Source organism: uncultured Aquimarina sp., assembly GCF_947492115.1.
Classification (GTDB): Bacteria; Bacteroidota; Bacteroidia; order Flavobacteriales; family Flavobacteriaceae; genus Aquimarina.
Window position 1 is genome coordinate 1 of sequence record NZ_CANLMM010000012.1, and the last position, 57,671, is coordinate 57,671.

The 57,671-nt window shown below is 34.5% G+C and carries 43 protein-coding genes (1 of these 43 running past the window's edge); 23 read left to right on the plus strand and 20 right to left on the minus strand.

What is annotated here, in order from left to right; genetic code table 11:
* Window positions 1-384: 384 nt before the first annotated feature.
* The 4 genes from Q1A73_RS22690 to Q1A73_RS22705 form a co-directional block, all read right to left on the minus strand.
* Entirely contained in the window at window positions 385-1,050 is a 666-nt protein-coding gene (locus tag Q1A73_RS22690; RefSeq protein ID WP_299610563.1) for a response regulator, read from the minus strand.
* 476 nt (window positions 1,051-1,526) lie between these two features.
* A complete protein-coding gene (locus Q1A73_RS22695) occupies window positions 1,527-3,518 on the minus strand; it encodes a tetratricopeptide repeat protein (RefSeq protein ID WP_299610566.1) in 1,992 nt (663 codons plus the stop codon).
* Between the two features lie 156 nt (window positions 3,519-3,674).
* Window positions 3,675-3,830, minus strand: coding sequence for a hypothetical protein (locus Q1A73_RS22700; protein WP_299610568.1), 156 nt, complete (start codon window positions 3,828-3,830; stop codon window positions 3,675-3,677).
* A gap of 589 nt (window positions 3,831-4,419) precedes the next feature.
* Window positions 4,420-4,659, minus strand: coding sequence for a hypothetical protein (locus Q1A73_RS22705; protein WP_299610570.1), 240 nt, complete (start codon window positions 4,657-4,659; stop codon window positions 4,420-4,422).
* Between the two features lie 189 nt (window positions 4,660-4,848).
* Between Q1A73_RS22705 and Q1A73_RS22710 the strand changes: the two genes are divergently transcribed.
* Window positions 4,849-5,859, plus strand: coding sequence for a WYL domain-containing protein (locus tag Q1A73_RS22710; RefSeq protein WP_299610572.1), 1,011 nt, complete (start codon window positions 4,849-4,851; stop codon window positions 5,857-5,859).
* Window positions 5,860-5,878: 19 nt separating this feature from the next.
* Here the strand turns inward: Q1A73_RS22710 and Q1A73_RS22715 are convergent, their stop codons facing one another.
* From Q1A73_RS22715 to Q1A73_RS22740, 6 genes are all read right to left on the minus strand, one after another.
* Window positions 5,879-6,214, minus strand: a complete 336-nt coding sequence (locus tag Q1A73_RS22715) for a single-stranded DNA-binding protein (protein WP_299610574.1) — start codon at window positions 6,212-6,214, stop codon at window positions 5,879-5,881.
* 198 nt (window positions 6,215-6,412) lie between these two features.
* On the minus strand, window positions 6,413-7,651 hold the full coding sequence (locus Q1A73_RS22720) for a sodium:proton antiporter (protein WP_299610576.1): 1,239 nt from the start codon (window positions 7,649-7,651) through the stop codon (window positions 6,413-6,415).
* A gap of 12 nt (window positions 7,652-7,663) precedes the next feature.
* Window positions 7,664-8,047: a DUF2721 domain-containing protein gene (locus Q1A73_RS22725; RefSeq protein WP_299610578.1), complete on the minus strand. Its 384-nt coding sequence runs from the start codon at window positions 8,045-8,047 to the stop codon at window positions 7,664-7,666.
* Between the two features lie 5 nt (window positions 8,048-8,052).
* Window positions 8,053-8,799, minus strand: a complete 747-nt coding sequence (locus tag Q1A73_RS22730; protein WP_299610580.1) for a hypothetical protein — start codon at window positions 8,797-8,799, stop codon at window positions 8,053-8,055.
* A 32-nt stretch (window positions 8,800-8,831) separates the two neighbouring features.
* The gene (locus Q1A73_RS22735) at window positions 8,832-10,442 is read right to left on the minus strand and encodes a glutamate synthase-related protein (protein WP_299610582.1); all 1,611 of its coding nucleotides are present in this window, start codon (window positions 10,440-10,442) and stop codon (window positions 8,832-8,834) included.
* Between the two features lie 12 nt (window positions 10,443-10,454).
* Complete coding sequence (locus Q1A73_RS22740; RefSeq protein WP_299610585.1) at window positions 10,455-11,135, minus strand: Crp/Fnr family transcriptional regulator; 681 nt, start codon at window positions 11,133-11,135, stop codon at window positions 10,455-10,457.
* Between the two features lie 383 nt (window positions 11,136-11,518).
* Here Q1A73_RS22740 and Q1A73_RS22745 point away from each other — a divergent pair, with 383 nt between their 5' ends.
* The 9 genes from Q1A73_RS22745 (at window position 11,519) to Q1A73_RS22785 (ending at window position 17,232) form a co-directional block, all read left to right on the plus strand.
* Window positions 11,519-11,986, plus strand: a complete 468-nt coding sequence (locus tag Q1A73_RS22745) for a DinB family protein (protein ID WP_299610588.1) — start codon at window positions 11,519-11,521, stop codon at window positions 11,984-11,986.
* A complete protein-coding gene (locus Q1A73_RS22750) occupies window positions 11,979-12,434 on the plus strand; it encodes a DUF1572 family protein (RefSeq protein ID WP_299610590.1) in 456 nt (151 codons plus the stop codon). Before Q1A73_RS22745 ends, Q1A73_RS22750 begins: the two co-directional genes overlap by 8 nt.
* Window positions 12,435-12,490: 56 nt before the next feature.
* Window positions 12,491-13,306: a hypothetical protein gene (locus tag Q1A73_RS22755; RefSeq protein WP_299610593.1), complete on the plus strand. Its 816-nt coding sequence runs from the start codon at window positions 12,491-12,493 to the stop codon at window positions 13,304-13,306.
* A gap of 28 nt (window positions 13,307-13,334) precedes the next feature.
* The gene (locus tag Q1A73_RS22760; RefSeq protein WP_299610596.1) at window positions 13,335-13,772 is read left to right on the plus strand and encodes a GNAT family N-acetyltransferase; all 438 of its coding nucleotides are present in this window, start codon (window positions 13,335-13,337) and stop codon (window positions 13,770-13,772) included.
* A 163-nt stretch (window positions 13,773-13,935) separates the two neighbouring features.
* A complete protein-coding gene (gene modA / locus Q1A73_RS22765) occupies window positions 13,936-14,739 on the plus strand; it encodes a molybdate ABC transporter substrate-binding protein (protein ID WP_299610599.1) in 804 nt (267 codons plus the stop codon).
* A 15-nt stretch (window positions 14,740-14,754) separates the two neighbouring features.
* Complete coding sequence (locus Q1A73_RS22770; RefSeq protein ID WP_299610601.1) at window positions 14,755-15,156, plus strand: TOBE domain-containing protein; 402 nt, start codon at window positions 14,755-14,757, stop codon at window positions 15,154-15,156.
* Complete coding sequence (gene modB / locus Q1A73_RS22775; RefSeq protein ID WP_299610709.1) at window positions 15,156-15,827, plus strand: molybdate ABC transporter permease subunit; 672 nt, start codon at window positions 15,156-15,158, stop codon at window positions 15,825-15,827. Before Q1A73_RS22770 ends, modB begins: the two co-directional genes overlap by 1 nt.
* On the plus strand, window positions 15,824-16,702 hold the full coding sequence (locus tag Q1A73_RS22780) for an ATP-binding cassette domain-containing protein (RefSeq protein WP_299610603.1): 879 nt from the start codon (window positions 15,824-15,826) through the stop codon (window positions 16,700-16,702). The genes modB and Q1A73_RS22780 overlap by 4 nt, the downstream gene beginning before the upstream one ends.
* Window positions 16,699-17,232 (plus strand): DUF2867 domain-containing protein, encoded by a 534-nt coding sequence (locus tag Q1A73_RS22785; RefSeq protein WP_299610605.1) that lies wholly within the window; start codon window positions 16,699-16,701, stop codon window positions 17,230-17,232. The genes Q1A73_RS22780 and Q1A73_RS22785 overlap by 4 nt, the downstream gene beginning before the upstream one ends.
* 33 nt (window positions 17,233-17,265) lie before the next feature.
* On the opposite strand, the gene Q1A73_RS22790 is transcribed toward Q1A73_RS22785, so the two are convergent.
* The 3 genes from Q1A73_RS22790 to Q1A73_RS22800 all read right to left on the minus strand — a co-directional run bounded on the left by Q1A73_RS22790 (window position 17,266) and on the right by Q1A73_RS22800 (window position 18,752).
* Window positions 17,266-17,871: a DUF4230 domain-containing protein gene (locus Q1A73_RS22790; protein WP_299610607.1), complete on the minus strand. Its 606-nt coding sequence runs from the start codon at window positions 17,869-17,871 to the stop codon at window positions 17,266-17,268.
* Between the two features lie 91 nt (window positions 17,872-17,962).
* The gene (locus tag Q1A73_RS22795) at window positions 17,963-18,499 is read right to left on the minus strand and encodes a DUF4136 domain-containing protein (RefSeq protein ID WP_299610610.1); all 537 of its coding nucleotides are present in this window, start codon (window positions 18,497-18,499) and stop codon (window positions 17,963-17,965) included.
* Window positions 18,500-18,575: 76 nt separating this feature from the next.
* Window positions 18,576-18,752 (minus strand): DUF5522 domain-containing protein, encoded by a 177-nt coding sequence (locus Q1A73_RS22800; protein WP_299610612.1) that lies wholly within the window; start codon window positions 18,750-18,752, stop codon window positions 18,576-18,578.
* Window positions 18,753-18,780: 28 nt separating this feature from the next.
* On the opposite strand from Q1A73_RS22800, the gene Q1A73_RS22805 reads away from it, so the two are divergent.
* From Q1A73_RS22805 to hemL, 4 genes are read left to right on the plus strand one after another with little or no spacing between them, the layout of a single operon-like run.
* Window positions 18,781-19,107, plus strand: coding sequence for a hypothetical protein (locus Q1A73_RS22805; RefSeq protein ID WP_299610615.1), 327 nt, complete (start codon window positions 18,781-18,783; stop codon window positions 19,105-19,107).
* 7 nt (window positions 19,108-19,114) lie between these two features.
* Complete coding sequence (locus Q1A73_RS22810) at window positions 19,115-20,056, plus strand: pyridoxal-phosphate dependent enzyme (protein WP_299610617.1); 942 nt, start codon at window positions 19,115-19,117, stop codon at window positions 20,054-20,056.
* Window positions 20,057-20,081: 25 nt separating this feature from the next.
* Window positions 20,082-20,927 (plus strand): glucosaminidase domain-containing protein, encoded by an 846-nt coding sequence (locus tag Q1A73_RS22815; RefSeq protein ID WP_299610711.1) that lies wholly within the window; start codon window positions 20,082-20,084, stop codon window positions 20,925-20,927.
* 6 nt (window positions 20,928-20,933) lie between these two features.
* Window positions 20,934-22,220, plus strand: coding sequence for a glutamate-1-semialdehyde 2,1-aminomutase (hemL, locus tag Q1A73_RS22820; RefSeq protein WP_299610619.1), 1,287 nt, complete (start codon window positions 20,934-20,936; stop codon window positions 22,218-22,220).
* Between the two features lie 74 nt (window positions 22,221-22,294).
* Here hemL and Q1A73_RS22825 read toward each other — a convergent pair whose 3' ends face one another.
* From Q1A73_RS22825 to Q1A73_RS22845, 5 genes are all read right to left on the minus strand, one after another.
* Window positions 22,295-24,781 carry a zinc-dependent metalloprotease gene (locus Q1A73_RS22825; RefSeq protein WP_299610621.1) on the minus strand — a complete coding sequence of 829 codons (2,487 nt, stop codon included), beginning with the start codon at window positions 24,779-24,781 and terminating at the stop codon, window positions 22,295-22,297.
* A gap of 113 nt (window positions 24,782-24,894) precedes the next feature.
* The gene (locus Q1A73_RS22830; protein ID WP_299610623.1) at window positions 24,895-26,871 is read right to left on the minus strand and encodes a tetratricopeptide repeat-containing sensor histidine kinase; all 1,977 of its coding nucleotides are present in this window, start codon (window positions 26,869-26,871) and stop codon (window positions 24,895-24,897) included.
* A gap of 244 nt (window positions 26,872-27,115) precedes the next feature.
* Entirely contained in the window at window positions 27,116-29,086 is a 1,971-nt protein-coding gene (locus Q1A73_RS22835) for an OmpA family protein (RefSeq protein WP_299610626.1), read from the minus strand.
* Between the two features lie 16 nt (window positions 29,087-29,102).
* On the minus strand, window positions 29,103-30,050 hold the full coding sequence (locus Q1A73_RS22840) for a type IX secretion system membrane protein PorP/SprF (protein ID WP_299610630.1): 948 nt from the start codon (window positions 30,048-30,050) through the stop codon (window positions 29,103-29,105).
* Window positions 30,051-30,096: 46 nt separating this feature from the next.
* Entirely contained in the window at window positions 30,097-42,615 is a 12,519-nt protein-coding gene (locus Q1A73_RS22845) for a PKD-like domain-containing protein (RefSeq protein WP_299610633.1), read from the minus strand.
* 383 nt (window positions 42,616-42,998) lie between these two features.
* On the opposite strand from Q1A73_RS22845, the gene Q1A73_RS22850 reads away from it, so the two are divergent.
* Entirely contained in the window at window positions 42,999-44,294 is a 1,296-nt protein-coding gene (locus tag Q1A73_RS22850; protein WP_299610636.1) for a hypothetical protein, read from the plus strand.
* A gap of 17 nt (window positions 44,295-44,311) precedes the next feature.
* Here the strand turns inward: Q1A73_RS22850 and Q1A73_RS22855 are convergent, their stop codons facing one another.
* The gene (locus Q1A73_RS22855) at window positions 44,312-45,799 is read right to left on the minus strand and encodes a hypothetical protein (RefSeq protein WP_299610639.1); all 1,488 of its coding nucleotides are present in this window, start codon (window positions 45,797-45,799) and stop codon (window positions 44,312-44,314) included.
* A gap of 176 nt (window positions 45,800-45,975) precedes the next feature.
* On the opposite strand from Q1A73_RS22855, the gene yiaA reads away from it, so the two are divergent.
* The 5 genes from yiaA (at window position 45,976) to Q1A73_RS22880 (ending at window position 49,421) form a co-directional block, all read left to right on the plus strand.
* Entirely contained in the window at window positions 45,976-46,452 is a 477-nt protein-coding gene (gene yiaA / locus Q1A73_RS22860) for an inner membrane protein YiaA (RefSeq protein ID WP_299610641.1), read from the plus strand.
* Between the two features lie 113 nt (window positions 46,453-46,565).
* Window positions 46,566-47,036, plus strand: a complete 471-nt coding sequence (locus Q1A73_RS22865; RefSeq protein WP_299610643.1) for a hypothetical protein — start codon at window positions 46,566-46,568, stop codon at window positions 47,034-47,036.
* A gap of 14 nt (window positions 47,037-47,050) precedes the next feature.
* Window positions 47,051-48,334, plus strand: coding sequence for a DUF2157 domain-containing protein (locus Q1A73_RS22870; RefSeq protein WP_299610645.1), 1,284 nt, complete (start codon window positions 47,051-47,053; stop codon window positions 48,332-48,334).
* Between the two features lie 116 nt (window positions 48,335-48,450).
* Window positions 48,451-49,002 carry a GDYXXLXY domain-containing protein gene (locus tag Q1A73_RS22875; protein ID WP_299610647.1) on the plus strand — a complete coding sequence of 184 codons (552 nt, stop codon included), beginning with the start codon at window positions 48,451-48,453 and terminating at the stop codon, window positions 49,000-49,002.
* A 74-nt stretch (window positions 49,003-49,076) separates the two neighbouring features.
* Window positions 49,077-49,421, plus strand: coding sequence for a DUF6515 family protein (locus tag Q1A73_RS22880; RefSeq protein ID WP_299610649.1), 345 nt, complete (start codon window positions 49,077-49,079; stop codon window positions 49,419-49,421).
* Window positions 49,422-49,498: 77 nt separating this feature from the next.
* Here Q1A73_RS22880 and Q1A73_RS22885 read toward each other — a convergent pair whose 3' ends face one another.
* Complete coding sequence (locus Q1A73_RS22885) at window positions 49,499-50,146, minus strand: SPOR domain-containing protein (RefSeq protein WP_299610652.1); 648 nt, start codon at window positions 50,144-50,146, stop codon at window positions 49,499-49,501.
* A 502-nt stretch (window positions 50,147-50,648) separates the two neighbouring features.
* On the opposite strand from Q1A73_RS22885, the gene Q1A73_RS22890 reads away from it, so the two are divergent.
* The 3 genes from Q1A73_RS22890 to Q1A73_RS22900 form a co-directional block, all read left to right on the plus strand.
* Window positions 50,649-55,040: a T9SS type B sorting domain-containing protein gene (locus Q1A73_RS22890; protein WP_299610655.1), complete on the plus strand. Its 4,392-nt coding sequence runs from the start codon at window positions 50,649-50,651 to the stop codon at window positions 55,038-55,040.
* Between the two features lie 32 nt (window positions 55,041-55,072).
* Window positions 55,073-56,068, plus strand: coding sequence for a type IX secretion system membrane protein PorP/SprF (locus tag Q1A73_RS22895; protein WP_299610658.1), 996 nt, complete (start codon window positions 55,073-55,075; stop codon window positions 56,066-56,068).
* A 146-nt stretch (window positions 56,069-56,214) separates the two neighbouring features.
* A protein-coding gene (locus Q1A73_RS22900; RefSeq protein WP_299610660.1) for an alkaline phosphatase D family protein crosses the window boundary here: on the plus strand, window positions 56,215-57,671 show its 5' portion. Its footprint extends 274 nt past the window's final position; only the first 1,457 of its 1,731 coding nucleotides appear in the window; the start codon lies at window positions 56,215-56,217; its stop codon lies beyond the right edge, outside the window.

The following is a 57,671-nucleotide window of genomic DNA, read 5'->3' on the forward strand; positions in this document are numbered from 1 at the left end:
AATTATTCATAGAATCTTTGCTATAATAAAAAACCAAACTGCTTATAAAAACAATTTGGTTTTGTCATAGAAATCAGCAGAACTATCGAGATGTTTTCTGACTTTTCTTTTTTTCATTGCCAACACTTCGATAACACTTCGACAAGCTCAGTGTGACATTTCAGTGTGACTTCAAATTTTACAACAAGTTTTCTATAGGCGTTTTATAGTCTATGAGTTATATTTATATCAGTATCTGAATTGATGATATATTACTTAAAACCTATTCTCGATACACTTCTCCTAAAATCGAAGTACTCAAATTGACGGTTTTTTCTTTTCTCGAAAGGGATCTCGATTATAAATCGAGTTGATAATCTTGACAAGATCGCTGTAAACGAGTTGCTATAGCAATCCCAGATCTTTTACAATAGCAACTAAATGTGTAGTGTTTTTAGCTTTGAAGTCATCAAAAAGCTTGCTTAGTTTTTTGTCGATCGTACTTTCGCTATTCGGAGTTATTTTAAGCTTTTTAAGTTTTTGTACGATTTCCTTTTTAGTCAGTCCTTGTGATAGTTCTTCTAATAACATGATATCAAAATCGTCTAGATTGACGATATTATCGGTACTGGCCTCTGTAACTTCTGGCGGTAAAACGGTATCTCCCCGAAATACACCTTGCACGCAGCTTACTAATTCTCTTACTGCATTTTGCCCTTTGCATACGTAGCCATTGATATCTAGTTTTTGAAATAACATATTTATTTTGTCTGGTCTGCTTTCTTGTGAGTATACAATGACGTTTATATTGGGTTGTATTTTTCGGATATCCTGAATCAAATCAATTCCGGAAGTTCTGATTTGTACTTTGTGATCTTCTTTAAAAGATAGATCTGTTATAAGTAATTCAAAAGGTTCATTCTCCTGAAATGCTTTTCTGAATTTGAGATAGGCATCGTCACAATACTTAGATTCATGGATATTCTGAATTCCTAACCCTTCTTGTATTACTTTTATAATTCCTTGATTGGCGATTTCATAATCCTCTGCAACCAATACTTTCGTAAACATTGTATACGTTTTAGTTCTGTTATAAAGGTCAAATATAATTGTTCCATAAATAGGTTGATTACGCTTTTCCGTATTCTTTTGATTTATTATGAGAAAGATCTTGTCAACTATCTTTTTGTAAAGGAGTTTTTTACTCCCTTCCTTTGAAGGAAGGGTTGGGGATGGATGTTTTTCTGATATCATATTAAGTAACATCTCCCTAAATCCCTTCCTCCAAATAGCTGACAGGTTTTCAAAGAGGGACTTTTTTACATTTACTTTTAAAGGATTTATGTTCTTTATTTTCTTTTTTTCATTGCCAAAAAAAGAAACAAAAAAGTCTAGGCTTACGAAAAATTGTTTAAATTTTTTGTTCTATTCCTAAATTTTAGAAACTCGCTACGCTCAAACAGTCTAAAATTTTACGGAATCTTCACTTCAAATTTTACAACAATTTTTCGATAGGCCGTTTATTATTAGGAAGTTGTGTTTTGGTTTTACACAGGAATTTTGATCTCAGCTTTAAAGCCTTTGTCTTTTGCAGAATCAAACGTAATGTTTCCTTGGATGGCCTGAACGCGTTTCTCGGTATTACGGAGTCCGTTTTTGGATTTGATATCTTCTTGTTCGATACCGATACCATTATCAGAATATTTGATCAAAAGTTTGTTTTTTTCATTTTTGAACACAATGGCCACCAGATCTGCCTGACTATGCTTTTGCATATTGGTCATGAGTTCTTGTAATACTCGGTAGATGGTGATTTTTAGATTCTTATCTACCATATCCCAATTGATTTTATCAATACCTCTAAGAATCAATTTGCTATGATTCTCGGTATAATTGGTCAACATATCCGTAAGTTCTTCGGTGTAGGTTTCATCCACTTCAAACTCACTATTTTCTCTGGAAATATCTCTGGCTTTGTTATAGGCAGTATTTAGTTTTTTGGTTATCTGCGGATCATGAGGATCATTTTGATATTGCATCATAACCTGAAAAATATCATTCCCTATCTCATCGTGTAAGCGTTTAGAAATACGCGTTTCGGTTTCATAGGCCGCCTGAAACTCTACAATCTTATTTTGTTGTGCAAGATATCGTGTACGCTGACGTGAAAAATAAATGATAAAAGCAATAAAGGTAACGAGTAGGAGCATCCCAAGTAGGTAGATGGTATTTTGATTTTGTACTTCTTGGATTTCCTGGCTTTTCTGTTCGTTTTCTTTTTGGAGGTTATCACTCTCGAATCGGATACGGGCAAATTTATCTCTAAATAGGTTATCTCGTTTGGTTAGACTATCACTGAGTTTGATATATTTCATTGCATACTGTCTGCCTTCTGAGGGTGGCGAAACTTTTGCAAGGAATTCATAAGTTTGGAGTAATTCATCATTATCATGTGTTTCATTTGCTAATTGTTCCGTTCTTTTTGCGAATTTTTTAGATAATGTATAATCACCTTTATATTGATAATATTCTGCGAAGTGCAAATTACTAGTTGAAATTCCGACAATATCATTAATACTATCTCTGATATAAAGTGCTTTTTTAAATAAATATAATGAACTATCATTCTTTTTATTAATTAGGAATTTTACATATCCTAGATTATCATAAAGTCGAGCTATTCTTTTAGGGTTTTTTTTCAAAAAGTCTTTATGAGCTAAAGCTTTTTCTAAATAATCTACAGCTGCATCATATTTTTCTTGTGATTTATAGGTTGTGCCAATATTATTATAAGATTGAGTAAGATATAGTAACTCTTTTTTTGAATTCTTTGAGTATTCGATTGATTTTTCAAAATAGCCTACAGCATCTTTATATCTTCCTGATTGTTTAGCAACAATTCCTAAGTTGTTGTAAGAAAGGGGTATGTATCTTAAGTTTCCTGATTTTTTAAATTTTTCAATTGCTTGAATAGTTAAAGATTCACTTTGCCCATAGTCTTTAACTTTTCTAGATAATTTAGCTAAGTCGATTAATACTTTTCCATGGTGATAAGCATATTGTGAATGTTTAAATTTCTGCTCTTTGTCAAAATATGTATATAGTCGATTAGCTTCATAGAAATAGAAATAAGTACTATCTAAAATATTTTTTTTCCTATAGTAAATACCAAGATTTGCATAGGCTTGGGCAATTCCAAGAGAATCATTAATAGATTTAGATAGTCTTAACATTTCTTTATCCATTTTCTTAGAACTTTCTTGATCATCTATATCATAATATGCAGCTGAAAGTTTACTTGTTTTTTCTCTTTTATTCATATCGTCTGAAAGCGTATTGTAGATGCTAACAGCCTTTTCTATCAATAATTCTCTTTCTTCTTTTGATTTTTCTTTATCAGATGCTTTTATCAAGTATTCGTCAATGAGACTTAATTCCTTGATTTCATCATCTTCATTGATATGTTTATGATTATCAGAGCAATTGTAAAGAGCAATACATAAGTGGATTACAATTAGAAATAGGACTCGCTGATTCATAAAATTCTTCTGAAATTGAATATGCAAATATCTTATTTTGAATAGATATTTGGTGAATCTAGAAAAAAAAGCTGATAAATGAAATAAGAAATTCTAATAAGTTAAAAGGACATTCTAATTAATAAGAATGTCCTTATTGTATGATTTTGAGTGATGTTAGTTTTTGTCAACTTCATCATCTTCATCCTCAGTAAGTGAGATTTTAGTCTCTACTTCTTCGACTCCGATTTCATCCTGGATGGTTGGAGGTTCGCAAGAAACAAGGTTAACACCTAGTAATATAGCTAATAATATAAATCTTAAAGTTTTCATGTTGTTAGTTGTTTTGTGATTGATATATTCCAATTGTTGGGGTACGCCCATAAGTGATAGCCCCAGCTAGTATGCGGATACATACATTTCACCTATGGGAAATGATCCTTTGTTTTCGGGAAAGTGATCCTAGTGCGGTCGCATTACCCTACTTTCCCCTTTTGGGTAGTAGCGAACTGCACTCGGATGGTACTTAGATGGCACTTGGAGAACACATTGATGATACTTAGGCAACACTTCGACACGCTCAGTGTAAAATCTTAGTATGACATCTTAGTGTAGCATCTAGGTGCGACATCCTTGTATGTTCATTGGTGGTGTGGCTCGGTGTAACCATCGATTGTTACACCTTTAGTTACCAATGCTTTTTTTGCGTTTGTTAGAAAATTTTTACTGGATATACTCGATATTTTCGGTATTCTCATCTTTAGATAAGCAGCTGATTGTTTGGTGCTTTGGAATTTACTTACCTGCCTCGCCGGTAGCCGGGTTTTCGATACATCCGTCCTGGACGGGTACTTCAACTGATGTAAATGTTCGACCTTTAGATCGATATTGCACCGTTCGCTAATCAGTACTTATAAAAAGCTTACGAAATTCCAACTATATGCGAAGTATAGCTGTCTGTTATGAACGCTTTGCGAAAGCTAGTGTTCATTAGATCTAGTGCTTTTTCCAGTATCTTGTTACTGTCTGCACTTGGCATTTTTGGTGGAGTAGTATTTACAACTGAAGTGTAAAATCCTATCCCAACGAAGCCAGCGAATGCATCGGTAAACAGATTATTTCTGATCTCCTGCTCCTTTTTTGATAATTGATTAAACTTCATTGTACTATATTTTTTACTCGATAATCGAGATTTAAACATTTTCAGGTTTCCCCTGATTTACTTATTAATTACTCGAAACACTATCATTGTGCCTCTTGTTTCATTATTTATAGTACAAATATCTGGTGCCAGTACGCATTCTTTTTGCGTAGTAAAAAGATAATTCATATTTTTCTTAAAATTTTTAACATGGCGTCGAATAAAAATGCTCTAATTCGTTATAAAACCATAGATCAGTGTCTTCGTAATAGCTTTAGAACATGGACGTTGGATGATCTGATCGAAGCCTGTTCTGATGCTTTGTACGAATACGAAGGAAAAGATGTATACGTAAGTAAAAGAACAGTTCAGTTGGATATACAGATGATGCGTAGTGACAAATTGGGGTATAATGCACCGATAGAAGTATATCAGCGCAAATATTATCGATATGCAGAGGAGGACTATAGTATTATGAATATTCCGGTTACCGATCATGATATTAAGATTATGAATGAGTCCATACAGATATTACGACAGTTTAAAGATTTCTCGCTTTTTAAAGAGATGAATGGTGTGTTAGAGCGATTGGAAGATTCTGTATATGCTACGCAAAAGAATAACAAACCTATTATTCACCTCGAAAAGAATGAGCAGCTAAAAGGATTACATCATATCGATATGCTTTACCACGCTATTTTGGATAAGAAAGTCCTGAAAATTGGTTACCGTTCATTTAAAGCCAGACAACCTAGTGAAATCGAGATCCACCCACAGTTATTAAAAGAATTTAATAACCGATGGTTTTTACTGGCAGTTGGTCATAACAGAAGGTCACTTACTACCTTTGCTCTAGATCGCATCATTAGTATTGCTACTTCAGATACAGACATATCTTATGTAGACCATCATATCGATGGAGACGATTATTACAAAGATGTGATAGGCGTGACCGTTTCAGAAAATGTTCGACCAGAACTGATTAGCTTTCGCGTTGATCGTCGTAATGCTCCTTATGTGACTACAAAACCTTTTCATAGCTCTCAGAAAACAGTTGCACGAGATGATTATGGAGTGACCTTTAGCATCGAAGTGCAAATGAATTTTGAGCTGGAACGATTGATTCTCGGTTTTGGAGATAGTATCGAAGTACTACAACCAGAAAAACTACGTAATAGAATTCAGGAAAAATTAAAACGAGCGGTAAAAAAATATACTTAGTATATCCTTCATAGCTACGCTATTTATTTCCTAGCATTAATAATTCGTGACAAACTACTTCCGTGATGTACCTTTTATTACCCTCATTATCGTCATAACTGCGAGAGGTTAGTTTACCCTCGATGGCTATTTCTTGTCCTTTGGTTACATATTTTTCGATAATATCAGCGGTTTTTCCCCAAGCAACGATATTATGCCATTGCGTATCCGTGATTTTGTCTCCAGCTTTGTTATAATAGTAGTCATTGGTAGCGATAGAAAACTTGGCTAGTTTTCTTCCGGAATCTAAAGAGATAATTTCTGGTTCCTGTCCTAAATTTCCGATTAATTGTACTTTGTTTTTTAATGTATTCATGACATTGATTTTTATAATCTGCATAGCGCAAATAGATTAGATAATGATTATCGAGTTCTTATGTTTCGACAGGGCAAACATAGGAGTAGAAGGAAGTTACATACGGTTAGGAAGTGTTTATTTTCGGTTTTAAACGTTTGTAGTCGTTTGAATCGAATAGCGATTTTATGGGAGATTTATAGAATGCTAAAAAGGGACTTATGAATATAGTTTTTTGACCAATTGTCCAATGCTTAATCCTTGTACAAGAATAGAAAAGAAAACAACCACATAGGTAATATATAGGATTACTTCTGCAGATGGGTTATCGGCTAAACTTAATGCTAATGCCAATGAAATACCACCTCGTAAACCACCCCAAGTTAATATGGTTACGGTCTTAATCGGACTTGTTTCTGTATGTTTTAATAAAGAGTAGGGAAGTAGTACCGAAATAAATCTTGAAAATAATACAATGAATATGGCTATGATTCCCAGTATTAGATTTCCAGTATCGAATTTTAATAAATGAATTGCTAGTCCGATAAGAACAAATAAAATACCATTAAAAATATCGTCTAATACTTCCCAGAGGTCATTCATTAGTTTTCTGGTAGGTCCTTTATTAGTAGCAACGTTTAATTTGTTACCGATGATCATTCCAGCAACTACCATTGCTAATGGTCCTGATACATGAATCAGCGATGCTAGTGAATATCCACCCATTACGATTGCCAAACTAATCATTACGGATAATTGTGGATTCTCTTCTACAGATTTTATACTATGGTATCCGATAAAACCTAAAACAATTCCATATACAATGCCGCCGATGGCTTCTTCCATAAATAATTTTCCAATTTCGGCGCCTACAGATCCTTCTAGATTTCCTTCCATACTTATAAGAATTAGTATTCCAGAGAATACAACCACTCCAATACCATCATTAAACAGCGACTCTCCTTCGATTTTAATTCCTAAACTTTTGGCAATATTGGCTTTTTTCAGGATGGCCATTACCGCAATCGGATCTGTAGGCGAGATAAGTGCGCCAAACAGGAGTGCATGTAATAACGGCAATTCTATATGCAATAGTCTTGCTGCGCCAAAGGTTAATCCGCCAACTAAAAAAGTAGAAATTAGAACTCCCAGTGTTGCAAACAGGATAACAGACCATTTTTCTTTGGTAAGTTCTTCGATATTTACGTGTAAAGCTCCAGCGAATAAAAGAAAACTAAGAATACCATCTAATAGTAAGGTTTTGAAATCAGAATTGGCAACAATATCACAAAAGAATTCATAAAAATCGGGAACAATACTTTTGCTAAGTGTAATGATGATCACGGTGCATAAACTCATGATCATTAAACCAATGGTGGCAGGCATTTTTAGCCATTTGTAATTGATAAAACTAAAAAACGCGGCTATAGAAAAAATAATACTGAAGGATTGTAGCATGATTCTAAAGGGCTAACATTTATTATTAAATTGATCTTGTCTAATTTTTACAGCCTTAAAAGAATATACTATGAGCGCTAGAAGTCCTAATAATGCGCTAATAATTCCTGAAATAGTAATATAAATGGCCGAATCGAAATTACCTTCTACACTTTTATAAATTCCAGAGACCAATGCTGCGATTACAAAACATGCTACAGCGATGTACATGAATACCATAGCACTGTTTAATAATTTAAGCTGTTTAAGCTTTCGTTGAATAAGTATTGGAGTACTTCCCTCCTGATCTATCATTCCTTTGATCTCTGATGAGAGATTTACCAAAAGATTGGAAGTAGATAAGATTAAAAGCCCTATGCCAGGAATGATGGTTGCAGGAATATACCAATGTTCCATAGTTATTAACTTTTGTACGCAGTTAGCGCTTCGTTTAAGAAATTGATACCTTGTTCTTTTTCAATTCCGGTAATTGGTAACACCGCTCCTTTAAATCCATTATTTTTCCAGGTTCCTATTGATAACTTTTTAAAATCAGAAGTATCTACACCATCATGTCCATGATATCCGCTGATGTAAAAATAATAATCATCTATCATCGTATCTGGTATTGCCATTCCCAGGCCAATTGATATTCCTGATGCGTTTATGCTAGGAACGAAGGCGCCAGTATCGAAATGGTGTGGCCAAATCCTAATTTCTGCTTCTAAGTTATTCGTATTTAGAAATTCTTCTATAATAGTATTTGCTAAGATTCTTTGTTCTTTTAGTTTTTGTAAGTTGTCAGCATCTTCTAGTTTGAATATATAGTCATCAGTTATTTGATATGGGAGTTCATAATGAAGATCATAGATGTAAGATTTAGATAGTTTACTTTTTGATGCCATACTATTTATCCATTCCAAAACTTGGTTATGAGTTTTACCATCTAGCAGAAATATAGCAATGGATTCATTGTCATTCCATTCTAATCCAAAGGTTTGGTAATTAAGAGAAAGTGTGATTGGTTTTTTATCCAAATTTCTAGTAATGAGACTTCTTTTTTCGATAGAAAATCCGAGATTGGTATGACTATCATCTTCTTTTTTATCTACAAATGAGATTCCGGCAGCTGCTAGATATTGGGCAGCTAAGTGCAATTGTGCTGTCATGGTTTTATTTTTGATTTTGTGAAACACAGGTTTTATAAAACTCCTGCATAATTGATACCTGTTAACTGATGCATATCTCGATCAAAAGTTGATAAATCATTATGATTAAACTTAGAAATATCATCATATCCGCAAGCTCTTGCAACTACTTTGATGAGGTCATTAGTGGCTTCAAAATAATTACATAATTGTTTAGCAGAAGATTCTATAATCAACCTACTTCTCAGAGATTCTTTTTGCGTGGCAATACCAACAGGACAATTATTACTACCACAGGCTCTCATTCCTAAACATCCAATTGCTTGCAACGCAGCATTAGAAACCGCAATAGCATCTGCTCCTAACATCATGGCTTTAGCAAAATCTTCTGCGATTCGTAATCCACCAGTAATAATTAAGGTTACATCAGTAGCGCCAACTTTATCCAAATATTTTCTGGCTCTTGCCAAAGCTGGAATTGTAGGGACATTGATATTATCTCTTAAAATTGTAGGAGCAGAACCTGTTCCACCACCGCGACCATCTAAAATGATATAGTCTACGCCTACATCTAATGCAAATTGAATATCTTTTTCTATGTGACTTGCAGCAATCTTAAAACCAACAGGAATGCCTCCTGTTTTTTCTCTTACTCTTTCAGCAAAGTCTTTAAAATCTTGTACTCCATGAAAATCAGGAAATGTAGCTGGAGAAATAGCAGTTTCCCCTTCTTGTAATCCTCGAACTTCGGCAATTTCCTTACTCACTTTATTTCCTGGAAGATGGCCGCCAGTTCCGGTTTTAGCGCCTTGTCCACCTTTAAAGTGAAAGGCTTGTACTTTTTCTAGTTTATCCCATGAGAACCCAAATTGCGCAGAAGCAAGTTCGTAAAAATATTTGGTGTTGCTTTCTTGTTCTTGGGGTAGCATACCACCTTCTCCTGAGCAAATACCAGTTCCTGCCATTTCTGCTCCTCTGGACAACGAGATTTTTGCCTCTCTAGATAAAGCACCAAAGCTCATATCGCTTACAAATAATGGAATATCAATACTTAATGGTTTTTTTGCCTTTGGACCAATAATTACTTTGGTAGCTACATCTTCATGATCTAGTAATGGTCTGCTGGCCAATTGTGCTGGCAAGAATTGTATGTCACTCCATTTTGGAAGTGTATTTCGATCCACACCCATTGATGAAGAAAACCCATGATGCCCTAGATTTTTTAATCCGTTTTTTGCTAGTTCTTTAATGTATCCTGTATAGGGTTCTGTGTCTTCAGGATGTGTATCTGCAAAAGCGCCTAAATACTCGTCTCTATTAAAGGGTTGTGGATGCTGAGTTAGATATTTATTTATTTCTACTTCATCTACGTATAGCGTATCTCCTTCGATTTTTGTACTAAATTTATGTAATACTTCATTATTATTATATTCAGAAACACCGGTATCATATCTATAATCCCAGCCGTGGACACCACAGATAAGATTATGTCCATCGATATGTCCATCTGCCATTAAGGCTCCTCTATGCAAACATCTTCCGTATAGTACAGATATTTCTTCATCAAATTTGATAATTACAAGATCAAGTCCGTTGACTAATGCATGTGTTGGTTTTTTGTTTTCTAAATCATTAATCTGAGCAATTGCTACTGGTTTTTCCATGGTTTGAGTTAATTATGTATGAATTGTGTTTGTCTGTTTATAAATTAAAGTGATCGTCTGCGTATTATAATCGATCATCCCTTCCTTTCTTAACTTACTTAAAGTATTGCTTACCGTTTGCCTGGAAGTATTTGTTAGATTGGAAATATCCTTATGTGTGAGTAAGTTTTTTGCTACTAGGTTTTCATTTTCCTGCTCTCCGAATTCTTTTACATAATCAATAATGAATTCTTTGATTCTAGTGCCGCTATCTTTATATAATAGATCTTCTAGTCTTCTTTCTAACCTTTTTATTCGTAAACCATAGATTTTTAAAATCCCATTTTTTAGGGATTTGTGTTTTTCTATAATACGTTGCATTCTCGAAGATTCTATATAACATACGATGCAATCTTCTAATGCTATTGCTTGCTCTTTGGTTTCTTCTGATTCGTTATAAAGTGCTAGCTCTCCAAAGATGTTTCCTTTCTTTACAATGTGTTTAACCTTATCATTAATGGGGTTGATGATTTTTACAGTACCTTTTTTTAAGAAGAAGATATTCTTTTTGTTCTCTTTTGATAGTTCGATATGAGCACCTTTATCAATATTTTCCATCTCCAAAATTTCACACATACGCATCATAGTGATTCTTCCTAACTTATTGAATAAGTTAAATCCTTCTAGAAACCAATATTTAGTGTAAGTGTTCAATGTAAGTGCTAGTTAAGTTATTACTGTTAAAAGTAATGAATTTTAATAGCACTAAATCTTACTAAATTGTTAGATGTTACTTCAGACGACAATAGATTGTTTTTCTTACTTTTTTAATAAGTGATTTTAAGGAGTTGATTTATTATAATGAAAATGTAAACTCGAAGGGAGTTCAATTAATCCTAGTTGGATTACAATTAGGGATATTGTTAATAGCTGATTACAATGGAATATCAATCACTTTCTTTTACATCTTATGGTAATTGATGATTCTAATGAGCAGACTTTGAAGAAAATTTTTAACAAGGTTCTATGATATTTATTTGTCATTTCTTTAGTGAAAAAACTATTTTTAACTATAATTAATTTTGTTTTAAACCGTGATGAGAACAAAACAGATAGCTAATCGATTTAGAGAAGTGGTGTTAAATGGTCGTTGGATTGCAAATACCAATTATAAAGATCAATTGTCTAAAATTAGTTGGGAACAAGCGAATAAAAAAGTAAGTGATTTAAATACCATTGGGTTACTAACATTTCATATCAATTATTATATAGAAGGTGTTCTAAATGTATTAAAAGGAGGAGACTTAGAAATTAGGGATAAGTATAGTTTTGATGCACCATCAATTACCTCAGAAGAAGATTGGCAAGCGTTACAACAGAGATTATATAATAATTCCGAAAGCTTTGCTGATTTGATTGAGCAAATGTCGGATGTGCAATTAGATGAAGTCTTTGTAGATGAAAAGTATGGGACTTATCAAAGAAATATTGATGCAATGATCGAACATGCCTATTATCACTTAGGACAAATAACATTAATTAATAAAATGATATCCAATGAATGATTCTCTTATAGCCATACTAAAAACCATCTTCGATCGAGATTTAACCAAACTTAAAGCAGAAATTAATGCTTATTCCAAAGAAGAGAACTTGTGGATAGAGACAAAAGCAATAAGTAATTCTGCAGGAAACCTTTGTTTACATCTGATTGGAAACCTGAATACGTATATTGGAGCAGAGTTTGGAAATACTGGATATATAAGACAACGGGATTTAGAATTTTCTGTGAAAGATATTCCCAGATCAGAAATGATTGCTAAAATTGATGAGGTACAAAAAATAGTGGATACAGCATTGGATACTATTACACCAGACGATCTTCAGAAAGAATATCCTAGAATACTAATGGATAAGAATCCTAGTACGCATCGATTTTTGATACATCTAACAACACATCTAACCTATCATTTAGGTCAAATAAATTATCACAGAAGACTACTAGACTCCTAAGGATTCTTCTTAGAATAAAATAAATATAGTATCTTCATAACAAATCCCCATTAGTTATGAAGTTTGTTTATTTTTTGATAATTCTTGTGTTCTGTATTGCTTGTTCCAATAACGATAATGATGCATCCCTTACTACAAATTCATTTTTATTTGAAGATGGATTCGAGACTCAAAATAATGATGTGGACGAACTTTTTGAATCGAATGGAAGTAGATGGACGAATATACAACAAACAAATCCATCAAATGAGATTTCTATTTCAACCACTACGTTTTCTGAAGGTCAAAATGCATTACGTTTATTAGCGTTCCAATCTGATAATATATTGTCTAAAATGGATATAGAAAAAGAAGGATTTAAGGCTTTTGCAGATGATCTGGTTGTTATCGAAGCAGATTTTTACCTGAATTCCACTGCTAATATTGAAAACTTACTATTAATTGATCTAGAATGTTGCTCGTGTTGGGATCCAACGGTGGAGGATAATCAATGTCCAGGAGTTCGTTTGATGATGTCTGGAGGAAATGATTTTTTGTCCATCGAAAGGGGTAAAATCTCAGCGAGCAATTTACGGCAAACATCGCTGCAATTTCCCAGAAATGAATGGGTAACCGTGCGATGGGAATTAACATTAGCGGATGATGATACTGGAATAAATAGATTATCCATCAATGGGAATGAGGTAATCATAAGTAATGGGATGAATTTGCCTAATGCCACTATTTTTAGAGAATTGTTTGCTGAAAATGGAATTGATTTTACGTTACAAGAGCCTGTGTTTTATGAAAGAGTCCAGGTAGGAGCCACTGCAAACCCTACTATGGAGGATATTGAATTGTTTGTGGATAATTTTTCGATCCGGATTAATTAATATATTCCAATACCAGAAAAATTTTGGAATGATACGACCTTATACATCCAATGACAAAAAGGAACTAGTTAAAGTTCTTATCTTAAATACTCCTAAATATTTTGATCGTAAGGAAATCCAGGATTTTAAAAAATATCTAGCGGTATACGAAAGCACCTATTTTACAATAACATCTGGGAATAAAATAATAGGAGGAGTAGGATGTAATTATCTTAAGAAAAACAGCGTTGGAGAAATTACATGGATTTTTTTTCATCCAGAGTTTGTTGGTAAGGGTTTCGGAAATAAAGCTGTTACCCATTGTTTGTCCATTTTAAAGTCTAATAGTGAGATACAAAAAGTAACTGTTAGAACCTCTCAACTTGCATATGGTTTTTTTGAAAAATTTGGTTTTATTACCAAAAAGACAGCAAAAGATTATTGGGGTTTAGGGTTAGATTTATATGAGATGGAATTAGAAATATAACCTAGACTGCCGCATTGATTTTTTAAAAAATTAATTGTGTCTTCTTTTAATCTTAACTACCATTAATACTGTATATTTAGCCTGTAAGATTATAGTATTGGACAATAGTTTTATTACTATATAGGAAAAGTTATATTGCTATTATCAAAAAAACAAAGAGTTAGTGGAGTATAAGAAAATACGTTTTGTAAAATTAGAGCTGCTTTTTGTTGTATTGGGTTTTGTATTCTTTTTAGGGTGCACAGAAGAGAAAAAGGGTCATATTACCGTAGCGGCAGCAGCTAATATGCAGTTTGCTATTAAAGAAATTTCGGATGCTTTTACCAAGCAAACAGGGATTCCTTGTGATCTGATTATTAGTTCTTCTGGTAAACTAACCGCACAGATCAAAGAAGGAGCTCCTTATGATATTTTTGTGTCTGCTAATATGAAATACCCTAATGATGTTTATAAAGAAGGATTTGCAGTAGCGCCTCCAAAAATATACGGGTATGGTCAGTTGGTTTTATGGTCGTTACATCATGATATAGAACTTTCGATTGCGGGACTTTCTAATCCTAAGATTCAGAATATTGCTTTAGCAAATCCGAAGACTGCTCCTTATGGAAAGGCAGCTGTAGAATTTTTAAAATCTAAGGAAGTGTATATACTCCTTGAGGATAAATTAGTGTATGGAGAAAGTATTGCTCAAACCAACCAGTTTATTACCTCTAAGGCTTCAGAAATTGGTTTTACAGCAAAATCTGTAGTAATGTCTCCTCAAATGAGAGAGCAAGGACATTGGAAAGAACTAGATAATAGTTTTTATACACCAATAGCACAAGGTGTTGTGCTGATAAAACAAGAGAATAAGGAGCATATGAATAGCACAAAGTTTTATGATTTTCTTTTTTCTAAAGAAGCCAAGAAAATATTAGAAGATTTCGGATATTTACTCGATAATCGAGATTTTAACGCACTGAAGTAGTTTATAAATAAACTAATGAATGTTTTTTCCGGACATATTTCTGATATAAAAGTAAGCAAAAGTTTATCGATAGTTTCCGTTAAGCTAGATGAGCATAATTTGCTTAAAACTATTTTGCTCGAAACTCCAGAAACAGCTTCTCATCTAAAAAAAGGAAATCAGATTACTGTTTTGTTTAAAGAAACAGAGGTTATCATTTCCACAGAAGAGAATACCTTGATCAGTATCGAAAATAAAATCAAAGCTACCATTAAAAATATTGAAAAAGGAGCGTTATTAAGTAAAGTGATATTAGAAAGTAGTATTGGAGAAATCGTAGCATTGATCACTTCTGAAATTCTTGACGAGCTTTCTCTAGAAAAAGATCAAAAAGTAGTTGCTATGATAAAGGTTAACGAAATTATGCTTTCCAGATGATTGATTGGGGACCTATCATATTAACAGCTAAACTGGCCTTGGTAACTACTGTGATTTTACTTATCGTATCGGTTCCTTTGGCTTATTGGCTAGCATTTTCTAAATCAAGAATGAAACCTGTTGTAGAAACTTTGGTAAGCATGCCATTAGTATTGCCTCCAACGGTTTTAGGGTTTTATTTGTTAATGGCTTTTAGCCCTGGAAATAGTTTTGGAGCCTGGTTGCAAGAATGGTTTGGCTTACGGTTAATATTTTCCTTTTCGGGATTAGTAATTGGATCCGCGATTTATAGTTTACCATTTATGGTAAATCCTATTCAATCTGGATTATCGGGTTTACCATCTTCTCTATCAGAAGCCTCGTATATATTAGGAAAATCAAAATTGAAAACACTTTTTAGTGTATTGTTACCCAATATAAAACCATCGTTACTTACAGGAATCGTTTTGGCTTTTGCGCATACCGTCGGCGAATTTGGCGTTGTTTTAATGATAGGAGGAAATATTCCTGAAAAAACAAAAGTAGTATCGATTGCTATTTATGATGAGGTAGAAGCATTAAACTATGCGCATGCCAATACATATTCTATGATTTTATTCGTAATTACGTTTATAGTACTATTGTCAGTATATATGATAAATGGTGGATATCTTAAAAAGTTCTGGAAATGATCAAAGCGACTATCCATAAAACTTTACGTTCGGCTGCTGGAAAAATGACTCTTGCCATCGAATTAGATGTTAAGCGAGGTCAGTTCGTAACATTGTATGGGCCTTCTGGTGCAGGAAAAACATCGACACTTAGAATCATCGCTGGGTTGCTATCTCCAGATAAAGGAAGTATTATGGTAAATGATAGTATTTGGTTTGATAAAGAACGTAAAATTAATCGCATTCCTCAGCAGCGTAAGATAGGATATGTTTTTCAGGATTATGCGCTATTTCCTCATATGACAGTTCGTAAAAATTTGGAATTTGCATTAGATAACAAACAAGATAAAGCAATTGTTGATGAGTTGATTAGCATTGTAGAATTAGAAGAATTACAAGATAGAAAACCAGAAACGTTATCTGGTGGTCAACAACAACGTGTAGCTTTAGCTCGTGCTCTGGTCCAAAAACCAGAAGTTTTGTTGTTAGATGAACCACTCTCTGCATTAGATATAAGAATGCGTTCCAAGCTGCAAGATTATATTTTAAAAGTTCATAAAAAATACCATCTAACTACTATCTTGGTAAGTCATGATATTGGAGAAATTATCAAAATGTCGGATGTGGTATATAAGCTTCAAGATGGTGGTGTAGAAAAGGTTGGAAAACCAATGACCGTATTTGCAAGTAATCAGCTTAGTGGTAAGTTTCAGTTTGTCGGAGAGGTGATTGATATTACGAAAGAAGATGTTATCTATATAGTTACTGTTCTTATTGGGCAAAATGTAGTAAAAGTTGTAGCTCAGGAACAAGAAATTGTCAATTTAGCAATAGGAGATAAGGTTATTGTAGCTTCAAAAGCATTTAATCCTGTTTTACAAAAAATTGAAGCATGAAAATCGAAGTAGAGAAAGTAGCTTTGCCGGAGATTTCATTGTTATCAGAAGAAGTTTATGAGTATTCTGATAGTTATAAAAGCAGGTTTTCGGATCCAAAAAACGAGATTGATATTTTAGCAGTAACCAAAGCATTTTTTTCATTTTCTCCAAAATGGATAGGGAGCTTGTTTGCTTTGAGAAATAAAATAGTTTCAGTTTTTGGACTTAAAACTGGGAATGGCTTAGAACAAAAGGAAGAAGTGCTTCAAAATTTTAAAGGAGAAATTGGCGATCAGGTTGGTATTTTTAAAGTATTTGATAAGGTGGATAATGAGCTAATTTTAGGAGAAAACGATTCTCATTTAAATTTTAGAGTTTCTTTATTGTTAGTTCCTCAACCAGATCATACAAAAGACCTAACCATATCTACTGTGGTACATTTTAACAATTGGTTCGGGAAACTATATTTCTTCCCAGTGAAACCTTTTCATAAATTAATTGTTCCTGCAATGCTTAAAAGTACTATCAGGAATTTAAAAAAGCACTAGCTTTTGAACCTAAGAATTATATTGTTTCAGGTTTTATAAAATCAATTGTTCAGAATTGGTAACCGTATCTCCTTTATAAACCAACTTCCATCCTAAGCTATTGGTAAGAATATAAATCTTTTGTAGTTCGCTTATCAGTCTGTTTTCGGCATTAGATTTTAGTGTAGAGGCTTCTACTTTTTCATTTAATTGACGAGTTACTTCTTGTTGTATTTTATTATGATCTTCTGGATTAAATTGATTAAAGAAATCCTCTTCCAGATCATGGTATTTTATCGTTGGATTGATGTTAATTTCGGCTTCGGGAATATGGGTAATTGTTACTGTTTTATTCGTTTTATCAATGGAGTGTTCTATTTTGCTAAGGTCATAAGAAACCGTAACTTCAGCGTTTACCACCACAATAGCTTTTTTTTCTGCAGTTAAAATATCCAAATAGTATTTTTTTGCGTCTTTATAGGTAATGACCTCAGAGAAATGTCCTTCGGTAACCACAAGTTTTCCTACGTTTTTTATCTGATCTAAAATTAAATCAGAAGATTGTATTTCGGTTTTTTGAGTTTTAGCCTGAATAATAAAATAGCTAATTCCCAAAGCAATAAATGCTGCAATACAAGCACCAAGTAAAAAATTACGCATACTTTTAAGAATCTGGTTCTGTATATAAAAGTACATAAAAAAATAGCCTCTCTATAAAAGAAAGGCTATGATATCTAAACGGATGAAATGCTTATTTTAATTCTGGAGGATATTTTTCTAATATCGCGGTTACAATTTGATTCATTTTTTCCTGTTTTCTTTCTACCCTTTCTGTAAGTGCTGCGGTACCCATACCTTGCCAGATAAGCTCTCTTTTAGAGGCATCGATAAGATCTATATATAAAGTGCCTTCCGTTGTTCTAGAAACGGTATTAAATCCATTGTTCCAAAACCAAGGATTCCATCCCCATCCATAACCCCATCCGAAGCCAAAGTTATTTTGATAAATGTTTACGTTTTCTTTAGTTTTTGTAAAAATACTTACTAATACGTCTGGATTTTCTGATTTGGTAAATCCTTTAGCAGCCATATCCGCTTCAATGGCTCTTAGGATGCGTTTTTTGTCCAAGTCGCTAATTTCAGCCTTATCTATTCCTGGCTTAAAAAAGGCGTAGCTTTTGTAACTATTAAAATTTGTTTGCCTATCATAATCAGAAGCTACTCTTACACTAGAGCAAGAGCTGAGTGTTATGATTAGGATCAGCGATAAAAGAGAGAAAGATTTCATAATCCTATGTTTTTAAAAAGTTCAACAATTTTTTGGTAAAAAATGCACAATAATCATACCATGAGTGACTTAAAATCTACTTTTTGGTATACTTATTTGTTTTTTTATCATAACCGTATGGGCAATGCCTACAGCCACTCTCACAACAGTACCCTCTTCGTAGATGATATTGTTCTGTAAAACATCGATACCCTTCAGGTGTAAGATAGTAATCACCTTCTTCGGGTTTTAGTATTCTTTTTGGGTTGCTCATCACTACAAAAATACTATCTTGCGGTTAGATGCCAATTTTAGTTAACAAATATTTGATAGGTCGTCATTTTGTGGGTATAGCACTTTGGCCTTTTATTGTGGTAAAAGATCCACGGTTAAAAGAGGATAAGGTGTTTATAAACCATGAAAGAATTCACTTAAAACAGCAGCTAGAGCTTTTGGTATTGCCTTTTTATATTGTTTATCTATTGGAGTACATTATTAGATTATTTCAGTATGGAAATTCTAGAGAAGCTTATCGAAATATCTCTTTTGAGCGTGAAGCTTACGAAATGGAAGGAGAACTTTCCTATTTAGAGCATCGAAAAATCTGGAGTTTTACAAAATATCTCTAATTGTGATATGGATTTCTTTTCTTCAGAAATTTCTACCGTAATCAACCAAAAAATAACACATCCCTTATTAGATGAAGCTGGGATAACACTTGATATAAAACGTGAAGACCAAATTCATGCATATGTTTCTGGGAATAAATTCAGAAAACTGAAATATAATCTTAGAGAAGCACAAGCAAATGGATACAAAACAATTCTTACTTTCGGAGGTGCTTATAGTAATCATATAGCTGCTACTGCTGCCGCAGGAAAACTAATGGGTTTTAAGACTATTGGAGTTATCAGAGGAGAAGAATTAGCAAATGATTTGCAAAGAGTTTTGTCCGAGAATGACACCCTACAATTTGCTACGGATCATTGTATGCAATTAAAGTTTGTGAGCAGGGAAGACTACAGGGAAAAGACTTCAACTTCTTTTTTAGAAAAACTCACGAAAGAATTTGGCTCGTTTTATGTAGTACCCGAAGGAGGAACAAATGAATTAGCTGTCAAAGGTTGTGAAGAAATTCTTATATCCTCAGATAATCAATATGATTATCTCTGTTGTGCAGTTGGAACAGGAGGAACTATTGCTGGCATCATTAATAGAAGTAGTGATCATCAAAAGGTTATTGGTTTCCCAGCGCTAAAAGGAGATTTTTTAAATGCTGAGATAAATAAATATACCAATAAGGAGAATTGGAGCTTGAATACGGAATATCATTTTGGGGGTTATGGTAAAATAAATACTGTATTAATTGAGTTTATGAATAGGTTTAAAGAAGAACAGTATATCACCTTAGATCCTATATATACGGCCAAGATGATATACGGTATTTTTGATAAGATACAGAAAGGGGATTTTACAAAAAATACTCGTATTTTAGCCGTTCATACAGGAGGTCTGCAAGGTATTGCTGGGATGAATAAAAAACTGAGTAAAAAGAAAATCCCTCTTATTAGGATTTAATATGAATGTGAGGAAAATAATAATGATGTGCTGTGTGACTGCACTCTTAATTTCATGTGGAGGTAGTAAGAAAACAACAAGAACTACAACAAAAACTAAAACTGTTTCGTCTAGAAAAACGCAGGTTAGTAGAGAGGTAACATCGGTAGAAAAGCCAAAAGAAGTTGCTAAAAAACCTCTCGCTAAGGTTTCTTATAAAGAAAAAGTTCAGAATTATATTTTCGAATATGCTAGTATTGCTAAACATGAGATGGTGCAATATGGAATCCCTGCGAGTATTACACTAGCACAAGGTATTTTAGAATCGGGAGCTGGTTATGGAGAATTGACAAGTAAAGCCAAAAATCACTTCGGAATTAAATGTCATGATTGGACAGGTGATAGAGTATACCATGATGATGATCGCTCCCAAGAATGTTTTAGGAAGTACGAAAAAGCAAGCGAATCATTTAGAGATCATTCTTTATTTCTTAAAAATAGAAAGCGATATTCCAAGCTTTTTACCTATAAGCAAAGTGATTATAAGTCTTGGGCTTATGGTTTAAGAGCTGCGGGATACGCCACGGATAAGAAATACCCTGTGAAACTAATTAGTATTATTGAACGCTATAAATTGTATGACTATGATGCTGAGGTGTTAGGGACTTCTTACGTAGCTGTAGAGCCTAAAAAAGTGGAGAAAAGGAAAGCTCCAAAGATCAAAAATGGTGAGTATATCGTGCAGAAAGGCGATACTCTTTATTCTATCTCCAGAAGATATAATCTAAAAGTAGCAGAACTAAAAGCTTACAATAATTTAAAAGATAACGCAATCGCCATTGGACAAGTACTTAAAGTAGAAAAGCCAGAGGACGATGCTGACGAATTTTAACGTACTATGATTTATAAAAGAAGTAGTGCTCTGTTTAAAGAGGCTCAGAAAGTAATTCCTGGAGGAGTTAATTCTCCTGTTCGTGCATTTAAAGCAGTAGGAGGTGATCCAATCTTTGTGAAAGAAGCAAAAGGTGCTTATTTATATGATGAAGATGGAAATCGTTTAATCGATTACATCAATTCATGGGGGCCAATGATACTTGGTCATGCATATCCACCTGTGGTTGATGCAGTGGTTGAAAAAGCCAAAAAGGGAACTAGTTTTGGTATGCCTACAGAAATTGAAACTAAGATTGCCGAGCTAGCGGTATCTATGGTGCCTAATATTGATAAAATACGATTCGTAAATTCTGGTACAGAGGCTTGTATGAGTGCTGTAAGATTGGCAAGAGGATTTACAAAAAAGGACAAAATCATCAAATTTGCAGGATGTTATCATGGTCATAGTGATTCATTTTTGATTCAGGCTGGTAGTGGAGCTGTTACTTTTGGAAGTCCTAATAGTCCTGGTGTAACCGCAGGAACAGCAAAAGACACCTTGTTAGCAAGGTATAATGATCTAGAGAATGTAGAAGAAATTATCAATTCTAATAAGGATGAGATAGCCTGTATTATTATTGAACCTGTAGCTGGAAATATGGGGTGTATCCCTCCAGTAAAAGGTTTTTTAGAAGGTTTAAGATCACTTTGTGATACACATAATATACTGCTAATATTTGATGAAGTAATGACCGGTTTTAGATTAGCTAAAGGTGGTGTACAGGAATTGCTAGGAGTAGATGCGGATATCGTAACTTTTGGAAAAGTTATTGGCGGAGGTTTGCCAGTAGGAGCCTTTGCGGCAAGAGAAGAAATCATGAATCATCTTGCTCCTTTAGGTCCCGTATACCAGGCAGGAACTTTAAGTGGTAATCCTTTGGCAATGGCAGCAGGATTAGCAATGTTAACAGAGCTAAATGAAAAATCTGAAGTATTTGATAGTTTAACTAAGAAAACCGAATACTTACATGACGGAATTGGAAAGGTTTTAACCGAGAAAAATATAGTACATACTATTAATAGATTAGGTTCTATGATTTCTGTTCATTTTTCTGAAAAACCTGTGGTTAATTTCGAAAGTGCGGCAGCTGGAAATAATGATACTTTTAAGAAGTTTTTTCATGGGATGCTAGATCAAGGGATTTATATCGCCCCAAGTGCATTTGAAACCTGGTTCATTACAGACGCACTTAGCTATGAAGATTTAGATGAAACAATAAACGCTGCAAGGATAACGGCAGAAAGTTTGTAAACTAAAAAAGCCAATCTCTAAAAGATTGGCTTTTTTGATATCATAATTTTAGAATCTAAATTCTTTGATTACGATTATTTTATTGGATCTAATATCAACGAAATTCTTTCTATTGCATCCTGCAAATGATAACGTGTCATTCTATCAGATGTTCTTCCAACTGCATTTCTAATGTCTCTCTGTAAGTTTTTTAATTCTGCACGAACAATAGGTCTGATATCACTTTGTGAAACATCAACATTGGTTCGTCTCACGAAACGTCTGAAATTAGCAGGTATTGGTGTTTGTTCTTTTGTCATCAAAAACTCTAAACGCTCTATATAAGCTCTTTGCAAGTTACGACGGTAGACATCTATTTTTGATCCATTTCTTAGTTCACTCCATAAACCAGCTCTTAATTCGGTCATTAAATCAATTAAAGTATATGCATTTGTATTTAATGCTTCATTTTCAATTAATCTGGCCATTCTTCCATAATCCAAAAGATTATTCAGAGTTCTGGTCTGAAAGTTTCTGATACGTTCCACACTTCCTGCAGATTCTATTTTGTTAAAGATATTGGTGTCTAATAACCAATTTGGCGTGCTAAACAATTGTTCTTGTAAAAATTTCATAGCACGTTTCTGATTCTCTTTAGTTACATGAGTATACACAGCACCTTCTTGATCGTATGTTTTAAAATATTCATATACACCTCCGATATTAGAAGAAACATGTCCCATATATCTATTAAACTGTCCAAGTACTTGACCATACATTGTCTCTAAATCATTATAATTTTTACCATCCTCAGCAGTCCATTCTATTAGATTAGGAATAATTCTTTTTAGATTCGCAATTCCATAAGTACTGGCATTTACAGCATCATCTCCAAGATCTTCTGTTTGTGAGCTTGGATCTATAACACCAAATTGTTGTCTTCCAAAACGATATTTAGGATCATTCTGATGTGCTAATATCCAGCTGTCTAAAGTCTTCTTTTCTTCCTCTTCTGTTGTATCCAGAATAGGTCGATATCCCCATCTAATCGCATGCTTGTCATAAATTCCAATTTCTGGCATTAGCGCTACATCACCATCTCCAGGTTGCGCGATGTAATTAAAACGTGCATAATCCATAATAGAAGGAGCTGTACCATATTTTTTCGTAAATGCAGGATCACGAAGCGATTCTACAGGATAGGCAACACTACTACCCATATTATGAGGTAATCCTAATGTATGTCCTACTTCGTGAGCAGATACGAATCGTATTAATCTACCCATGATTTCGTCTTTAAAAGCTACTCCTCTTGCTTCGGGATTAATGGCTGCGGTTTGTACAAAAAACCAGTTACGAAGCAGTGTCATTACATTATGATACCAATTAATATCACTTTCTAGAATTTCTCCTGATCTTGGATCACTAACATGAGGTCCGTTTGCATTTGGAATAGGAGATGCGAGGTAACGTACTACAGAATATCTTACATCCTCAGGACTCCAATCCGGATCTTCTTCTTTCGAAGGTGGGTCTTTAGCGATAATCGCTTCTTTAAAACCAGCTTCTTCAAAAGCTACCTGCCAATCTTCTATACCTTGTTTTATATACTTCCTCCATTTTTTAGGCGTAGCACGATCAATATAATAGACAATTTGTTTTTTAGGAACTACTAGTTCGCCTCTTTTGAACTTTTCAATATCTTCTTCTTTTACTTCTAATCTCCATCTATCTAGATATCTAATAGTCTTACTTTCTTGCGCTTCTAATCCGTAATCTGTTTGTCCTCTTGCAAACCATCCAACACGTTGATCAAATATCCTTCTTTTCATTGGTGTTTCTGGTAATAGGATCATGGAATTACTCATTTCTAATGAGATGGTTCCAGTGCTAGCGTTTGATGGTGGATCTCCAGCCATGTATGTTTTTACGTGTCTGGTTTCGATATTAAGAGGGTAACTTCTTATAGAGTCTATATAGGAAAGACTCTGGTCTAACCTTGTTATCTTATACCTTTTTCTTCTTGATGCAGGAAAACCAATCGCTTTTACATCCTTCGTAAACATATCTGTTACATCGATCACTGTAGCATTATTTACAGAATCCTTATGGAATGCTTTGATAGGAAATGAAAATAAGATAGGCTCAAAGTTAGAATTTTCTACTGCTTCATGAATAGGTAAAGAATCCGCAGCATATATTTGGTGTGATACTACGCGCAGTAATACTTTTTTGTTTTTTCTTTGCCATCTAAGGACTTGCGTATTTTGTTTTCCTCCACCAAAACCGATACCGGTTGCAGTTTTAGCAATTCTGGTTACCATTAACATTTCTCTATTAAATAGAGAATCTGGTATTTCGTAAAAATATTTGTCTTCAATATTGTGAACAGTAAAAAGTCCAGGATCACTTTTTGCCTTTTTTGTAATAACCTCTTTATAAGGTTTAATAGCATTTTTATCTTTTCCCGGTTTTTTAGCAGCTGTTGCTGCTGGTTTCTTTGTTTTTTTACTTTGTAAAGATGAGCAACTGGATAGTGTAATGGTACACGCCAGCAGCAAATAAAGCGTATTTTTGAGCATGTGTAATTTTTTTTATCGGCCGAAGATAAAGAAATAACAATGCGTTGTAAGTGAAAAGAACGTTAAAACCTTAGAGAGCAAGGGCTTTTGTATCTTAATCTTTTTATAAAATCTTATGATGCTTTTGGTAATGTGATGCAAAATGTGCTACCCTCACCTAAAATACTTTTTACTTTAATTTCACCTTTATTTAATTCTACAAGTTCTTTGCAAATTTTTAATCCTAAACCTGTACCTGCTTCTTGTTGCGTACCTTTTGTAGTAAAAGTGTCTTCAGAGAATAGTTTATGAAGGTTTTCCTCCGGAATTCCTACTCCAGTATCTTGAAAATAAATTTCATAGTGCTCCTCCTTTTCATTAGATAGCAAGGTTATAGAATCTCCGGATTTACAAAATTTAATAGCGTTTGCTAATAAATTTTGTGACACAATAGAAAACATATCCTTGTCCGCATATACCAAAGTAGCGTCTAATTTATTGTTAAGTTGGATGTTCTTACGTGCTGCTTTGGGTTCGAAAAAGCTAAATTTATTCTGGATAACGTCTTTAATATTAAACTCGGTAGGTTTTGCATTTAATTCATTCATTTGGGATTTGGACCAATTCAATAAATTATTAAGCATTATAGAAGTCTGATGCGTTCTATTAGAAAGTAGCGGAACAATTTCTTCAAACTCCTCTTTAGAAATGGCATTTTCTTTTAAAAGATTTAAGGTGCCATCAAGTCCGTGTATTTCATTTTTTAGATCATGAGAAATGATAGAAAAGAGCTTGTTTTTTACTTGGTTAGATTCGTTTAATTCAGCAATATATCTTTTTCTTTCTCTTCTGGTTTTGATAATAAAGAATAAAAATATTGCACCTATGACAAACATTCCTATGCTTATGAATGTAAATATTCTATATTTAAATAATGCTCCTTGTGTTTTTAATTCCTGTTTTTCTTTTTCTTCAAGAAGTTTTAGTTGTTCTAATTCGGATTTGAAACGAATCTCTGCTTTAGAGATTTTTTCGGTGGATTCATTTCTGGATATTTGATCTGCAATTTGCTGGTATTTTTTTTGCCAAATAAAGGCAGATGCAAAATTATTTCTCGCTGAGTCTAAAGTAGCAGAATGTCTATAATTGGTCAAAAGCAATGGTGGAATATCTAGTCTTACTAGTTCTGTTCTAGCTTCATCTAAGAGAACTTCTGCTTCATTATAATTTTTTAGTTTGATCGCAATCTCGCCTAACTGTTGTTTGATGTTTGCAGCCACTCTAAAGTTTTGTGCTTGTACAGCATTGCAATATGAAGAATCGTAATATTTTTTTGATTTTTCATATTCTTTATTTGCTTTGTAAAGATTAGCTAGTCGGGTATACGCCATTGCTTTGTCTAAAGTTCGATTATTTTTCTTGCTAATTTTTAAGGCTTCGTTAATCAGTTTTTCTGCTTCATCGATTTTACCAAGGTCGATATAGATCAGTGCTAAATTGTTTAATGCTGACCCTACCTTATTTGGTCTGAATTTTTTCTTTAAGGCTATCGATTTTTGATAATATTCTTCGGCAAGTTCATAATTATCAATATCGGAGTAAATATTGGCAAGATTGTTATATGTACTGGATAAGACTAAACTATCTTTCATACGCTCGAAGTATAAGTTTGCTTCTAGTATATGATGTATTGCTTTTTCGGAATTACCTCTTCCTTGTTCAATAGTAGATTTATTATTATTAATAATTGCCAAACCTCGTTGGTGATTAGCTTTTTTAAAGTATGTGGCAGCTTGGTCATAATTGTAAAAAGCTTTTATATGTTGCTGAGTTAAATTATGAACGTTTCCGATATGTTGGTATACATTACCAATACCTTTATTATACTTTATAGTATTTGAAATAGATAATAATTTAGATTCGTATGATAAAGCCATGTCGAACTCTTCCGCTCTCCACATATTTTCAAAATATTTCATGGCTGTATCAAATAATACAGAGTCTTTTTCCGTTTTTATGAAAGGTATGATACTATCCAGTGATTTTTTCTGAGAAAAACTAAATGAACTGAATAGGACGCATAAGATCCATGTAAAAATCGCTTTTTTCATATGTTTTATTTTGGGGAAATAGATTAAAAAACAATTTACATCTACAAAATACACAAAAATCAATTTAAAAAACAAATATAGTAGTATTATTCTTACATAATATATTGTTTTTATGGATTTTCGAAAGAGTTATGACGTTTTTAGGTATAATTCAACTTCATATATGGATTACAAACAATCTAACTTTTAATGTCTAATTGCTGATTACCTGTAAGGCGAAGGGAACTTTATGGTATGGTGTAGATTAGTTTTCAATTACTATAAATTCACTTCTTCTATTTTGCTGATGCCTTTCCTTACTACAAGGAATACCATTTTTACAATGGTTTTTTAATTGCAGTTCTCCATATCCTTTGCTTTTTACTCGATTGGGATTGATACCTTTAGCGATGATATACTTGGCTGTGGCAGTAGCTAGTTTTGCTGATAATTTTAGGTTGTATAGATCACTTCCTTTACTATCAGTGTGTGATCGGATTTCAATTTTTAATGAAGGAAACTCCTTCAGATAAGAGACAATTTTATCCAGTTCTTCTGCAGTACTATTGAGAATCAAAGCTTTGTTAGAAGCGAAATAAATCGGTTTGAGCGAAAGTATTTTTCCTAGATCTACACCAGTTTTTGGTGTGTCTTTTTCCAAAAAGAAATCTTTATTTGCTATTGGATTATCATTATTAGTATCTATACTAATATTTAGAGGTTTGTATTTTGTTTTTGTTAGTAGGAACTCAAAACTTTTATTATTGCAATCTAAGGGTACATAGAAAAATCCTTCCTCATTTGTTTTACCAGTAAATATCGTTTCTTTATCTTGATTAAGAACCTCTATTTCTGTTTCGACTAAAATCTCTTTAGAGTTTTGATCTTTTACCAAGCCACTAATATATCCGATACAATCCGTAACTAATGGGCTGTTCTGAGTAATACAATAAATATCATCATCTCCACGTCCACCTTTACGATTTGAAGCGAAGTATCCTTCTTTAGTATCTTCATTGATGATAAAAGTAACATCATCGTAATTACTATTTACAGGTTTACCTATGTTATAAACCTTTTTTTCAGATGCAGTTGTATTTGTTACAAAAATGTCTAATCCACCAAGTCCAAGATGCCCGTCTGATGCGAAATATAGCATCCCAGATGTAGTAATAAAAGGAAAGGTGTCTCGACCTTCTGTATTAATTTCTGGTCCCAGATTTTTTGGTTCTCCGTAACTTCCATCATTATTAATGTCAACTACATAAAGATCTGACTCGCCATAACCTCCAGGCATATCAGAGGCGAAATACAATTTTGTTCCATCTGAATTAAGTGTAGGATGCGCAACAGAGTATTGATCATTATTAAAAGGAAGTTCTTCGGGTTGTGACCATTTTTGTTTTGCAGTTTTAAAAGCTTTAAATATTTTGAGTCGATTAACTCCTAATGAATCTTTCCTTGAAGTACCCTTGAAAATATTATTACGTGTAAAATATATAACATTACCATCTTTTGAGAATGATGAGGTAGATTCATGAAGACGTGAACTCAATTCTTTTGCAAATTCTCTAGAAAAGGATACGCCGATGGAATCATCCTTTATGCTTTGAAATAATCCTAAATATGCTTGTTGATTCCATGAATTTCGGCTTGATATATTTTTTCTTTTTCCTCTGGAAGACGAAAAAACAAGCTCGTTTTGATAAAAGGAAGGAGCGAAATCTGTAAATGCAGAGTTGTTTTCAAAATCACTGATTTCGTATCTGCCAGATTGCTTTTCGATATCTTCTAAATAATCTTGGTTTTCTTCTAATCTTTTGCTTCTTGAGTCGTTTGCATTACTCTCTTTGGCAAGAGTTATTAGTCTCTTTGCTTCATCATATTTTTCTAAATGTTCGTAACAATGAGCCGCTTTATAGTAGTATTCTGGTTGCAGTTCTTCTACAATGATACTATCATTTAATTGTTCTGTTCTATATTCGAACATTTTTTGATACCATTTTCCTGCATTTTCTAGGTCTGAATTATAATAATAAGCATCTCCGAGTTTTTGATATACTTCAATTGATCCTTTTCCTTGATTTATAATTTTTTTGTACGAATCAATAGCCTCTATAAATTCAAAATCATTAAACCGTTTATTAGCTTTTTTGAAATCCGAATTTTGAGAAAACAAAAATGAGGGGATGAGTATAAGGAAACCAATACTGTAAAGAATTCTATATATCATCATTTTTGTTTGTTTTTGGTTAAAAGAATCTAGGATATAATACACGTTCCTTTTTCTTAAAAATTTCATAGCGTAAGAAAAATTCATAAGAACCTGAATTAAATTCTGTGTTACCTAGCGCAGTAGTTTCCCAATCATAAGCAAAACCTAACATCAGGTTGTTTGTAATCTGAAACCCTACTAAACCACTAAGTGCTGCGCTCCATCGGTAAGCTACTCCTAGTGTAAGCTTGTCATAAAATAAGAAGTTCGCAGAAGCATCTATTTGCAACGGCGATCCAGCAACAACTTTTCCCAATATTGCGGGTTTTAGTTTTAGATAATCATTGATTTCAAATACATATCCTAGCATCATGTAATAGTTGATTCTTTCTGAGGCTAAAAAAGAAGAAGCAGTATTATCATTAGAAGATTCATTAAAATGTTTTGTTTGCAGTAGATTAGGAGCTGAGATTCCAAAATAAAATTTTGGAGTATAATAATAAGCACCTATTCCAACATTAGGAGAGAATTTATTATCAATATTGGTGTCCAAAAGAATATCCGAAGTTGAATACTGGTTTAATCGATCAAAATTAACATCAAGTAAATGCCCTCCAGCCTTTACACCAAAAGCTAACTTTCCTTGTTCAGAGGTGCTTATGGTGTAAGAAAGGTCTATGTAGATATACGTTTCCTGGGTAGGACCAATTTTATCATTTACTATTGATAATCCTAGACCTACTTTTTCGGCTCGTCCAATAGGTGAGTGAATATTTAGAGTTTGCGTTACTGGAGCTCCATTAATACCTACCCATTGATCTCTGTATAATCCGGCAATACTAATAGTATTTCTAGATCCTGCATATGCAGGATTGATGCTGATGGTGTTATACATATATTGTGTATACTGTGCATCTTGTTGACCTTTTATATCTTGTATAAAGATTAAAAAAACTAGAATACCTAATATGTATGATCTACTCATAAACTGATTATTGCTAAAAAGAGTTTTCATCATTTAGATGGGTTAACTATCGATTGATATATAAATAACCAGTTCGGGTCTTGGATATTCCCATAGCATTTTTGTAGACTAACACATAGAAGTATGTACCAACAGGGAGTTGACGTTCTTGACTTATAGTTACCCTACCATTAGATTCTCCTCGGAAAAATTCTTGATTTTGACCATAACCAATCGCTTCATAGACCAATACTCCCCATCGATTAAATATTTTTAATTCATTATCAGGGAATTTTTCAATATTGCGAATGATAAATACATCATTATTTCCGTCTCCATTAGGTGTAACCCCATTAAATACTTCTATATCGTCCTCTGCCGTAGGATCGGAGTTGTTGGGTTCTAAATAATCTGGAATTCCATCACCATCAGAATCAAAAGCGTCATCTGGTACCATATCACCATTAGGATCTGGATTTTCATCTTCTGTTAGTATTCCATCATTATCATCATCAATATCTTGGAAGTCATCAATTCCATCACCATCAGAATCCTGAGGGTCATAATCTACAGTTCCATTATCAGGATCATCTTGTACTTGATCAGGTATACCATCATCTCCAAATGGTCCATCGATTGTTCCGTCTCCATCACTATCGATACCATCGTGCCCTGCTTCAATATAATCGTAAATCCCATCTCCATCGGCATCAAGATCTAAGCTATCAATGATACCATCGCCATCTGTATCTAGGAAAGGATCTCCATTTTGCTCTTCTATATCTGTAATACCATCATTATCATCATCTAGGTCGAATACATTCGGGATACCATCTCCGTCTGTATCTAAGTAGCTAATGGTAGGATCATCTGGGTCTCCGTCATTATCAATATCCGTATTAGTACTATTATCAGGATCGTCAGAATCTTCTGTTATTGTAATTGAGGAATTAGGAATAGTAGCATTGGCAAAAGCCGTATTCTCTACAAAACCATTAATGATATCTTGTTCTGTAATTACATGTGTTCCTGTTATCATAAACATATCACCAGGGCCTAGTGTGGGTATCGACGTAGGATCGTTTAAGATGGCATTAGGATCGATCACATTTACATTTAATAAAGTAACATTTCCTGTATTGGTTATTGTGATAGTATAGTTAAGGATATCACCGATTTCAGTATAGGTAATGTTATCAACTGTTTTTAATATATCAATTGTTCCTAACTGTGGTGTGGATGTTACTGTGGCGTCATCAGGGTCTCCATCACCATTGGTGTCATTATCTGTTGGATTATTAGGATCATCCGAGTCATCCGTAATTATTCCTCCGTTGGTATCTTCGGCTGTAACCGTAGCTGTATTAGTAACTGATCCCGTATCTAAATCTTGTTGGGTTATCGTATGGGCAGCTATGACTGTTACTGTTTCACCAGGCAATAAACTAGATATATCAGCAGGTATTATACTACCTACATCGGCATTAGCGTCAGAAATATTAATATTACTTAAGGTTACATTCCCTGTATTAGTTACTTGCAATGTGTATGTAATAACTTCACCTACTGTGTCCCACAATCCGTCTGGAGCATTATCTGCTGCTTTTGTAAGACTAATAGATGGAGTTTGGTTTACATCAGTATTCGTAATATCATCTGGATCACCATCTCCATCTGCATCTGTATTAGTTGGATTGTTTGGATCGTCGGAAATATCAGATATTATATTTCCTGAAGGATCTGTAGCTTCAACAATAGCCGTATTAGATACAATACCGTTGTCTAGATCAGCTTGGGTAATAGTATGTATTGCAGAAGCTGTTATCGTTTCTCCCGGAAGTAAGATAGTAATATTTTGAGGAGTAATACTTCCAATATCTGCATTGTTATCAGTGATATTAATACTTGTAAGGGTTGTATTTCCAGTATTCGTTATCACAATAGAATAAGTAATTTGTTCTCCAATAGAATCATAAGTTCCATCCGTTGCTGGAAGAGATGCTTTACTTATAGAAATACCACTTTGGGAAGAAAACGTTGTTACTGTATCATCATCTGGGTTTCCGTCATTATTGTCATCTTGATCTGTTGTATTTGTAGGATCATCGGAATTATCTGTAATAGTGATTCCATTAGGATCTTGACCAGAAACAACTGCAGAGTTTGTAATACTTCCAGTGTCTACATCAAATTGTGTAATTACATATGTGGCAGAGAAAGTAGTAGCATCCGTTTCTCCTGGAATCAAATCAATTGGTCCACCTGTTACATTTACTAATGGATCTGTGATTTCTATATCGGTAATAGTGGTATTTCCTGAGTTGATTACTTCAAAAGTATACGAAATGGTTTCTCCAACTTGGGCAAATCCATCATTATTTGTGTCATTAAAGGTTCCGATTTTTAATAAGGTTAATTCTGGATCTCCAACTAAATCAGTTACTGTTGGGTCATCAGGATCTCCATCTCCATCTAAATCTTCATTATTTGGGTTGTCAGGATCATCGGAGAAATCGCTTACATCAGTTATGATTCCACCATCATCATCTTCGCCTGTTACCAAAGCACTATTAGTAATATTTTCCGAGTCAATATCAGATTGCAGAATTGTATATAATGCTGTAAAACTTGTATTGTCAATTTGCGCTGGATTTAACGTAATTGGACCTCCTGTTACTGGAACAATTGGATCGGTTATAGTAATGTTAGTAATGGTTACATTTCCTGTATTTCTTACATCAAATGTATAAGAAATAGTCTCACCGCTTTGTGGAATTCCATCACCATTTTCATCATTAAAATTAGCAGTTTTGAATAGCGAAAGCTCTGGATCTCTTGCTAAAGTGGTAACTGTTGGGTCATTATCATCTGTAGTCGTTGGGTCATCAGAAGTATCACTTACAGATCCTCCACTAGGATCAGTACCAGAACCTGTTGCAGTATTTATAACTTCTCCTGTATTTACATCTGATTGTGATAATATATACGTCGCAGTAAAGGTGCTGTTATCTGTTTGTCCAGGAACCAAGTCAATAGGTCCTCCAGTAACAGGAATTAGCGGATCAGTAATAGTAATATCGGTGATCGTTGTGTTTCCTGAATTCGTGACATCGAAAATATACTCAATGGTTTCTCCTGCCTGCGCTAATCCATCATTATTAGCATCAATAAAGACACCTGTTTTAAATATTGTAAGCTCAGGATTATTTGTTAGAGTTGTGACTGTAGTGTCATCTGGTTCACCATCATTATTTGTATCATTATTAGTTGTGTCATTTGGGTCATCAGATATATCCGAAATCGGGTTTCCGTTTGTGTCATTTGCAGTAATAATAGCAGAATTAGTAATACTTCCATTATCAATATCTGATTGTGTTATCGTGTATACTGCAAAGAATGAATTTGTATCAACTTGTCCAGGAACTAAGGAGATTGGACCGCCGTTAACGGTAACTAAAGGATCCGAAATGGTGATATCACTTAAGGATACATTTCCAGTATTTGTAATGTTAAAATTGTAGGTTATCGTTTCTCCTTGTTGTGGGATACCATCTCCATTTTGATCATTAAAGCTGCCAATTTTTTCAAAAGAAATAGAAGGGTTTTGTGTTATTATTGTTTCTGTAATATCATCTGGATCTCCGTCTCCATCGAGATCTGTATCAGTAGGATTATCTGGGTCATCTGAAATATCTGTAATTAGATTGCCAGAAGGATCTATTGCTTCTACCGAAGCTGAGTTATTTACAATACCGCTATCTATTTCATCCTGTGTAATTGTATGAATAGCATTTACTATTGTACTCTGCCCAGGAGATAAACTGGTAATCGTTGCCGGTGAAATACTTTCTGGATCTGCGTTTGCATCAGTGACCGAAATATTGGTTAAAGTAACATTTCCAGTATTGGTTATAGTTAACTCATAGATGATTTGTTCTCCAACGGTGTCGTAACTACCATCTGAAGCAGGTAATTCAGTTTTGATAAGACTAAGTTCTCCTTGCGTTGGGATAGTAGTGTTTGTAATATCATCTGGCTCGCCATCTCCGTTTGTATCATTGTTATCTGTATTATTAGGATCGTCCGAAGTGTCAGATATAATGTTTCCATTTGGATCTTGACCACTAGCAATCGCACTGTTTTGAATTACTCCAGCATCAATATCGTCTTGAGTAATACTATATGTAGCGGTAAATGTAGTGTTATCATTTTGTCCAGGATCCAGATCAATCAGGGTTCCTGTAACTGTTACCAATGGATCGGTTACACCGATGTTCGATACGGTTACATTACCGATATTAATGATATCAAATGCATATAATATAGTCTCTCCAACTTGTGTTAATCCATCTCCATTTTCATCTTGAAATATACCAGTTTTTGAAATGCTTATCTGAGGATTAGCATCTAATGTGGTAATCGTGCTGTCATCTGGATCACCGTCACCATTTATATCATTATTATCTGGATTATTAGGGTCATCACTGATGTCGGTAATGGTACTTCCATCTGGACCTTGACCGTTTACTGTGGCAGAATTCGTTATACTTCCGTTATTCAAATCTGCCAGTGTGATTGTATAAACTGCGGTAAAGGAAGTGTTATCAGACTGGTTGGGATCAAGATTAATGGGGCCTCCATTTACTGTAACTATTGGATCAGAAATTGTAATGTTGGATATCGTTACGTTTCCAGTATTTCTAATATCAAAAATATAGTTTATGGTTTCACCAATTTGTGGAAAACCATCTCCATTTTCGTCATTAAAGTTTGCTGTTTTTAATAATGTTAACTGAGGATCTCTGGATAAGGTTGTAATAGTGTCATCATTATCCTGAGTTGTTGTTGGATCATCAGAAACGTCTTCAATCAATCCTCCATTTGGATCAGTACCAGAAGCAATAGCAGAGTTTGTCACACTTCCTGTATTAATATCATCTTGGGTTAAAGTGTAAATAGCTGTAAATGCAGTACTATTTGTTTGTCCTGGTGATAGATTAATGGGACCTCCATTAATAGTAACCAAAGGATCAGAAATGGTAATTCCAAAAATTGAAACATTTCCAGTATTAGAAATATCGAAAGTATATTCAATCGTTTCTCCTACCTGTGCCAAACCATCATTATTGCTATCAATAAAAACACCAGTTTTACTTAGAGTTAATTCAGGATTAGAAAGTAATGTTGTAATTGTAGCATCATCAGGTTCTCCATCACCATTAATGTCATCGTTAGTAGGATTGTTAGGGTCATCAGAGGTGTCAGAAATGATACTTCCATCCGGAGCTTCTGACGATACAGTGGCAGAATTACTAAAGCTTCCCGAATCTATATCTCCTTGAGTCAAGGTATATGTGCCTGTAAAAGTAGTACTGTCCGAAATTCCTGGTGCTAAAGCAATAGGTCCTCTGTTAACTGTAATCACGGGATCAGAAACAGTAATATTGATCAATGTTACATTACCCGTATTGATGACTGTAAAATTATAGGTTATGGTTTCGCTTTCTTGTGGAAATCCATCACCATTTTCATCATTAAAAGTTGCTATCTTTTCTAAAGAAATAGAAGGATTTTGAAGTATAGGAGTAATTGTATTGTCATTTGGTGCTCCTGTTGAAGGATCATCAGATACATCGTTCACGATGTTTCCACAAGGGTCAATAGCTGTAGCAGTAGCACTATTTACAACTTGTCCAGCATCTAAGTCACTTTGGGTAATTGTATGCGAGGCATTTACTGTAATAGAGCTCATTGCAGGAATTGTAGTTATGTTAGAAGGAGTTATACTTCCTGCATCGGCATTCATATCACTTATCTCTACATTGTTTATTTCAACATCATTTATATTATTAATGACGATTTCGTATTCAATGATTTCTCCAAGGGTATCGTAGCTTCCATCTGCAGCAGGTAAAAAAGATTTTGTAATTACCATTTCAGCCTCTGGATTTACAGTTACGGTATAGTTGTATGAGTTACCTGCACAACCATCTTCGCTTGTGGGGGTAATAGTATAAATTACCGTTTGAACTATCCCTGAAGTATTAATAAGTACATCTGCAATAGAATTAGAATTTGAAGGTGTTGTAGTTTCTCCCACTACATTAGGATTATCATTTGCTACCCAACTAAAAGTAGTATTCATCAAGTTCACATCTCCAGTTAAATCATGATTTATCGAAGTGCTACTGCAGGTAATATCAGATGGTGGAGTATTATTAAAAGGTTCTGGTAACACCGTTATGGTTATAGTAAAAGTGTTTCCATTACAACCATCACTATTAAAGGGAGTTATTGTATATATAACATCTTGGTTACTGCCAGAGATATTTTCAATACTATCGGTAATAGAAGTTCCACTACCATTATTGGCTCCATTAATATTTGGATTTGGCGTTATCACCCAATCAAAAGTAACATCAGGAAGACCAGTTAAGGTAGTAAGATCAAAATTTATATTTGTATCACTACAAACTATTGTAGAGGTATCTGAAATTTCTAAAGTAGCGGTTACATCAATTGTATATGTGAATGTATAAACAGAGGTATTTCCTGCGCAATCGGTATAGGAATAGGTATATATTTTTTCACCGTCACATAAAGGGTCCGGATTTTCGGTTATAATAGGAGTAATATTATTTCCGCAGACATCAGTTACTAGAGGAGCGGTAGGCTGAACCGCATCTGCAATATCATTTACGGTTGCTGTTCCATTGGCTGGTACAACCGGAAGTGTAGTTACATCTATGATGTAGGTAAATGTGTATATAGAATCGTTTCCAGCACAATCGGTGTAAGTATAGGTGTATACTTTATCTCCTTCGCAGACAGGATCTGTATTTTCAGTAATTACAGGAGTAATATCGTTTCCGCAGACATCCGTTACTATTGGTGCAGTTGGTTGTGTAGCATCCGCAATACATTCTACGGTTGCTGTTCCATTAGCTGGTACAACCGGAAGTGTAGTTACATCTATGATGTAGGTAAATGTGTATATAGAATCGTTTCCAGCACAATCGGTGTAAGTATAGGTGTATACTTTATCTCCTTCGCAGACAGGATCTGTATTTTCAGTAATTACAGGAGTAATATCGTTTCCGCAGACATCCGTTACTATTGGTGCAGTTGGTTGTGTAGCGTCTGCTAAACATTCTACTGTTGCTGTTCCATTGGCTGGTACAACCGGAAGTGTCGTTACATCGATGGTATACGTGAATGTATATACAGAATCATTTCCTGCACAATCGGTATAGGTATAGGTGTATATTTTATCTCCTTCGCAAACAGGATCTGTATTTTCAGTAATTACAGGAGTAATATCATTTCCACATACATCCGTTACTATTGGTGCATTAGGCTGCGTAGCATCCGCAATACATTCTACGGTTGCTGTTCCATTGGCTGGTACAACTGGAAGTGTCGTTACATCGATGGTGTAGGTAAATGTATATACAGAATCATTTCCTGCACAATCGGTGTAGGTGTAGGTATACACTTTATCGCCTTCACAAGTAGGATCTGTGTTTTCAGTAATTACAGGAGTAATATTGTTTCCGCACACATCTGTTACTATTGGTGCAGTAGGCTGGGTAGCATCCGCAATACATTCTACTGTCGCTGTTCCATTGGCTGGTACAACTGGAAGTGTCGTTACATCGATGGTGTAGGTAAATGTATATACAGAATCATTTCCTGCACAATCGGTATAGGTATAGGTGTATATTTTATCTCCTTCGCAAACAGGATCTGTATTTTCAGTAATTACAGGAGTAATATTGTTTCCACATACATCCGTTACCGTTGGTGCAGTAGGCTGCGTAGCATCAGCGATACATTCTACTGTCGCTGTTCCATTAGCTGGTACAACCGGAAGTGTTGTTACATCGATGGTATATGTGAATGTATATACAGAATCATTTCCTGCACAATCGGTATAGGTGTAGGTATATATTTTATCTCCTTCGCAAACAGGATCTGTATTTTCAGTAATTACAGGAGTAATATTGTTTCCGCAGACATCTGTTACTATTGGTGCAGTAGGTTGTGTAGCGTCTGCTAAACATTCTACAGTTGCTGTTCCATTAACTGGTACCACAGGCAATGTAGTTACATCGATGGTATATGTAAATGTATATACAGAATCATTTCCTGCACAATCGGTGTAGGTGTAGGTATACACTTTATCGCCTTCACAAGTAGGATCTGTGTTTTCAGTAATTACAGGAGTAATATTGTTTCCGCATACATCTGTTACCGTTGGTGCAGTAGGCTGCGTAGCATCCGCAATACATTCTACTGTTGCTGTTCCATTGGCTGGTACAACTGGAAGTGTTGTTACATCGATGGTATACGTGAATGTATATACAGAATCGTTTCCTGCACAATCGGTATAGGTATAGGTGTAGACTTTATCTCCTTCGCAAGTAGGATCTGTATTTTCAGTAATCACTGGAGTAATTGGTGTACCGCTACTATCAGTAACTACAGGAGCGGCAGGTTGTGTGGCATCAGCAAGACATTCTACCGTAGCAGAATCATTTGGTGGAACTACTAATGGAGGCTCTACAGTTACTGTTATGGTGTAAATAGTTCCAATACATCCGCTAGTATTATCCGAAGGGGTAATTGTATATACTACATCCTGAGGAACCGAAGAAGTGTTTACAAGAGTATCTTGTATTCTATCATCGGTTGAAGTAGCAGTTGTTTCTCCAGTGATATTTGCATTATCTATAGCTGACCAAGAAAAATTTACACTGTCATTATAGTTATCAACGTGTCCTATTAAATTTTGATTCAATGAATCTCCAGTACAAATGTCTACAGTTCTAGTAGTGTCTAAAACTTGTGGAGCACGCTGCACAGTAACGGTGTATGTATATGTATCTTGAGGAGTTCCTCCAGAATCAAATCCAGTGATAGTGTATATTACTTCTTGATCTGTAGTTCCAATATTTATTAAAGTGTCAGTAATGCTAGAATCTGTAGAAGTGGTAGTTGTTTCTCCAGAAATTAATGGATTATCTGTTGTAGACCAACTAAAAGAAACGATACTCGGATCTACATCCATTGTTAAATCATGTGATAAGGTTTGACCGCCACAAATAGTTTCTTTAGGATTTACTGTTACGACTTCTGTTGCGGTAAAGTCTGTAGGATCTGCAATACTACCAGTTCTTGGCGTAGCGCTAGCAGTAACCGTATTGGTGATATCACTTTGATTTGAAATGTCCGTTGCCGTTATAATATAAGTTGCAGTCCAAACTGCATTTGTTCCTGGACCCAGTTCATCTAGGTCATTATCTATTCCATCATCTGTACCGGTTGTACTTTGAAGCGTTATTGTTCCCAGAGAACCACTTCCAGAATGTAAATCAGAAAGGCTTACTTCATCGAAAGTTACGTTTCCTGTATTTGAAACCGTATAAGTATATGTTATTGTTTGTCCTTCTGCAACATTGCTATCGTCATCGGCTTGTTTCGTAACCGAAATCCCTGGAGTCGATATTAAAGACACTATCGTTGGATCATTCGTTGAGGTTGTGGGATCGTCAGGATCATCCGATAAATCAGTAATACTACCTAATCCAGGATCCTGAGCCCCTACCGTTGCTGTATTTACTACCTGATTTGCATCGAGATCTTCCTGCGTAATTACATGGGTAGCCTCAAAGGTTGCAGTTTCCATTGGAGCCATGCTGTCTACAACATCATCAGTACCTGTATCAGTTCCTGTGGTGCTAATTAGAGTTATGGTATCCGCATTTGGGTCTACTACATTTACATCAGTTAATGTAACATTACCCACACTGGTAGCAACAATAGTATAGGTAATAGTTTGTCCGATGGTGTTATAAGGTCCATTTATTGGAGCATCATCCACTTTAGTGACATCTAATCTACCAAATTGCGGAATGCTAACCACAGTAGCATCATTAGGTGCTAATGTGGTTGGATCATCCGACATATCACTAACCACAGTTCCTTCGACTGGTTCGGTACCGGTAGCTGTAGCCATGTTTGTCGTGTTTCCATTGTCAAAATCCAACTGAACGATTTCATGAGTAGCTGTAAAAACAGCAGATTCTCCAGCAGGTAAGTTTGCAACTGAAGTTGGACTTAAACTACCCGCATCTATATTTACATCAGTAATCGTTACATTATCTAAACTTACATTTCCAGTATTGGTTACCGTGAATTCATAAGTAATTAATTCTCCTAATGTATCATATAAACCATCAGGAGCAGGTTGTGCAATTTTCTCCAATACCAAAGCACCAATTTGCTCTATTGGTGTAATAGTAGGGTCGCTTGTTATTGTCGTGGGGTCATCAGGGTCATCAGAGATGTCTGTGATGACAAAACCATTTGATAAGGTTCCCTCAGCAGTAGCAGTATTCACCACTTGATCTGCTTCAATATCCGCTTGTGTAATCGTATGAGTTGCTGTGAAATTTGCTGTTGCTCCAATTCCTAAATTAGAGACAGAAGCAGGAGATAGACTACCAGCATCAATATTAGGGTCAGAGATCGTAACACTCGGAATTATTTGACTTCCTGTGTTGGTTACCGTAAAATCATAGGTGATTATTTCTCCAACGGTATCATAACTGCCATCTGGAGCAGCTCTGTCTGTTTTAGTGATTTCTAGTTCATTGTTAATAATAGTAACATCCTCAGTAGGGTCATCGGGTAAGGCGTTTGTATCTACTTCGGTTTGAGTATTATTGATGGTATTTGTTACGGTAACATCTGCAGAAACTTCATTTACAGTAGCTTCAATTGTAAGGGTGTGAACCTCTCCAGGAAACATATCTCCAATATTCCAGTTCGGTTCTGACCAAGTACCAAAACTAGGAGTTACGGTTCCAAAGCTTAATTCAGAAGGTAAAATATCATTAATAACCAGATTACTTACAGGATCTTGTCCTAAACTTTCAACAGTAACAGTAAAAGTAACAGTATCCCCTTCAATGACAGGAGAGTTATCTACTGTCTTAGAAATTACAATTTCCGGAATACAATTATAAGCGGATAAAATAGCAGAGTTATAGGTACAAGTTCCACGTGTTACTCTAACAAAAAAATCTCCAGGTTCTGTTGGAGTAAATACACTCGTAGTAGCTCCCATGATTTCCACTCCATTTTGAAACCATTGATAGGCATCAAAATTTCCCGTTATTTCGAAAACATCCGAACCAGGCAAACAGCCTCCTCCAGTTATATCAAGTTCTACTACAGGTACTGTATCAAATCCAGAAAAATAACCTGCAATCCCAGCATTACTATTAACTCCTAAAAACCCAACGGCGATTGGACCAGAGGACTGTACGGAAACATTTCCCGTAAGATTAGGAATATAAAATGTTTTCCAATCTCCTGTTCCGGTAACGGTCTGTTCATTCGCAAGAGGTACAGTACCTGTATCATCGGTAACTATGATATTTGCATTTGGAGTAATAGAAGCTGCTACAATGGTAATCCCTCCATTAAAATTTAGGCCATCTACATCTCTAATATTAGAGATATTACTTAAGTTATCTGGTAATAAGCAGTTTACCGGAGCAATAAAGTTTAATCCCCCTGTTTGGATTCCGCTTGATCCAGAAAGATGTTGGTAAGCATATACTTCTTTAGTGGTAGTTACATACATGTTTCCTCCTGTTGATGCAGGAACGTAATTACTCCCATCGATTACATAGTATTCTCCTGTATTAATGGTTGTTTGGTATACACCTCCAACAAAAATATCAGTACCGTTCTGTGTTCCAATAATGATAGGTGTTTCTATGTCATTTACACCATTTCCTCTAATAAAAACATATTCCCTTCCTAAAACATTCTCAGGAACAGGTTGATCAATAACAGCATCTCTACTGTTACTTCCTACTCTTGGAGCTCCATTTAAATTTCCATTAGAAATCGCAATTTTTTTATCAGATTGGATGGTAGCACCTAACCAACAATCTATGTTTGCAATTGTAGCATTTCGCCAAGCTTCTAAAACATAGGTTTGTCCTTGTGTTAATGTTATAGTTAAGGTGTCATCTGTAATACCATCATTATCTCCTTGTAATCGGAATTCGCAATCTGTTCCGTACCCATAGATATTTACAATAGTAGTACCAGGTTCTGTAGCCATAATCCCTAAAGTCGCGTTGAGACTCGTTTGTCCGTTTCCATAATTCGGTCTACCACCCCATTTGAATAAGGTTCCTATAGCTTGCCTTCCTTTTGATGTTAATGAAGTACCTTGCGCAGAGGATCTTCCTCTATAGTTTACATAAAAATTCTCTCCTCCAACAGATTCAAATCGCAAACCACTATTACTAAGTACTACACCTGTATTTGTGTTATTTACGAGAGTGATGTTATTATCTCCGTCTGCAACGTCATATTTTCCTGGAGCAGTATTGGATATAGTTAATGTAGCAACTGCCGTAGTGTTGGTTCCTTGAAAAACGTTCACATCAAAAGCCGTTGTTTCTGGTGTAGATAAATAAAAAGCTTGTTGTCGTATTGCCTGATTATTACCACCTTGTTTTAATGGAGGAAGATAGTGGACATTACTCAGCTGGGCGGTCATATGAATACAACTGATTAACAAAAATAGTAGGAAGAGGTAATTTTTTCTCATGGTGTACTTATTATGACAATGATTTTCTAAATTAGAAAATGACCAGGTTTTTACTAGTTTAATTATATATGAAAATCTAGTTTTTATCGATGAAATACATAAAAAACAGGATTAAAGGTATTTGTTAAAAATGTTAAAATACTATTACTTCAAATATACATTTTAAGGGAATCTACCCCTTATTGGTAAGACGTAAACTATTTACTGTTAAAATATAAAATGTGGTTTTTTAAAAATGAAATGACAGTTCTGTTTGTATTGTTTTGATCATCAGTTAGGTGTGTGAAGTTTTGTGCTAACTAGAATATTTACATTACTTTTAATCCCAAATTATGATTAATTATATATCACACATTTTTTCCAAATCTTTTTTAAGAGTATTACTGTATATACTCATAAGCATCTATGTGATTTGGGTTGGGGTAGTGGTAGAACCAGATACTAGTAGTTATGTGGGGCTTTCCTTGATCACACCTCCTGGATATGGTACTTTTCTTTTTGTTTTTAGAAAAATATTTGGAGAGGATATATACTTTCCGATTGTTGTAGGTGTACAATTAGTAATCGGTTTTGTCTCTTGTATTTATCTTATTAAGACGATCAAAAGGTTTTTTAAAGTTGATAAACGATGGTTATTCTTTTTAGATGTTATTTTACTAGCTCCAATAGTAATTCCAGAATTTTTAACGGTAAATAGAATAGTGACGCAAGGTTTAGCTTACCCTGGTTTTTTAGTTATAACAGCTTTTTTAATCCGGTTTCTTTTGGGTAACAATAAAAAAGATGTTTTCTTTTTACTGATTAGTATTTTTTTAATGCTGCTCATTCGAACGCAGTTTTTCTTTATCATTCCTGTTTTGTTAATGATATTTCTCTACAAATGGTATCAGACTAAAAACTTTAAGCGGTATGTATCTGTCATCATACTTTTATTATGTTTGCCTGTTTTTGTGTCGTTATCCCAAAAAACTTTTAACTATATCGTTCAAGGGAAATATATAAACATTTCGAGTACAGGGCTTCAGATAATGATCATGCCTTTCTTTGTCGCTGATGAAGCAGATTACAGGCTTTATGAAGATACCAAGACTCAGGAATATTATAAAAAGATGTATGCAATTGCCTATGATCGCAAGCTATTAGATGATTTTTATGTTCCTTTAAATGATAATGTGTTTCATTATTTTGACTATAATTTTGTAAACATATCCTATGGAGTGTTTTCTATAGAAGGAAGAAAGTTTTTAATGCCTTCTGATCCAGATTCTCACGATGCATTAATTGCTAATGATAAGATGCTAGTGAGTATGTGGCTACCTCTCGTTATAGATAACTTTTGGAAATGCGCAGATCTGTTTTACAAAAATGTAGCACATGCTTTTGGCGGGTTTTATATGATTTGGTTATCTCTCTTAGTTTTAATAGGATCTTTATATCTATACTATCGCTATAAAGAGAAATTAGCATTATTTGCTTTTGTATGCATATCGCTTACTTTTAGTAATATATTACTGATCTGTGTGGTACAACATAGTATTCCCAGATATCTTATTTACCATCAGTGGATGCTACCAGTTTTATTTATTTTAGTATTAGATAAGTTTATAAAATCTAAAAAGCAATATTAGGGATAGAGTAATATATGCTAAGACTGATGAACAACTTGTAAAGTGGTTTCGTATAAATCCAATTTCAATACTTTAGCTTTTAACCAGGCATAAAAACTCATTACAAAAATATCTTCCTGATCTGCACTTTTGTGGATTAATGTATGTTCTATTTTAAATAGTAATTCTTCGGAATGAATAGTTTCAGGGTTAAAATAGAAGCTAGTGGCAAGAGATAAAAACTCAAGAGCACGATTTTCGTTATTATTTACCAAGTAAGATCGGTGTTTTTTTCTAAAACTTTTGGTTCGAGACTCTACCAAGTCCAGATGATCCAGTTCTATGTGCAGTAATATTTCGGTTAGGTTCTTTTGTACTACCCAAATGATACCAGCTTTTTCGGTATACCAGGTATCACTATGATGTAATTGATTAAGTAGCCTTAGTGCTTCTTTAAATTTTGATTGTTGAAAATAAAATACGACTAATGTTAATTTTAGATCTAAAATGTAAGAAGTTTGGTCTTTAGTCTTCTGAAAATTAAAAGCTTCTAACGATGCAACTGCTTTAGTAGCATTACCTGTATAATTGTAATTTAAAGTTTTTAACAATAGTAATTGAGGAAAAAATCTTTTGAAATATTTCTTTTTTTGTTTCTCCATTTGCTGTTCCATCAGTAACAGATACTTTTCGGAAACAGAGAAGTTTTTATTCCTAAAATAAGAATTAGCAACATAATATAAAATCTGTATATGGTAGAACAGATGTTTGTCTGTAAGTTGTTCTTTGGATTCAATTTGTTGATAGGTAGTTTCTACAAAAGAAAGAACGGAATAGAAGTTACGTGTTAGATTTGCTGCTTGATTTATGATCTCTAAAAGTTTGTAAAGAGATCTAAATGTTATGTCTCCTGTGATAGAGATGTCGAACTTATCTAACGATTTATGTATCTCTTGAGATATATTAATGTTGTTTTTCAAAAGTTTATCCTGAATATCTGCATAAAAAAGATTTAGATTTTCTTCTTGTCTTAGTAGGTTTTGGTTTTTTCTAAAATTTTCAATTAAAGTTTCTAGAGGAGTATTGGGATCTACATGAGCATATTGGATTCTGGTATAATGAATCTCATGCAAAAAGCTAAAAAGATCAAAGGCTTGTGCTTTTGATTCTGCTTTTTTTATGGTTTTTAAAGCTATTTTATATTGCTTTTGTTCAAAAAAGATTCTACTCGCCAACACTAGTTTAAAAATTTCCATTTCTTCTGAAGTCTCACTGTCAAAACTTTTAACAGCAATAAAATCAATCAAACTATCGTGTAATCTCTTGCAGAGTGCATGAAAAGCACCTTTTGCACTTTTTCCATATAACCTTATGTCTATATCTTTTTGTTCTGGAAACTTATCTAATAGTTTAAATAGTTGAATGTTCTTGGTGTCGTTTCTTTTGTTTTTATGTTTTAGATGCTGAATAAAACTTTGTTTCTCTTCACTAGATAAAGTCGCAATTATAGAAGATAAAGTGTTCATTATATCGTAAGTAATAATGATTTAAAAATACTGTAAATATTGATTAAATAGATAATATTTTAAAAATATATCGTAAGTTTTTTGTAAAAATTGAATTGAGAAGCTGAGGTAGAGGTTGCAAATTTGTCCTGTTCAAAACAAACAATTGAAATAATTAATCATCAAAATCAATTATTATGGACTACAAGTTTAGTAACGATGTAACAGAAGAAATCGTAAACGAAAACATCGAAAAACACGAAACAAAAGTATATGATCAAAAACCAACCCCAGCTTTTATTGGCGCTTCATGGGTGGCATTATTAGCAGGAATGGTGTCTTTCTGTACCGGTCTTTGGAATGCAGAAATGGCTCTTAACGAAAAAGGGTATTACTTTACCATTCTTTTATTTGGTTTATTCTCCGCAGTATCCGTACAGAAAAATGTGCGAGATAAGCTAGAAGGAGTGCAAGTAACGGAGATCTATTATGGGATCAGTTGGTTTGCTGCTTTGGCTTCGATTATCTTATTAATTATCGGATTATGGAATGCTGATCTGGATCTAAGTGAAAAAGGGTTCTACGGAATGTCATTTACACTTAGTTTGTTCGCAGCAATTGCAGTACAAAAGAATACACGAGATAAAAAATTCATAGAAAACAGGGAGTTATAATTGGAAATTCAATCAAAAGGAGGAGTCACTATTGTGTGGCTCCTTGTTTTGATGATTAGAGAAGGCAGCTACAACGCTGTGGCTGTCTTTTTTTGAAGTAAAGAGGTATTAATATGGAAACTTTTCTTAAAGTATCAATTTTTCACTTTGTTATTTTTTTCATTTCTGTATTCGGATTGACATGGTTTTATGAAATATTTCAAAGTGAGTTAGGGCGGGAAATTTTTGCTGGATTTCACTTTTTCACTATCATGTTCTTATATGTCTTAACAGGTTATATATTAGCTAAAAAGAACAACAAAGAGCTATATGTTAGCTATTTGTTAATTATAATGATAAGTGTTGCGTTTTGGTTATTCTGTCTTATTAAGTCTCCTAATACTCTTAACTATAAAAGTAATGTAGGAGGAGTATGGCTATTTTACCGTTTTTATATAAGTGGTATTGAGGTTCCATTAGTTTTTATCAATAAATACAATATTCTAATGTTTCAAAGTGTAAAAAGACAAATGTTTACTTTACTTGGACTGTCTTTTCTACCTCTAGTTTTTCAAGTAATAGGCACAAAAATTAAAAGACATTAATTATTAAATCTATCATGAGTCTTAAATTTCAAAAAGAATTACAACAGCTAGTTGCAGATCAGGTGATTTCTGAAGATATATCTAATAAGATATCAGAATACTATGATCAAAAAAGGCGTAGGCAACCAAACAAGTTATTTACCATATTTGGTATTTTCGGTTCTCTATTAATAGGTTCTGGAATTATACTTATGCTAGCACATAATTGGGATGATTTTTCCAGAATGACCAAAACCATATTGGCATTTGTACCATTATTTTTAGGGCAATTGATTGCAGGGTATTCTATTCTAAAGGATAAAAGTCGTACTTGGAAAGAAGCTTCCGGAACCTTTTTGTTTTTTGCAGTAGGAGCAAGCATATCTCTCGTAAGTCAGATATATAATATTTCTGGAGATTTAGGTGATTTCTTAAAAACCTGGACATTGCTTTGTCTTCCACTTTTATATCTACTCCGTTCTCATGCAGTAGGATTATTAGTTATTCTCCTAGGTACGTATTATGCTGCAGAGGTAGGGATATGGAGTTATAGAAGTAATAATATTCCTTGGTTCTATATTTTATTTGTTCTTGGAGTACTTCTGCACTATTGGTTGCAGGTTAGAAAACACATTACTACAAACACAACTACTATTTTTAATTGGATATTGCCCGCTAGTTTTATGGTTGGTTTAGGAGCGTTTATTAGTAATAACAGTGAATTGGGATTTGTAATGTATGTTACGCTGTTCGGAATATTTTATAATATTGGGAAATTACCAGCTTTTCAAAAAATAAGAACGCTTAGAAATGGATTCTTAATACTAGGTTCTCTAGGAACAATAACCCTTCTCATGATATTCACCTTTAAATGGCCTTGGGAAGAGCTTTTTGATACATGGGTATATCATTCTCAGGAATTCTACATTTCATGCTTTTTTGGAGTAATAGCAGTATTGTTCCTGTGTTACACCATTATTAAAAAAGGAGTGCAATCTGTCAATCTTTTTCAGGTGTCATTTATACTTTTTTGTATGTTATTCTTTTTAGTGGCAACGAATCCTTTTATCGCTATGATCTGTACAAATATTTTGGTATTCATCTTAGGAATAAGTGCAATTAAGATTGGATCTGATAAGTTGAATTTTGGAATTCTTAATTATGGATTGTTGATCGTTTCCATTCTTATTATTTGCAGGTTTTTCGACACTGATATGAGTTTTGTGATTAGAGGGCTGTTGTTTGTCATTGTAGGAGCTGGTTTTTTCTTTACCAATTACCTTATGCTGAAAAAGCAACGAAAAAGCCAAACTGTGTAAAAGTTGAAAAGTAAATATATGAAGCGTACCTCGGGAATTTTAAAATTACCTCATAAGAGGAAATGATTATTGGTAAATTCTATCTAACACTTGAAAAAAAACTAAAATATAATAAGATGAAAATTATTTATTTATTCATACTCTTTGTGATCGTTGCATTAGCACAAATCTTTGTTCCATTGCATATGATTGTTGATAAAGAAGATACGTTAATGTCTGGAGTTGCGTATAAATTCAAAACCCGACCTATCGATCCTACAGATCCGTTTAGAGGAAAATATATAACCCTACAATATGAAATGGATCATTTCGAAACAAAGGATTCCACGTATGTAGTAGGTGAGGAAATATATATCTATCTCAAAAACGATGAACAGGGTTTTGCTGAAATTTCACAAATAAGTAAAGAACCTTTGGAGATTTCAAAAGATTATGTGACTGCAAGAGTAAGTTATTATTATGATAACAAAGTGAATTTTCATTTGCCTTTTAATACATTTTATATGGAAGAAACCAAAGCGTATGATGCAGAGGTTGCTTATACCAAGGCAAATAGAGATAGTTTGCCTGCTAATGTATATGCTTTGGTGTATATAAAGGACGATGAAGCTGTTCTTAAGGATGTGTACATAAACGATATGCCTATTCAGGAATATGTGGAAAAATAAAAAAAAATGAATAGGGAATTAAACCTTTTTAAAAAATGATGGTCATAATATTGAAAACGAAAAAGTAGAGAATTATGAAGACATTATTTAAAACATCGGTATTCGGGCTTTTATTATTAGTATTTACAACATCTTGTGCTACAACTGTACGCGTACGTCCAGCAAACAAAGTGGTGGTAACCAAAGTACATAATCCAAGAGTTGTAGTTCATAAAAATGTAAAGTACTATCGAAGTGGTGGTGTCTGGTATGTTAAAAAGAATAGAAGGTATGTTGCCGTTGCCGCTCCAGTTGGAGTGAGAGTAAAAACATTACCTACTGGATACAGAGTAGTAAAAGTTCGAGGAGTAAAGTATTATAGATATAAAGGTGTTTACTATAAAAGAACCGGAAGGAACTATGTAGTAGTAAATGTATAGTATATGAAAAGTTGAGTTGGTTAGTTTAGTTAAGTAAGATTCCTTGAGGTTTTGTGTGAGACCTCAAGGTTTTTTTATTACCACGCTTCTTCAATTTTTATACGTTCACCGTTTCGGTAAGAAGCAATAAAAGCTCCTCTAAATCCTAGGCGCACAATTTCTCTTCTAAACTTTTTAGCTTCTGCTAATGAAGCAAAATTACCAAGAGCATATTTGTTGAAACTACCTGCTTTGATTTCTCTAAAATTCACAAATTTATCAGAATACATAGATAGATCTTTCTTTTCAAAAGCACCTATCTGTACGGCATATACTAATTCATTTTGAAGCGAAGCTTTCTCTTTTTCTTCTTGAGTATCCGAACCTTCGTCAGAAGCATTGATCTCCTGATCCATAGATAGGTTTTTGATAGTGTCTTCTAATTCTGCAATTTTATTATTAAGAATATCTGTTTGTGCTTTTGCTTCACTTTTAGGAATTACACTGTCAGAAGTATTAAACTGCATAAAGTAAATAGTACCTGCTACTCCTAAAAGAGCAACAAATCCAAGAATAATCGTGGCTATTTTAAATTTTCGAGTGTTTTCCTGTTCTTCTTTAAGAGCTTTTGTATGAGCATAGTTAGTTACTCTTTTTTCTTCTTTAGCATCATCTATCTGAACCTGAAAGTCTAGTAGTTCATCATCACTGATATAAGGCATGAGTCGTGGTTTTAATGTCTTCAAATATAGGTGATTATTACTTTATGCAAAAATTAAATTACTGATAAACCGTAATTGAGGCTGAGTACTGCTTTGTGTCCAGAGCAAATAATTGTGAGAATACCAACGTTTTTGAAGAGTATTTCTAAGAAAAAACAGTTTAAAATTGTAAGATTTTTTCTTTAAAAAAGCACGACTTTTTGATTTTGTGATACGCATACCGTCATTTAATTACATCATATCGAATACTTGTAAAATCTGGAAATATAATGAGTATTGAAACGTTATTACTTTTTCGGTATTCTATTTTTACAATCCACCCACCCTAAGTCGAAAATAGAATACGGTCATATTTGCTATTTATAAAACTTAACCAACGTGAATACGAGGATATATTTACATATAGACCTTTTAGTGTTTATTAATGCTATTACTTCATTTTTTAAGGATAACATTTATTGCGTGCTACCAAGCGTACTGGTTAAGGATACTTTTATTATAACCCACTCAATAAATTCCTTCAATTATGATACGTAAGCTACTTTTTACTGGTGTAGCCTTGTTTTTGTGTGTTTTTAGTTACTCCCAAACAGTAACTTTTGAAACAGATGACGGTCTAACTGCAAAAACGATCTGCCAGGGTACTGAATTACAACTTAACTTAGCAATAGATCCCCCAACTCCTTCTGGTGGAGGGAGTAATTATAATGTCCAATGGGAGAAAAGTACCAATCCTACATTTATTAAAAACTGTTCGTTTCCAAGTGCAGATGGTTCTTGCTCATTTCATAGAGATACACCACGAGAAACTACAACCTATACGGTAAGAGTAAACGGAGGACCAAGTGGTACGGTTACGGCTAATGTAGTGATTACCGTGGAAGATATTCCAAATCCAGGTCTTAATACTACAATGTTTTTATGCGGTAGAACAGGAATTATTAACCTTTTTGATGAACTAGATGGAGGTCCAGATCCAGGAGGAACCTGGAGTAATGGTACAGGTACATATGATACAGCAGATCCTAATGGAGGATCTTTTACTTATACCATAGATAATGGAGGTGCTTGTCCTGCAGTGAGTGCTATTATCACCGTAAAACCTTGTGGTGATAATGATGCAGATAATGATGGAATTCCGAATACCACAGATAATGATGATGATAATGATGGGATTCCAGATTCGGTCGAGGATGGGTTTTGTACAGCAACAACAACAACTCCTATTTTCGTGTTAGAAGAAGATTTTGGTTTTGGTGGTCCAACGAGAAGTAGATATTCCGAAGGACTAGGGTTAACTTATAATCCAACCTTACCACAAGATACTTCCAATGATGGAGAATATAACGTAGCTACTTCTACTTATTTTAGAACCGCCGGAGGTTTTGACGCAACATTCCTTTCTACAGATCTTATAGGAGAAGTCGATGCAAATGGAGATGTCGATGGAAGATATCTTGCCATTAATATGAAATCTAGTGTATTTGCAGACAGACCAGTTTTTGTAGCAGAAAACCTTCCTGTTACGCCAGGAATTGAATATGATTTCAGTATGTCTATTGCAGGTTTAAATAATAATGTAGGAGAATTGCCTGCAAATCTTACGATAGAGGTTGTGGATCAAACTACAGGGGTAGCTATTTTTTCTCAGAACTCAGGGGAAATTCCTAACGGAACGGACAATTGGATTTTAGTTCAAAATTCTTTTATACCTGATCCAACCGTGAATGTAGTAACGATTAGAGTAATTAATAGGCAAGGAACAGATGGGAATGGTAATGATATTGGAATTGATAATATTTTTCTTTCGACAACCGGATGTGATTTTGATAGAGACGGTATCCCGAATTCACAAGATTTAGATGCAGATAATGACGGGATCTACGATATTGTAGAATCTGGAAATGCTGCTGCAGATGCTAATGGAGATGGTCGTTTTGACGGAGCTATTAATGCTGATGGAACTTCTACTACGGTAGTTCATAATGTAATCAATTCTGATAGTGACTCAAATGAAAATTTCTTGGATATTGATTCCGATAATGATGGTATTATTGATAATATCGAAGCGCAATTAACTGCTACTTACGTTGCTCCTAGTACAGTAGATGGAGATTTTAATGGAGTAGATGATAGTTATGATACTAATGGTACTGCAATTGTTCCTGTAAATACGAATACAACTGCCGATCCCGATTATATAGATACAAATTCGGATCCTGTATCTGGTGATTGTTTAGAAGATATTATCGAAGCTTACGATCTTGATCAAGATGGAGTGCCGGATACTATTCCTGGTGGATCAGACAGTGATGGTGATGGATTGGATGATGCTTTTGATACAATAGTGCTGGATAGATTAACATCGGATACGAACCCAAGTAATGGAGGTACCCTTCCGACAGATTTTCCAAATAATCATAACCCTTTAACAGATGAAAGAGATTGGAGAGAAGAAATAGGAGATGTGGATCTAGGTTCTTTAGCAATAACCGTTTGTGATCCTAGGAATTTATTTGATGAGTTACCAATGGGAACTCTAACCACTGGGACTTGGAGTGTGCCAACAGGTGGAACTGCTCTGACTGGAGGTCATTTAGGAACGCTGGATCCGACAATTGCTGGTATTTTAGATGGAGTATATATTTATACACTTCCCACCTTGTCTGCTGGTTGTCCGCCAATAAGATATTTGATAGATGTAACTATTGATAGTTCATGTCAGTGTCCTGATATTGATGAGCCTATTGTTCCAACAACTCCTGTGGTTACTTGTATCGATGCGTCTCCTTTACCATCCATTACGGTAACTCTTGGGCCAGGCTTGGAAGGTAGATGGTATTTAGCAGATGGTACACCAATTGCCAGAGCTCAAAATACAGATACATTTACACCAGAGCAAGCTGAATTAGCTATTGGAGATAATACATTTAGAGTAGAAGCTTATGAACCAGTTGCGATGTGCACCAGTGACTTGGTAGATGTTGTGATTACTGTAACTGCTGCTCCAGAGGCTGGGGAACCGAATGATACGCCTCCAGAACCAGTCGCATTATGTGAAGGAGATACCACAATTATCAATTTGTTTGATGAGCTAACAGGAGAAGATGCAGGTGGTGTTTGGACCGATCCTATGGCTACAGTTATTCCTGATGGAACCATCTCTGCAGATGCAAATATGGCTGGAGATTACACCTATACAGTTTCTAGTAATGGATGTACAGATACAGCTGTAATAACAGTAACAATTAGTACGGTGCCAACTTTAGCTTTAGGAACCACTACTTGTGCTGCTGACCGAGCAACTTATAATATTTCATTTACTACCAATGGTACTTGGGATATTTCTACAGACCCACCGAATGAAGGCGTTGTGGATGTTGCTAATTCAATGATAACAGGTGTTACAGCGGGAGTTGATCTTATTGTAATAGCTATGAATCCTGCTAATACTGCTTGTGAGGAAACGCTAGTGGTTACAGCACCAGATTGTAGTTGTCCAACAATAGCTGAGCCTACAAATCCAACTAACGAGAGTATATGTGTTGGTTCTCCCACACCAACATTATCTGTAGATGTGTTGGCTGGTCAAACAGCAAATTGGTATGATTCGAATGGGAATTCGCTGATTATGAATAGTACTACATACACACCTACGGATACCGCAGTTGGAAACTATATTTATCGCGTAGAAGCGTTGGATATTGCGGAAAACTGTGTAAGTAGTCAAATAGAAGTAACGTATGATATTCTGGATATTCCAGTGGTAGATCCTATGGATCCTGTAAATGCATGTGAATCTTATGTGTTGCCTACATTATCTGTGGGGAATTATTTTACGGCAGTGAATGGAGGCGGTACTCAACTTAATGCGGGGGACATTATATCTACAACTCAAGTAATATATGTGTATGCCGAAACGGGAACAACCCCAAATTGTTTCGATGAAGAACAACTGGATATTACCATTAATCCTTTACCTAATCCGATAGCTCCTGTAAATACTGGAGATCGTTTTTGCGATAGTTATGTGTTGCCGGCGGTGCAAAGTGGACAGGCATATTATACCAGTTCTAATGGTAGCGGAACACAACTTAACGCAGGAGATGTAATTCAGGTTAGCCAAACTGTCTTTTTAAGAGAAGTGGATACAAACGGTTGTGAGAATGAAGTAGCATTTTTTGTAGAGATCGTAGATCTTGAAGAGCTAGAACTAGAATCCGGGATTATCTGTGCAGGTCCAATTACATTTACTTCTTTTTTGATAGATACGGAATTGAATGATAATGAATTTTCGTTTGAATGGAGTTTTGAAGGAACAGTAATTCCTGGAGCTACACAATCTGCATACGATGCTTCAGAAGCGGGAACATATACTGTTACCTATACTGATGTAGTGTCCATGTGTACAGCAACTTCAGAAGTAATCATCACAGGAATAAATGATCCACAGAGCATGGATTTAGATCTTTCATCTGGAGATTTTTCGGATAGCACTAATATTACGGCCACAGTTGTAGGGGATAGTACGTATGAATATATTTTAGATGGCGGTAGTCCACAGAGTAGTAATGTATTTAACAATGTGCTTCCAGGATTACACGAAGTAACTGCGATAGATGTTAATGGCTGTGGTTCTATTACTGCTTCTATTTTCGTAGTAGGTTTTCCTACTTTCTTTACACCTAATAATGATGGAAGAAATGATCAATGGGGAGTGATTGGTGATGCAGATACACCAGAAATGGATATTTATATTTTTGATCGATACGGGAAACTTTTGCAACAGCTAAACAATGATAATCAATGGGATGGAACGTATGCTGGAAGACCTATGCCAGCAACAGACTATTGGTTTGTCGCAGAGTTTAAAGATGGTTCAGCAACCTTTAGAAGACACTTTACATTAAAACGATAATAGGAGCTTTTTCTTCTTTCAAAATAAAAAAAATGAAACTTACAAAAATATATATAGTAATAGTAGTCTTATTCGTTATGAAAATTGGAGTAGCTCAGGAAGGGTTGTCCATATATTCGGATTATCTTACGGATAATTATTATTTGTTACACCCATCAATGGCAGGAGCATCCAATTGTTCTCAGGTAAGATTAACTGGTCGTAGAAATTGGCTTGGAGAAGAAGACAGTCCAGGATTATATACTGCTGCCTATAATGGTAGAATTGGAGATTCTCAATCTGGAATAGGAGCTATTGTTTACAATGATAAAAATGGATTTTCTTCTCAAACAGGAGGGTATGTGACATATGCGCATCATTTAATGTTTTCTAGAAGTGAAGTAGATCTGAATCAACTTTCTTTTGGATTAAGTGCTGGTATCATCCAATACAGACTAGATCAAACAAGATTTGATCCGAATGATCCTTTAGTTGGACCTGGGTCAATAAGCGAAAGCGAGTTTAACATAGATGCTGGATTTTCGTATAATTTATATAATTTCTACACGCACGTAACCGTAAAAAACCTTTTGAAAAATTCTGGGGTAAACAATGATTTGCAGGTAACCAATAACTTAAGGAATTATTTAGTTTCGGTGGGATACGTTATTGACCGTCCTGGAAAGACATTCTCTTATGAACCTTCTATTTTATTTTCACATAGAGATGGAGTTTCCCAGTCCACTATTGATTTTAATTTAAAAGTATATAGCGATCTAAGTTTTGGAAAACTATGGGGAGGATTGTCTTATAGAAGAAGTTTTGATTCTATAGACTTTGTAGAAGGTGAAGAAATAAGAAGTCAAACACTGAATTTTGTAACCCCTTTTATAGGTGTTAATTATGGAAAGTTCATGTTTGCCTATACGTATTCATACCAATCGAATCCAGTTACTTTTAATAGTGGTGGTTTTCACCAAATTACATTGGGAATTGATTTTTCTTGTAGAGAAAAGAAATATGCTTGCTACTGTCCTTGGGTGGAGTAATGGCTTATACTTGAGTAGGTTCTAATTTTATGTTATCTAAAGATTACTATTCGGAGAATATTTTCTATTGGTTTTGATCTTTTTTTAAAGAAGGGATAACATCAGGTTTATTGTGGTAAAATATTTTTGAAGGAAAAATATACACAATGAATAGAAGGAACTTTTTTGAAAAATCTTTGTTGGCTGCCGGTGGCTTTATGATCGCTCCTATGTACATCAGTTGTAATAGTGATGATGATATGGATATTAACATTCCAGATCTTAGTACAGACAACTTTTTGGAAGGTGTAGCTAGTTTTGATCCAACAGATTCTAAAGTTATTATATGGACACGCTTTACTCCCAATTCAGGAACTGCAAATGTGACTATTAATTGGCAGGTAGCTACAGATAATAGTTTTAATGATATAGTTCGTAGTGGCGAGTTTATAACAGGTGAAGATCGTGATTATACGGTAGCGATCGATGTTCAGGAATTACCTTCTAACAGTAAGTACTATTATCGTTTCTTTGATTTAGAATCCCAAACTTCTTCTGTAATTGGAGAAACCATAACATTACCCAAGGTTGGAGATACCGTAAATGATATAAAACTAGCAGCATGTTCTTGTGCTAATTTTGCAGCTGGTTTGTTTAACGTCTATGGGGCAATGGCTAATTCTGATGTGGATGTGATCGTGCATTTAGGAGATTACATTTATGAATATGGAGAAGGAGAATACGGTACTAACGAAAATACTGTTGCCTTGGATAGAGTCCATAAACCAGCAAATGAAATCTTGTCCTTAAGTGATTATCGTGCGAGATATAAACAATATAGAGGTGATAAGCAGTTGCAGTTAGCACATCAAAAGAAACCCTTTATCTGCGTGTGGGATGATCATGAGATAACCAATGATGCCTATGTAGATGGCGCAGAAAACCACCAAGACAATGAAGGTTCTTATGAAACAAGAAAACAAATTGCTATTCAGGTGTATAGCGAGTTTTTACCGCTTAGATCAACGGATCCGGCTAAAATTTATAGGACGTTTGATTTTGGTAGTATTTTAAGTTTGCATATGCTAGACACCCGAATTATTGGTAGAGATAAGCAATTGTCTTATAATGATTTCTTCGATCCGAGTTCAGGGCTTAATGCGGCAGCATTTCAGACAGCATTGCAAGATCCAAGTAGGACATTATTAGGATCGGAACAATTAAGTTGGTTATCAGGAGCAGTTTCGGGTAGTAGTGCGAGTTGGCAAGTCTTGGGTCAGCAGGTACTCATGGGTAAAATGTTTATGCCAGCAGAGTTGCTAATACTTATTGGCACGTTAGTAGCGGAAATAGGTGCTTTGGGAAGTGCTACTCCAGAAACCGCAACGGCATTCCAAACGGCGCTAACAGAGTTGACTGCTATTAAATCAAGATTGTTAGCCGGAGATACTACGCTTACTGCAGAAGAAATCGCAAGAGTTCAATCAGTTGTTCCGTATAACTTAGATGCATGGGATGGATATTTTATGGAGCGAGAACAGCTTTTTGCAATATTAGGCGATAAGAAAACCGTTTGTCTAGCTGGAGATACTCATAATGCTTGGTATAGTCAACTAAAGGATGC

Excerpts from the sequence above, each read along its gene's own strand:
- Q1A73_RS22690 (WP_299610563.1), bottom strand. The coding sequence starts at position 1,050 with ATGTTTACGAAAGTATTGGTTGCAGAGGATTATGAAATCGCCAATCAA.
- Q1A73_RS22695 (WP_299610566.1), bottom strand. The coding sequence starts at position 3,518 with ATGAATCAGCGAGTCCTATTTCTAATTGTAATCCACTTATGTATTGCT.
- Q1A73_RS22700 (WP_299610568.1), bottom strand. The coding sequence starts at position 3,830 with ATGAAAACTTTAAGATTTATATTATTAGCTATATTACTAGGTGTTAAC.
- Q1A73_RS22705 (WP_299610570.1), bottom strand. The coding sequence starts at position 4,659 with ATGAAGTTTAATCAATTATCAAAAAAGGAGCAGGAGATCAGAAATAAT.
- Q1A73_RS22710 (WP_299610572.1), top strand. The coding sequence starts at position 4,849 with ATGGCGTCGAATAAAAATGCTCTAATTCGTTATAAAACCATAGATCAG.
- Q1A73_RS22715 (WP_299610574.1), bottom strand. The coding sequence starts at position 6,214 with ATGAATACATTAAAAAACAAAGTACAATTAATCGGAAATTTAGGACAG.
- Q1A73_RS22720 (WP_299610576.1), bottom strand. The coding sequence starts at position 7,651 with ATGCTACAATCCTTCAGTATTATTTTTTCTATAGCCGCGTTTTTTAGT.
- Q1A73_RS22725 (WP_299610578.1), bottom strand. The coding sequence starts at position 8,047 with ATGGAACATTGGTATATTCCTGCAACCATCATTCCTGGCATAGGGCTT.
- Q1A73_RS22730 (WP_299610580.1), bottom strand. The coding sequence starts at position 8,799 with ATGACAGCACAATTGCACTTAGCTGCCCAATATCTAGCAGCTGCCGGA.
- Q1A73_RS22735 (WP_299610582.1), bottom strand. The coding sequence starts at position 10,442 with ATGGAAAAACCAGTAGCAATTGCTCAGATTAATGATTTAGAAAACAAA.
- Q1A73_RS22745 (WP_299610588.1), top strand. The coding sequence starts at position 11,519 with ATGAGAACAAAACAGATAGCTAATCGATTTAGAGAAGTGGTGTTAAAT.
- Q1A73_RS22750 (WP_299610590.1), top strand. The coding sequence starts at position 11,979 with ATGAATGATTCTCTTATAGCCATACTAAAAACCATCTTCGATCGAGAT.
- Q1A73_RS22755 (WP_299610593.1), top strand. The coding sequence starts at position 12,491 with ATGAAGTTTGTTTATTTTTTGATAATTCTTGTGTTCTGTATTGCTTGT.
- Q1A73_RS22760 (WP_299610596.1), top strand. The coding sequence starts at position 13,335 with ATGATACGACCTTATACATCCAATGACAAAAAGGAACTAGTTAAAGTT.
- Q1A73_RS22770 (WP_299610601.1), top strand. The coding sequence starts at position 14,755 with ATGAATGTTTTTTCCGGACATATTTCTGATATAAAAGTAAGCAAAAGT.
- Q1A73_RS22780 (WP_299610603.1), top strand. The coding sequence starts at position 15,824 with ATGATCAAAGCGACTATCCATAAAACTTTACGTTCGGCTGCTGGAAAA.
- Q1A73_RS22785 (WP_299610605.1), top strand. The coding sequence starts at position 16,699 with ATGAAAATCGAAGTAGAGAAAGTAGCTTTGCCGGAGATTTCATTGTTA.
- Q1A73_RS22790 (WP_299610607.1), bottom strand. The coding sequence starts at position 17,871 with ATGCGTAATTTTTTACTTGGTGCTTGTATTGCAGCATTTATTGCTTTG.
- Q1A73_RS22795 (WP_299610610.1), bottom strand. The coding sequence starts at position 18,499 with ATGAAATCTTTCTCTCTTTTATCGCTGATCCTAATCATAACACTCAGC.
- Q1A73_RS22800 (WP_299610612.1), bottom strand. The coding sequence starts at position 18,752 with ATGAGCAACCCAAAAAGAATACTAAAACCCGAAGAAGGTGATTACTAT.
- Q1A73_RS22805 (WP_299610615.1), top strand. The coding sequence starts at position 18,781 with ATGCCAATTTTAGTTAACAAATATTTGATAGGTCGTCATTTTGTGGGT.
- Q1A73_RS22810 (WP_299610617.1), top strand. The coding sequence starts at position 19,115 with ATGGATTTCTTTTCTTCAGAAATTTCTACCGTAATCAACCAAAAAATA.
- Q1A73_RS22815 (WP_299610711.1), top strand. The coding sequence starts at position 20,082 with ATGTGCTGTGTGACTGCACTCTTAATTTCATGTGGAGGTAGTAAGAAA.
- hemL (WP_299610619.1), top strand. The coding sequence starts at position 20,934 with ATGATTTATAAAAGAAGTAGTGCTCTGTTTAAAGAGGCTCAGAAAGTA.
- Q1A73_RS22825 (WP_299610621.1), bottom strand. The coding sequence starts at position 24,781 with ATGCTCAAAAATACGCTTTATTTGCTGCTGGCGTGTACCATTACACTA.
- Q1A73_RS22830 (WP_299610623.1), bottom strand. The coding sequence starts at position 26,871 with ATGAAAAAAGCGATTTTTACATGGATCTTATGCGTCCTATTCAGTTCA.
- Q1A73_RS22835 (WP_299610626.1), bottom strand. The coding sequence starts at position 29,086 with ATGATGATATATAGAATTCTTTACAGTATTGGTTTCCTTATACTCATC.
- Q1A73_RS22840 (WP_299610630.1), bottom strand. The coding sequence starts at position 30,050 with ATGAGTAGATCATACATATTAGGTATTCTAGTTTTTTTAATCTTTATA.
- Q1A73_RS22845 (WP_299610633.1), bottom strand. The coding sequence starts at position 42,615 with ATGACCGCCCAGCTGAGTAATGTCCACTATCTTCCTCCATTAAAACAA.
- Q1A73_RS22850 (WP_299610636.1), top strand. The coding sequence starts at position 42,999 with ATGATTAATTATATATCACACATTTTTTCCAAATCTTTTTTAAGAGTA.
- Q1A73_RS22855 (WP_299610639.1), bottom strand. The coding sequence starts at position 45,799 with ATGAACACTTTATCTTCTATAATTGCGACTTTATCTAGTGAAGAGAAA.
- yiaA (WP_299610641.1), top strand. The coding sequence starts at position 45,976 with ATGGACTACAAGTTTAGTAACGATGTAACAGAAGAAATCGTAAACGAA.
- Q1A73_RS22865 (WP_299610643.1), top strand. The coding sequence starts at position 46,566 with ATGGAAACTTTTCTTAAAGTATCAATTTTTCACTTTGTTATTTTTTTC.
- Q1A73_RS22870 (WP_299610645.1), top strand. The coding sequence starts at position 47,051 with ATGAGTCTTAAATTTCAAAAAGAATTACAACAGCTAGTTGCAGATCAG.
- Q1A73_RS22875 (WP_299610647.1), top strand. The coding sequence starts at position 48,451 with ATGAAAATTATTTATTTATTCATACTCTTTGTGATCGTTGCATTAGCA.
- Q1A73_RS22880 (WP_299610649.1), top strand. The coding sequence starts at position 49,077 with ATGAAGACATTATTTAAAACATCGGTATTCGGGCTTTTATTATTAGTA.
- Q1A73_RS22890 (WP_299610655.1), top strand. The coding sequence starts at position 50,649 with ATGATACGTAAGCTACTTTTTACTGGTGTAGCCTTGTTTTTGTGTGTT.
- Q1A73_RS22895 (WP_299610658.1), top strand. The coding sequence starts at position 55,073 with ATGAAACTTACAAAAATATATATAGTAATAGTAGTCTTATTCGTTATG.